The organism is Pectobacterium actinidiae, from assembly GCF_000803315.1.
GTDB classification, from domain to species: Bacteria; Pseudomonadota; Gammaproteobacteria; order Enterobacterales; family Enterobacteriaceae; genus Pectobacterium; species Pectobacterium actinidiae.
Genome location: NZ_JRMH01000001.1, coordinates 575,331 through 633,001 on the forward strand (window position 1 = coordinate 575,331; position 57,671 = coordinate 633,001).

The 57,671-nt window shown below is 53.6% G+C and carries 39 protein-coding genes (2 of these 39 cut by a window edge); 25 read left to right on the top strand and 14 right to left on the bottom strand.

The annotated features are described in order from the left end of the window. The 16 genes from KKH3_RS02450 to KKH3_RS02530 all read left to right on the top strand — a co-directional run. Positions 1-1,438: the 3' portion of a type II and III secretion system protein family protein gene (locus KKH3_RS02450; RefSeq protein WP_039355455.1), read on the top strand. 2 nt of this gene lie to the left of the window's left edge; 1,438 of the gene's 1,440 nt are visible here — the last part of the coding sequence; its start codon straddles the left edge of the window (only 1 of its three bases is visible, at position 1); the stop codon is at positions 1,436-1,438. Positions 1,439-1,458: 20 nt separating this feature from the next. After that, positions 1,459-2,145, top strand: coding sequence for a CpaD family pilus assembly protein (locus KKH3_RS02455; RefSeq protein ID WP_039355457.1), 687 nt, complete (start codon positions 1,459-1,461; stop codon positions 2,143-2,145). Between the two features lie 14 nt (positions 2,146-2,159). Further along, the gene (locus KKH3_RS02460) at positions 2,160-3,359 is read left to right on the top strand and encodes a CpaE/TadZ family protein (protein ID WP_039355459.1); all 1,200 of its coding nucleotides are present in this window, start codon (positions 2,160-2,162) and stop codon (positions 3,357-3,359) included. Positions 3,360-3,398: 39 nt separating this feature from the next. Then, positions 3,399-4,802, top strand: coding sequence for a TadA family conjugal transfer-associated ATPase (locus KKH3_RS02465; RefSeq protein WP_039355461.1), 1,404 nt, complete (start codon positions 3,399-3,401; stop codon positions 4,800-4,802). Between the two features lie 18 nt (positions 4,803-4,820). After that, a complete protein-coding gene (locus KKH3_RS02470; protein WP_039355463.1) occupies positions 4,821-5,801 on the top strand; it encodes a type II secretion system F family protein in 981 nt (326 codons plus the stop codon). 14 nt (positions 5,802-5,815) lie between these two features. After that, positions 5,816-6,775, top strand: a complete 960-nt coding sequence (locus KKH3_RS02475; protein ID WP_039355465.1) for a type II secretion system F family protein — start codon at positions 5,816-5,818, stop codon at positions 6,773-6,775. Positions 6,776-6,848: 73 nt separating this feature from the next. Further along, the gene (locus tag KKH3_RS02480) at positions 6,849-7,700 is read left to right on the top strand and encodes a tetratricopeptide repeat protein (RefSeq protein WP_039362036.1); all 852 of its coding nucleotides are present in this window, start codon (positions 6,849-6,851) and stop codon (positions 7,698-7,700) included. Further along, entirely contained in the window at positions 7,700-8,263 is a 564-nt protein-coding gene (locus tag KKH3_RS02485; RefSeq protein ID WP_039355467.1) for a hypothetical protein, read from the top strand. Before KKH3_RS02480 ends, KKH3_RS02485 begins: the two co-directional genes overlap by 1 nt. After that, on the top strand, positions 8,256-8,897 hold the full coding sequence (locus KKH3_RS02490) for a TadE/TadG family type IV pilus assembly protein (protein ID WP_039355469.1): 642 nt from the start codon (positions 8,256-8,258) through the stop codon (positions 8,895-8,897). Before KKH3_RS02485 ends, KKH3_RS02490 begins: the two co-directional genes overlap by 8 nt. Before the next feature lie 204 nt (positions 8,898-9,101). Then, positions 9,102-10,721 carry a TadE/TadG family type IV pilus assembly protein gene (locus tag KKH3_RS02495; protein WP_039355471.1) on the top strand — a complete coding sequence of 540 codons (1,620 nt, stop codon included), beginning with the start codon at positions 9,102-9,104 and terminating at the stop codon, positions 10,719-10,721. Positions 10,722-10,779: 58 nt separating this feature from the next. Continuing rightward, a complete protein-coding gene (locus tag KKH3_RS02500) occupies positions 10,780-20,451 on the top strand; it encodes a beta-propeller fold lactonase family protein (protein WP_039355473.1) in 9,672 nt (3,223 codons plus the stop codon). Between the two features lie 130 nt (positions 20,452-20,581). Continuing rightward, positions 20,582-22,369 (top strand): TolC family protein, encoded by a 1,788-nt coding sequence (locus KKH3_RS02505; RefSeq protein WP_039355475.1) that lies wholly within the window; start codon positions 20,582-20,584, stop codon positions 22,367-22,369. Further along, positions 22,369-23,124: an efflux RND transporter periplasmic adaptor subunit gene (locus KKH3_RS02510; protein ID WP_039355476.1), complete on the top strand. Its 756-nt coding sequence runs from the start codon at positions 22,369-22,371 to the stop codon at positions 23,122-23,124. The genes KKH3_RS02505 and KKH3_RS02510 overlap by 1 nt, the downstream gene beginning before the upstream one ends. Continuing rightward, on the top strand, positions 23,121-24,476 hold the full coding sequence (locus KKH3_RS02515) for an efflux RND transporter periplasmic adaptor subunit (RefSeq protein WP_039355478.1): 1,356 nt from the start codon (positions 23,121-23,123) through the stop codon (positions 24,474-24,476). The genes KKH3_RS02510 and KKH3_RS02515 overlap by 4 nt, the downstream gene beginning before the upstream one ends. 2 nt (positions 24,477-24,478) lie before the next feature. Then, positions 24,479-26,608, top strand: coding sequence for a site-2 protease family protein (locus tag KKH3_RS02520; RefSeq protein WP_039355480.1), 2,130 nt, complete (start codon positions 24,479-24,481; stop codon positions 26,606-26,608). 445 nt (positions 26,609-27,053) lie between these two features. Then, the gene (locus tag KKH3_RS02530) at positions 27,054-28,784 is read left to right on the top strand and encodes a polysaccharide lyase family protein (RefSeq protein WP_039355484.1); all 1,731 of its coding nucleotides are present in this window, start codon (positions 27,054-27,056) and stop codon (positions 28,782-28,784) included. Between the two features lie 69 nt (positions 28,785-28,853). Here KKH3_RS02530 and KKH3_RS22415 read toward each other — a convergent pair whose 3' ends face one another. From KKH3_RS22415 to acs, 4 genes are all read right to left on the bottom strand, one after another. Next, positions 28,854-29,051 carry an Rpn/YhgA-type helix-turn-helix domain-containing protein gene (locus KKH3_RS22415; RefSeq protein ID WP_234991478.1) on the bottom strand — a complete coding sequence of 66 codons (198 nt, stop codon included), beginning with the start codon at positions 29,049-29,051 and terminating at the stop codon, positions 28,854-28,856. A 676-nt stretch (positions 29,052-29,727) separates the two neighbouring features. Beyond that, positions 29,728-31,386, bottom strand: a complete 1,659-nt coding sequence (gene actP / locus KKH3_RS02540) for a cation/acetate symporter ActP (RefSeq protein WP_039355486.1) — start codon at positions 31,384-31,386, stop codon at positions 29,728-29,730. Beyond that, complete coding sequence (locus tag KKH3_RS02545) at positions 31,383-31,694, bottom strand: DUF485 domain-containing protein (protein WP_039355487.1); 312 nt, start codon at positions 31,692-31,694, stop codon at positions 31,383-31,385. Before KKH3_RS02545 ends, actP begins: the two co-directional genes overlap by 4 nt. Before the next feature lie 125 nt (positions 31,695-31,819). Further along, complete coding sequence (gene acs, locus KKH3_RS02550) at positions 31,820-33,781, bottom strand: acetate--CoA ligase (protein WP_039355489.1); 1,962 nt, start codon at positions 33,779-33,781, stop codon at positions 31,820-31,822. Between the two features lie 902 nt (positions 33,782-34,683). On the opposite strand from acs, the gene KKH3_RS02555 reads away from it, so the two are divergent. The 5 genes from KKH3_RS02555 (at position 34,684) to KKH3_RS02575 (ending at position 41,021) form a co-directional block, all read left to right on the top strand. Further along, positions 34,684-35,079 (top strand): hypothetical protein, encoded by a 396-nt coding sequence (locus tag KKH3_RS02555; RefSeq protein ID WP_039355491.1) that lies wholly within the window; start codon positions 34,684-34,686, stop codon positions 35,077-35,079. A gap of 751 nt (positions 35,080-35,830) precedes the next feature. Further along, positions 35,831-38,200 carry a TonB-dependent siderophore receptor gene (locus KKH3_RS02560; protein WP_039355493.1) on the top strand — a complete coding sequence of 790 codons (2,370 nt, stop codon included), beginning with the start codon at positions 35,831-35,833 and terminating at the stop codon, positions 38,198-38,200. Between the two features lie 172 nt (positions 38,201-38,372). Continuing rightward, positions 38,373-38,897: a sigma-70 family RNA polymerase sigma factor gene (locus KKH3_RS02565; RefSeq protein WP_039355495.1), complete on the top strand. Its 525-nt coding sequence runs from the start codon at positions 38,373-38,375 to the stop codon at positions 38,895-38,897. Further along, complete coding sequence (locus tag KKH3_RS02570; RefSeq protein ID WP_039355497.1) at positions 38,894-39,841, top strand: FecR domain-containing protein; 948 nt, start codon at positions 38,894-38,896, stop codon at positions 39,839-39,841. The genes KKH3_RS02565 and KKH3_RS02570 overlap by 4 nt, the downstream gene beginning before the upstream one ends. 169 nt (positions 39,842-40,010) lie before the next feature. After that, entirely contained in the window at positions 40,011-41,021 is a 1,011-nt protein-coding gene (locus KKH3_RS02575; protein ID WP_039355499.1) for an AI-2E family transporter, read from the top strand. A gap of 356 nt (positions 41,022-41,377) precedes the next feature. On the opposite strand, the gene KKH3_RS02580 is transcribed toward KKH3_RS02575, so the two are convergent. After that, positions 41,378-42,904, bottom strand: coding sequence for an MFS transporter (locus KKH3_RS02580; RefSeq protein WP_039355500.1), 1,527 nt, complete (start codon positions 42,902-42,904; stop codon positions 41,378-41,380). A gap of 383 nt (positions 42,905-43,287) precedes the next feature. Here KKH3_RS02580 and KKH3_RS02585 point away from each other — a divergent pair, with 383 nt between their 5' ends. Continuing rightward, positions 43,288-43,662, top strand: coding sequence for a hypothetical protein (locus KKH3_RS02585; RefSeq protein WP_039355502.1), 375 nt, complete (start codon positions 43,288-43,290; stop codon positions 43,660-43,662). Here the strand turns inward: KKH3_RS02585 and KKH3_RS02590 are convergent. Continuing rightward, positions 43,655-45,142, bottom strand: a complete 1,488-nt coding sequence (locus KKH3_RS02590) for a mannitol dehydrogenase family protein (protein ID WP_039355505.1) — start codon at positions 45,140-45,142, stop codon at positions 43,655-43,657. The genes KKH3_RS02585 and KKH3_RS02590 overlap by 8 nt on opposite strands. 318 nt (positions 45,143-45,460) lie before the next feature. Between KKH3_RS02590 and KKH3_RS02595 the strand changes: the two genes are divergently transcribed. Next, complete coding sequence (locus KKH3_RS02595) at positions 45,461-46,741, top strand: O-acetylhomoserine aminocarboxypropyltransferase/cysteine synthase family protein (protein ID WP_039355507.1); 1,281 nt, start codon at positions 45,461-45,463, stop codon at positions 46,739-46,741. Between the two features lie 63 nt (positions 46,742-46,804). On the opposite strand, the gene KKH3_RS02600 is transcribed toward KKH3_RS02595, so the two are convergent. The 4 genes from KKH3_RS02600 to nifJ all read right to left on the bottom strand — a co-directional run bounded on the left by KKH3_RS02600 (position 46,805) and on the right by nifJ (position 53,155). After that, positions 46,805-47,872 carry a L,D-transpeptidase family protein gene (locus tag KKH3_RS02600; RefSeq protein ID WP_039355509.1) on the bottom strand — a complete coding sequence of 356 codons (1,068 nt, stop codon included), beginning with the start codon at positions 47,870-47,872 and terminating at the stop codon, positions 46,805-46,807. 186 nt (positions 47,873-48,058) lie between these two features. Continuing rightward, on the bottom strand, positions 48,059-48,856 hold the full coding sequence (locus KKH3_RS02605; RefSeq protein ID WP_039355511.1) for a deaminated glutathione amidase: 798 nt from the start codon (positions 48,854-48,856) through the stop codon (positions 48,059-48,061). Between the two features lie 17 nt (positions 48,857-48,873). After that, the gene (gene cybB / locus KKH3_RS02610) at positions 48,874-49,413 is read right to left on the bottom strand and encodes a cytochrome b561 (RefSeq protein WP_039355512.1); all 540 of its coding nucleotides are present in this window, start codon (positions 49,411-49,413) and stop codon (positions 48,874-48,876) included. Between the two features lie 208 nt (positions 49,414-49,621). Then, on the bottom strand, positions 49,622-53,155 hold the full coding sequence (nifJ, locus tag KKH3_RS02615) for a pyruvate:ferredoxin (flavodoxin) oxidoreductase (RefSeq protein ID WP_039355514.1): 3,534 nt from the start codon (positions 53,153-53,155) through the stop codon (positions 49,622-49,624). 385 nt (positions 53,156-53,540) lie between these two features. Here nifJ and KKH3_RS02620 point away from each other — a divergent pair, with 385 nt between their 5' ends. Continuing rightward, a complete protein-coding gene (locus tag KKH3_RS02620) occupies positions 53,541-53,966 on the top strand; it encodes a hypothetical protein (RefSeq protein ID WP_039355516.1) in 426 nt (141 codons plus the stop codon). Between the two features lie 73 nt (positions 53,967-54,039). Here KKH3_RS02620 and KKH3_RS02625 read toward each other — a convergent pair whose 3' ends face one another. Beyond that, positions 54,040-54,975, bottom strand: a complete 936-nt coding sequence (locus tag KKH3_RS02625) for a LysR substrate-binding domain-containing protein (RefSeq protein WP_039355518.1) — start codon at positions 54,973-54,975, stop codon at positions 54,040-54,042. A 137-nt stretch (positions 54,976-55,112) separates the two neighbouring features. Here KKH3_RS02625 and KKH3_RS02630 point away from each other — a divergent pair, with 137 nt between their 5' ends. Beyond that, complete coding sequence (locus KKH3_RS02630) at positions 55,113-55,595, top strand: GNAT family N-acetyltransferase (RefSeq protein ID WP_029367525.1); 483 nt, start codon at positions 55,113-55,115, stop codon at positions 55,593-55,595. A gap of 45 nt (positions 55,596-55,640) precedes the next feature. On the opposite strand, the gene KKH3_RS02635 is transcribed toward KKH3_RS02630, so the two are convergent. The 3 genes from KKH3_RS02635 to KKH3_RS02645 form a co-directional block, all read right to left on the bottom strand. Continuing rightward, positions 55,641-56,267 (bottom strand): LysE family translocator, encoded by a 627-nt coding sequence (locus tag KKH3_RS02635; RefSeq protein ID WP_039355520.1) that lies wholly within the window; start codon positions 56,265-56,267, stop codon positions 55,641-55,643. Positions 56,268-56,500: 233 nt separating this feature from the next. Next, the gene (locus tag KKH3_RS02640) at positions 56,501-57,031 is read right to left on the bottom strand and encodes a hypothetical protein (protein WP_139338602.1); all 531 of its coding nucleotides are present in this window, start codon (positions 57,029-57,031) and stop codon (positions 56,501-56,503) included. A 215-nt stretch (positions 57,032-57,246) separates the two neighbouring features. Then, on the bottom strand, positions 57,247-57,671 hold the 3' portion of the coding sequence (locus KKH3_RS02645; RefSeq protein ID WP_039355524.1) for a hypothetical protein. 154 nt of this gene lie beyond the right edge of the window; 425 of the gene's 579 nt are visible here — the last part of the coding sequence; its start codon lies off the right edge, out of view; it ends in the stop codon at positions 57,247-57,249.

Consider the following 57,671-nt stretch of genomic DNA (forward strand, 5'->3'; position numbering starts at 1 on the left):
GACGATGTTTTCGCTGTTTTTGAAATCGGACTTTCGGGGTACGTGCAAACGATTGCTGGCTGCTGGCCTGTTTAATGCGGTATTGCCTGTCACACTGACGACGATGATATTGCCTGCGACCACGCTGGCTGCTGGAGTCACCGAAGTGGCTGAAACCAGCGTGGTGCACCTGACCGTGAATCAGGGGCGGTTATTACGCCTCGACGCGCTGCCGGATAGTGTGCTGGTGGCCGATCCAAATATTGCCAGTTTCGAACTGCCTTCTCCGGGCAACCTGTTTGTCTATGCCAAAAGCGTCGGTACCACCACGCTCTATGCGATGGATGAAAATGGCAATGTCATCAACGCTATTCGGCTGGTGTCTGAGCACGATTTGAAAGCGCTGGGTGAACGTATGAAGCGTGAATTCCCCGGTGCGGATATCCAACTGGAAACCTCGATTCCCAGCGGCGTAATTGTGCGTGGCAGTGTTGATACCCCGCAGGATGCCAAGCGTGTCATCGACAGCATTCAGGCTTATATCAAGTCGTCTGTAGGCGGTGGTCAGGGCGGCGGTGGAGGCGGTGGCGAAAAACTGCCTGGTTCCAGCGAAACGTCCGGCAACGTAGTCAACCAGCTCAAAATCAAAACGCCTTCGCAAATCAACATTCAGGTGCGCGTGGTGGAAGTGTCCCGCAAGTTGACCAGCGAACTGGGGTTCAACTGGGCGGCATCGTTAAGCACCGGTAGTGGCAACATGACGGCGGGGAGCGGCTCGCGTCTTAACCTGTTTAATGCCACGACGGGGAGATTTGCTAACCCAACGGATGCGGGCTTCCTGAACTTCGGCCGCTCCAGACTGAGCGGCTTGTTAACCGCCATGAACCAGCAGGGCATGGCAACGGTATTGGCCGAACCGAATCTGACGGCGATGTCTGGGGAAACCGCCGCATTTGCTGCGGGTGGTGAAGTGCCCATCGTCTTGATTACCAATAACAGTGTCAGCATCGATTACAAATCTTACGGTGTGATTCTGCGCATGACGCCGACGCTGCTGTCTGCCAACCGCATCAGCCTGCACATTGCGCCGGAAGTCAGTGAACTCACGGAAGTAGGTTCCGTACAGTTGGAAGGGGGATCGCGTATTCCGGCCTTAACGGTACGTCGTGCGGATACCACGGTGGAACTGGCCAGCGGACAGAGTTTTGCCTTAGCGGGGATGCTGCGCAGTGCGGGTAGCCAGACGATCAACGGCGTTCCGGGGCTGAGTAGTGTTCCGATGTTTGGTCGCCTGTTTGAAAGTGAAGCCACCAGTCAGGAAGAAACGGAGCTGGTCATTATCGCGACCGCTTATGTGGTTGAACCTGTGAATGCGGGTGAGCTTCAGACGCCGGGGCAAGGGGCGAAAATGCTGGATGCATCCATGCCACGTTCTGCATCTATCGGCTATCTCTACTGAGTCCGCGAGGGGCAATAAATATGAAAACGATCAACAGCAATCACCCTCAGAACCGCCCACTACGCATGCGCGTGGCTGTGCTTACCGGCGTTTTCCTGCTGGTGGGATGCGGATGGAATAAGCCGATCAATGATGTGCGCATGGCTCGCTTTAACCAGCCTTCTCTGGAGCCGATCGCCGTCCAGCCTTCATCGGTGTCGGTGCCACTATTGGTTGCGCCGAACGGACGGGGTTTCCTCCCTGAATCTCTGAAACAGCTCAATATCATGTTGAAGGATCAGGGGCGTTTATCCGCACAGACGATAACGCTTATCCCGCACAGTACGAGCGGCGAACAGATGGCTGGGCGACTGGCGACCGTGCTGAGAAACGCCGGTGCCAATCCACAGAATGTGAAACAGCTGCGCCGTTCTACGGCGAGCGGTCAGAACGGCGATGTGGAAGTGATCTCTGAGGCGCTGGTCGTCAAAACCACCCGCTGTACGATCAACGATCCCAATCAACTGATGGTGAAACCGTTTGACGGGGTGGGCTATCTGGGCTGCGCGACGCAAAACAATCTGGCGATGATGGTCGCTGAGCCACGCGATCTGATTCAGGCGAAAGCGCTGGATGATGCGGATGGCGTGGCGGCGGTCAATAGCATTGAACGCTATCAGAAAGGTGAAGTGAAAGAGCTCATCGATATTAACTTTGAAGAAGATTAAGGGCGTGACATTCCATGAGTGAAATTACCCCTAACGATGGTGAAGAACTGGCGCTGCCGCTGGTGGCGTTTGCCCATGACGTACGCGATGTGGCCGATATCGGCGATCTCTTTACTCGCCTGAAGCAGCCGGATGTTCCGGTGATGTCGGGTGGCATCGCCGCCGCCCGTCAATGGTGCGAACTGAATGTACCGCCACGTATTTTGCTGGTGGATCTGGAAGGGGCGCACTGGCCGCTTCCGGCACTGGAAGAATTGCTGAGCGTTTGCGGCCCGACGAGTCAGGTGATTGCCACGGGCAAAGAGCAGGATGTCGGCTTGTACCGTGCACTGCTTCAGGCTGGCGTGGTGGACTATCTGGTGAAGCCGTTCACGCTGGATCTGCTGGCGACAACGCTGGCCAAGTGTGAAGGCCAACAGGCGGGGCCGGAATATGCCCGTATGGGTAGAACGATTGCCGTCGTCAGTGCCAGCGGTGGAAGTGGCGCAAGTACCGTGGCGATGGGACTGAGTCGCCTGCTGTCTGGTGAACGCCATTTACCTGTGGCACTGGTGGATTTTGATCGTCGTAACGGCGACCAGTTGCTGCTGCAAGGACAAACCGATGATGCAGGGCTGGCGGCGGTGTTGGAAACGCAGGAGCTGGATACCCGGTTACTGCAACGCGCCATGCTGCGCGTGGATACCCGTTTACACCTGCTGGCGCAGAAGCCGGAACTGGGCGAATTGGCTCCGGTTGACGTGGATAACGTATTGAATCTCGGCGGTGCGCTGTGTCGCATGTTCAATCAGGTGATTTGGGATCTGCCCAGCAGCTACCCGACTGGTGCGCTGGACGTGCTGACCTACGCGGATCTGCGCATCATCGTAACGGAATTAACGCTTCAGGATGCGCGCAATGTGCGGCGTGTGCTGAATGAGATTGGCGACGAAAGCGAAGGGCAGCGCCTGTTGCTGGTGCATAACCAGAGCCGTTTTGCCACGGCGGCGCCGTTAAGTCGCGATCAGTTCGAACAATTCACTGGCCGGAAGATTGATGTCGTGCTGCCGAACGCAGGGCACGCGCTGGCACAGAGCCTGACGCTCGGTGCATTGAATCTGGCTGCGGCTCCCGCTTTCCAGCAGGGATTACGTCAACTGGTCGATCTGGCCTGCGGTGTACGTGCCCGACCAGCAGAAAAACGCTGGTTCTCGCGTTGGTTAAAACGAGCCTGATGATGTTCAGCGTTCGCCGTTTTTCAAAGGGTTACGGACATGTTGATTCGCAAAAATAACCTGCAAAAAAGTGAAGCAGGTAAAAGCACACCTCAGCCTGCGCCAGCTGCCAATGTTGCAGAACTGAAAACGCGTCCGGCTGCGGAAAACCGCACACAGCCTGCGGCGAACGCCTCTTCGGGAGCTGCCTCGGCTGCCCGCCAGACGGATAACCGGACCAGTCAGCGCCGCATTATCCGCGCACAGCTCTACGATCAGATTGACGCGGGTAAAGCGGCGATGATGGGGCGTGACAAGCTGCTGGTGCAGATCGAAACGGTGATCCGCCGCATCTGTGATGAGCAGCGTTTGCAGCTTTCCCGGCAGGAAGAGGAAACCATCGCCACCGAAATGCTGGATGAGATGACCGGGATCGGGCCGATTCAGCCACTGCTGTCGGATGATACGGTCAACGATATTCTGGTCAACGGTGCCGGTCAGGTGTTCGTCGAGCGCTTTGGCAAGCTGGAGCTGTCACCGATTACCTTCATTGATGAAGAGCATGTGTTTAATACCGCGCAGCGTATTGCGGCGGCGGTAGGGCGTCGTATCGACGAAGCCAGCCCGATGGTGGATGCGCGTTTGCCGGATGGCAGCCGCGTCAACGTCATCACTTATCCGCTGGCGATCGACGGCACGACGATCTCGATCCGTAAATTTATGCGCCGCAACCTGTCGTTGGAAATGCTGGCAGAGCGCCGCTGCATGTCCTACGCGATGGCGGATGTCCTGAATAAAGCGATGCAGGCGCGCGTTAACGTGATCGTCTCCGGCGGAACAGGGGCGGGTAAAACCACCTTACTGAATGCGCTATCACAGAAGATTGGTACTACCGATCGCATCATCACCATTGAAGATGCCGCGGAATTGCAATTGCAGCAGGAGCATGTGGTAAGGCTGGAAACCCGTCCTGTTAGCGCAGAAGGCACGGGGCGTGTGGATCAGCGCGATCTGATGCGTAACGCCCTGCGTATGCGTCCTGACCGCATCATTCTGGGTGAGGTGCGCGGCGGCGAGAGTTTTGACATGTTGCAGGCGATGAACACGGGTCACGATGGTTCACTGTGTACGGTGCACGCCAATACCTCGCGTGACGCGATACAGCGTCTGGAAAACATGGTGATGATGGCAAACATGCAGCTACCGCTGATGGCGATCCGCCGTCAGATCGCCAGCGCGGTGCACCTGATCGTACAGATCGAACGTATGCGTGATGGTATGCGCCGTGTGGTATCCATCACCGAAGTGTGCGGCATGGAGAACGAGGTGATCCAGCTTCAGGATCTGTTCAGCTTCAACATTCAGGGCTTGGACGGGCAAGGGCTGTTAACGGGGGAATATGTGCAGCATATCCAGCGTCCGCAGTTCTACAGCGACAAATCGCACCTGTTTGATGCGCAGTAATGGACGAAGGAGACGCCGATGAGTGACGCACGCCTGAACCTGATTACGCTGCTGGTGTTTGGCAGCGTGCTGATGCTGCTTCTGGCAGTCAATGCCTGGAGAAAATCACGGCAGCAGCGCATGCAGCGTGAACAACGCTGGCAGCAGATTTTGAATGAAGTCAGTCCATCGGCTGACGCCGTCGCGTCTGATTCCATTCTGCGTGACGAGATTAAAACGCCACTGATGGGGATTCCCGTTGTCGGGCGCTGGCTGGCTATCCTCTGGGCGCAGATGGCGTTCATTGGCTGGAAAAAGAACCTGCTTCAACGTTCTCTTGCGCTGGCGGCGGTCTGCCTGATTCTCGGCATGATTCTGGGACAACGTACCCTGCTGCCGCTCACGATGGGTCTGATATTCACGCTATTGCTGTTTATCAGCATTGGCATGCTGTTGTTCCGTTCGACGCTGCAAAAACATTTGAAAGCGCTGCGCGAGAGCCTGCCGGAAGCCATTGATGCCATTACCCGCAGCTGCCGTGCCGGTGTACCAGTAGCGAATACCTTCTCAATTGTCGCTGAGCACCTAACGGGGCCGCTGGCGAATGAATTCAAGACGATCGATCACTGGTTGCGTCTGGGGATTCCGCTGCGTCAGGTGATTCAGGCCTCGGCCACGCGCGTGCCGATGTCCGAATACCGCTTTTTCGTGGTGATCCTGATTATCAATCAGGAAGCAGGTGGGCGACTGGGGGAAACGCTGGAACGCCTGTCCGCTACGCTGCGTGAACGTCGGGAGCTGCAACTGAAGGTGCAATCCAAAACGTCCGAGGCGCGGGCGTCCGCCAAGATTGTCGCCGCGCTGTTTCCGGGCTGTCTGGCCTATTTGTATATGAAATCGCCGGAGGATTTTAGCTTCTTGTTCTCCGATCCGGTAGGAACGACGGTACTGATTTACGCCTTGTGTAGCGTGTCGGTCGGTATGTTAATCACGCACGTTATGGTCAAACGGATAGGGTAAGGGGAGAGCCATTCATGACGGTATTTGACGATCCCTTATTGCTGCTGGCATTGGTGCTGATGGTGGCGGGAATCTATCTGGCTCGTACGCAGCATAAAATCCAGCAGTATAAACAGCTCGAAATTCGCATGCGCGGGCATTTGCCCACGGCCTCTATAGAGGCGGCCTCTCAGGAAAACATCCTTAGAGGCCAGGGAACCACATTATCTCCCCTGTTAGAAAAGCTGTTGCAGCCGCTTGCCACGCAGGGCGAGCGCTTGTCTGGGTCGGATCGCGATCGTCGCAATCTGCGCCGCTTGCTGGATCTGGCGGGGATCCGCCGCAGCGAAGCGGTGGGCTGGCTGGTCATGGGGAAATTTGCGGCCGGTGCGCTGCTCGCTATCGCGCTGGTATGGGGATGGCTACCGCCCGCTGACCGTGCAGGGCTGACGGGCGTTGCGGCGGGGTTGATTGGTTTTTTTGTTGGCACCATGGTGCCGGAGTGGTGGCTGAAATGGCGTGCGGCAAGTCGGGGTGAAAAGCTGGCGCGTGCGGTGCCGGATGCGTTGGATCTGATGGTGGTCTGTGCTGAAGCTGGTCTGCCTATCGGGCGTGTGTTGCAGGTGGTATCAAAAGAGCTGGGGCTGTCTTCACCGGAAATGGCGGATGAACTGCACTACACCGCCGCCGAACTGCAAATCCTATCGGATCGTACGCTGGCAATGAAACATCTGGCAGAGCGTACCCGGGTCAGCGAGATCGAAAGCATGGTGGCGACGCTAATTCAGGCGGAACGCTACGGCACGCCGCTGTCTCAGGCGCTGCGTACGATAGCAGATGAAAGCCGTAAGACACTGATTCTGGGATTGGAAGAGAAGGCGGGCAAATTGCCAGCGCAACTGAGCGTGCCGTTGATGGCGCTGATCCTGCCACCGATTATCGCCATTATGGCCTCGCCTGCGCTGGTGCGCGTCGTTCGCCTGCTGGCGCAGTAGTTTTACATTCAACGTATTGATTTAAAACGTTTGTTTAAGATAACAAAGGTTACAACCGATGGAGTTAGCGAAGATGGTCGATCTGGTAGCAAAACTTAAGCGCGGCGCGCCGATGCTGGCACTGCTGATTGTCAGTACCGTGCTGGTGGGATGCGGCAGCTCGATGGCGATTAAAGGCAGTAAGGATGAGGGCTTGCGTCTGGCGCGTTTGCTGCGCGATCAGGGGCGTGTTGAAGCGGCGACGGAAGTGTATGCGCGTCTTGATAGCCGTGAAGTGCTGAAAGGCGCGGAGATGCTGGAGTATGCCAGCGTTGCTGCGCTGGTACGTTCGCCACAGCAAACGCTGGAGTTGTATGGGCGTGTGCGTCAGGCGTTGGGCGGTGATACCAGCAAAATGACGCAGGAAGAAGCACTGGCGGTGTGTCTGGGCATGGGGCGTGCACAGTTGGCGTTAGGCCGTAATGCCATGGCGCAAACCGACTTTGCCTGTGCGCTGAAAGCACAGCCGAACGATGCTGGCGCACTCAATGGCATGGGCGTGGTAATGGATGCGTCGGGCAAACACGCAGAGGCACGTCAACTGTTCGAAAAAACGTTGCAGGTGAATCCCGCAGATATTGCTGCGCTCAACAACCTGGCACTCTCATGGCTGGCAAGTGGCAACGCAGACAAAGCGATTTCTCTGCTGCGCTCGGTGGACGACAGTAATCCAACTGGCAGGTTGAATTTGGCGCTGGCCTACCTCTCTGCTGGCAGAGACGATGAGGCGCGTTCGGTGCTGGCGAATATTGCACAACCGCAGCGTATCTATGGCCTGATCGATGAACTGAATCAGCGTTTACAGCAGATGCAGCAGGATCAGTCCCGTGGTGAAACACTGCTGCTGTCCAGCCGTCAGCGCCTGCAATTGAGCGCACCTGAGTAATGGCGTGGCTTCGTAATCTCGGCTCGTGGCGTGATAGAGGCATCGGGCAAAGCATCGTGCCGCGCCATGAACGCCACTGGCGCAGCACGCGTGGCGTGATTGCCACAGAAGTCGCGTTTCTGGTGCCGGTGGTGCTGGTCGGGGTGATGATGCTGTTTGAACTGGCACGTATCGGGCTAGTGATTGCTGCGGGTAGCGCGGCGCTAGATAAAGCTGTGCAGGCTTTTCGCCTCGATAACCTCGCCTCGGAGAGTGCGGAACAGATGAGTACTCATCTGAAAGAGCGCATGGTTGAAGCAGGATATGGCTACCTCAAGGAAGATGATTTAACGGTCAGCGTGTTGCATTTTGACAATCTGAGCCAGCTTGGTGGGCTGACGAGCGAAAATAGCGGTCAGGGCGATTCTGAGAGCGGAGAAATAAGCACGACGCTTCCCGTGTGGTCCGTGACCGTGCAGATCAAAAAAGCCTTTATTACGCCGCTGCCAGAAGTGTTAACGCTGGGGGATACCTTCCGCTATCAGTACAAACATGTCTTTGGGACGGAACTGCGCAATGACTGATCGTTTATTGAAAATCGGTCGTTTATTGAAAACCAGTCGTTTCCTGGGCGGGTTGCGTCGCTTCTGGTTTTCTCGCCGAGCCTCTACTGCGGTAGAAACGGCGTTAGCGTTTCCTATCGTGTTAGCGATTGGGTCGCTGTGTGCGGATATCTACACCGTCGGCCTTGAGCGTACACGCATGGAACAGCGAACGGGTGCCATCGCGTCAATATTAGCGATGCAGCAGGAACTGGATGAAAAAGGTTTGCAGGGGCTGCTCGATGCGGTGCTGCCAATGGAAGGTGCAGGGAATTATCAGTTGTTAATTAGCAATGTGCGCCAGACTGGTGAACTGTATTGGCAGTTGAGCAGAGGGACGGCAGAAGCGCTGTGTACGGAAAGCGAAACGTTGCCGGGTGAAGAATATCTTCCTGAACTGCCAGAGAGAGACCGCGAGAAGGGCAACAAAAATACCTCCATGATCGTGGTTGAGATCTGCCGTCAGGGTAAGGATGTGGGTCTGCTGGGCGGTCTGTCGCTGGGAGGGCTGCTACATGCATCGTCAGTCAACCGGGTCGCTATCGACGTGGTGACGCTGGATGAGGTACTCAGAAAAGAAGCCGGTCTCGAAGAGGAAGAAGAACAAAAGCAGTAGCGTAGTCATGACCGGTTTTACAGTAAAGACAGGGTATATAACCGAAACATAAGCGGCAAATAGACCGCAAGCGGCAGCGAAATCCTCGTTGCCGAAATAAATAAACCATTAAGACAAATAGGCATATGAGCAATGTCGTTTTTATTTTCCCGTTTATGGGCGGGTTAAGTACGCACTGAATCCAGGTATACAGGATAGGAAAGGATGAAAAAGACCTTACAGAACAGAAGAATAAAAAAAGACGCTACCGGAATCACTCTGTTCTGGCGTGAACGCCTTTCTGCCTTTATGCATCAGGAAAAAGGTGCGGGCACAGGGTTTTATGTGCTGGGTGCAATGGCGTTGCTGGTGACGGCGGCTTTTATCGTGGATACCTCTACGGCCACTGGCGATGCAACGCAGATTAAACGGGCGACGGACGCGGCCGCGTTGGCTGTCGGGCATCAGGCGACCATCAATAGTGAAGAATACACTCAGGAAGAGATCAATGCGCTGGCATATGAATATGTCAAAAACAATCTCGGCATGAATAAGATCCTGAGCGACAAGCTGGTGCCGGGGGACGTGTCGGTCACGGAAGGGCAAAGCAGCGCCACACGAAAAACCTATACCGTTAATGTCGCTTTTGAAACGAAGCCCAGCCTGTTGAGCCTCGGGGCAAGGAGGCAGGAAGTGTACTCAACGTCAGAGGTCGTCAATCGTCCGACGGAAGTGGCTTTTGTCATGCCGGTGACGGGGGATATGAGCGAGGGAGACATCCGTTCGCTGAAAAGCGTTAGCCGCGCGTTTGTCGAACGGATGCTGGGCAGCGCGGACGGTAAGCGCGATAACCTGTGGCTGTCGCTCGTGCCGTATAGCCAGTCTGTGAGTGTGTACGATGCGGAAGATGCCAACCGCATTCGCCGCTGGGCGGCACCGGGGGCCTTGAATCCGCCGGAACTGCGTTCACTGTTTGCCAGCGGTGTGGTGAGCAGCCTGGCCGATCGCCGTTTCCCGGATCGCCGAGCCAATTTGCTGTGTATGTACCGTGGCCTAGGCCGGGAAGAAAACTTCTTCTGGGACGAGCCGCCCGTTGGTCAATTCAAAATTTATTATCGCCATGATTTGCCACAAAACGGCAGCCCAGGCGCGCCGCCGATCTCCTGGCGTGGCCCGAACCCTGATTTTGACGATACCGATGCGGTAGATACCCGCTGGATTGTTGCAGACAAAGGGTGCCCGAATGCCGCGCTGATGCCGCTGACGAATGATGAAAACCGACTTAACCAGCGTATCGATCAGTTTTCTGCCCGTTTTAACGTGAACTACGCCATTGGTATGTCATGGGCTGGCGCGGCGCTATCACCCAATATGCGCGGTTCAGATGGCTGGGGCGATGCGACCTTGCCGCTGGATTTCAATCTGGACGGTAACGGTGACGGGCAAAAGGTGATCGTGATGATGGCTAACACCATCGGTAACTGGTTCGATACCGATAGCTATAACTTCAATCGCAACGAATTCCGTGGTGAAACTGGCAACGATACTGCCCGTACCTTTGCCGCGCAGCGCTTCCGCGATCTGTGTTCCAGCTTTCGCGCGCGCAACATCAAATTTTATTTTGTCGGCATTCGTCCCGGCGACCCAGAGGATTTTGGCCGCAACCTATTCGACGCCGAAGCGACGCCGGGCCTGCTGATCTGCACCGAGGGTGAGAAACGTATGAGCTTTATCGATGGTGCGGGCTTCGGCGCTGAGGGTGTTGAAGATCAATTGATCCGACGTCTGGATCGTATCGCCGGCCAGATCGAAACCGAGGGCGGCTATGTTCGGCTGGTTGAATGACCGCGAAATGTAGCCAGGAATGACGCGATTTGCCCCTTTCATTACAGGACACAACACGATGACTTTTTCCCGCTCAAAATCTGGTTCAGGCTTCACGCGCACACCACGTCAGGCGTGGGTATTGGAACCACGCATGATGTTTGACGCCGCTGCCGTGGTAACGGCGGTTGATGTGGCGGCGCATGTTGCGGCAACGGATACCGCGCCCGGCGTGGATGCGACGCCCGTCAAAGCGACCGTCACCATCACCGACAGCAGCGACAGCTTCGAACCGGTTGATCTGTTCAGCGACGTGAGCGTGTCCGCGGATAACGGTGGGCAAGAGCTGAAAGATTTGGTGATTACCGTCAACCGTACGGGTGCGAATCAGGCAGTCGTCATCGATGGCACTGAAATTACGTTAGAATCCTTTGTTGGTGCGAGAACAACAGCCGGTGAAGGTCAATACGGTTATACCGTTGTGGTCAGCGGCACAACGACAACCATCACCGTGAGTATCGATTCCTCTGAGGCGTTTGCACCTAATGACGTCGCTAAGCTGATTGACGGCATTGCCTACAAGCCGCTGGATAAAAGCGTGGCAGGCGGCGATGTGACGGTAACACTGAAAAGCCTGAGTGATGAGGGCGACAATACTGCCGAGCTGAATATCCACTCTACCGTCACCATCGACAGCAGGATCAACGTGGCACCGGTGGTGTCCGCATCGGATGCGCCTGAACTGTCTGAACTCATTGTTGTACCGGGTATGTCATCACCGCAGGACGTGCGCTATTCCAGTAATGGCGAGTATGCCTATGCCATCGGCAGTGATGGCACGCTAGGAGTCTTTACCGTCGGTGAGCACGGCAAGCTGACGTTGAGCCAAACGCTGGGCGATGTCGGTGTGCTTCAGAATGTCAAAGAGGTGGTGCTGAGTGCCGATAATCGTTCGCTATACGCCATCACTGGCAGTAGCGATATTGTCGCGCTTAGTCTTGACGAAAACGGACACGTGGTGCGGATCGGCGGCAGCGATGAACAGCCGGTGTATACCCAGACGGTCGCGTCGCAAAACGGCAATATTACCGGGCTTACTGTCTCCAGTGATGGTACCCAAGTTTATATCACCACGCAGTGGAATGGCATGGTCGTCTTTACGCGTGATGTGGCGACGGGCGGCTTGACGCTCCTTCAGCGCGTTGAAAGCAGCGGGATCGATCGTAGCGGTATTGTCGCGAGCAGTGGTAACTATGTTGTGACTGTCGGGATGGGGGCAAAGCATACGCTATCGGTTTTTCAACGGGGCGAGAACGGAACATTAACGTCTGTCGCCACCTTGGAAACGTCTGGAGCAGGCTATGGCGCGGTGGATTATCAGTTGGCGATCTCGAAGGATCAACAGTTCATCTATGTTGCCGATCCTGATAGCGGTGAAATCAGCGTTTATCAACTGCGTGACGGTACTGAAGGAAAAACGCTGGCTCACACGGACACCAAAACGCTGGAAGGTGTCAACGCGCTCTATTTTAACGCCGACGGTAGTCAGCTTTATGCGTTGAGCAACGAAGGTACGTTGCAGATCTATCACGTAGATGCTGCGACGGGCGCGTTGAGTGACAGCGGCCAGATTCAGAATATGGGTGATACGCGCGGTATGGTGTTGTCACCCGATGGGCAATCCGTTCTGATCGCGGGCGAGGCTATTCAGCGCTTTAGCGTATTACGCACTTATCTTTATGGCAGTGATTTACCGTTTGCCGATCATATCGCACTTTCCGATAGCAACCTGGACGCGTTAAACGGTGGCGCGGGTAATTATAACGGCGTAACGGTGACCATCGGGCGTGAAACCCCTTCCGCAGACGATCAATTCGCTCTGAGCGCGGGTAATGACCTGACGCTGCAAGACGGTAAGATTTTGCAATCCGGTGTAGAAATTGGAACGTTCACACAGAATCAAGGTGTGCTCAGCGTCGCGTTTACGGCCGAGGTGACGAAAGAAACCGCGAATAACGTCCTGAAGCAAATCACTTATCGTAATGTCGCTAGCCAGAGTGCGACCGAAACGGTCGTATTAACCGTGACGGCGAACGATGGCGAGTTGACGAGTACCGTGGCTACCGTCGCGCTACTGCTGACCGCCAACAGTGCACCGACGCTGGTCAGTCAGGGAGGAAGCAACCTGACGCTGGATACGCGTGGCGCAGCCGTTTCATTGTTTAAAGACACGGCGGTGAATACCGGGGAAGCCGGACAGACGCTGACTACGCTGTCGATCGGGATCGACGGGTTAAACAACCCGCATCAGGAATACCTGACCGTGGATGGTACGGTTATCGACCTCAGCAAAGACAGCACAGGCACGACGGTTAGCGGTTACCAATATAGCTACACCTATAATCCGAACGGTGAATCGTCACTGGTGCTGAGCAGCGCTCAGGGCATCAGCAGCATGGCGATGATGAAACTGGTTGATGACCTGAGTTACTCGACCGGTAGTGAGAGCACCAGTGGTAGCGGCCTGCGTACCATCACGTTAACGGAATTGCAGGATAACGGCGGTACTGCTAATGGCGGAAGCGACACGGCGACGCTGACGGTTTCCAGCAGTATCAATCTGGCGTTCAATGAACGGCCGACGATCGACGCCACCTATTCTCCCGACGCTACGCTGTTTTACAACGAAGGGACGCTGAGCGGGTACAACGATCGCGTGTCGGCGATCAGCGTTTCTCAGGATGGTAAAACCCTGTTGGTTACCGGTAGTGAAGGTAACAATAACAGCGGCAAAACTTATCTACGCGTTTACGCGCGTGATGCCGAATCTGGCGCCTTGACGTTGTTGCAAAGCTTTACGCAGGGCGAGCAGGACGATCCGTCCACCTCTGAGATTGAAGTTAACGGCCTGAACACGATTACTACACTGGTGCAGTCGAAAGATGGCACCAGTGTGTATGTCGCGGGAGGAAGCGAAAGCGTTTATTCACTGGTGCAGTTTAACCGTGACACGACAACGGGAGAGCTGAGTTATGTTGGGGTTGTTGCGACACAGGATGTGAATAGTGTTAGCGGGCTGGATGCGACGGTGTCTGACATTGTGCTGTCCGATGACGGTACCTCGCTCTATACCATTAACGGTGTCACGCCAATGGATGGCTCAACCGGTAAACACGCCGTGACTTTCTTCTCGCGTGATACCACCTCTGGTGCGCTGACGTTTGTCGGCTCGCTTGTCGGGAGCGACACCATCCCGTTGAGTAGCCCAAGTGGTATCGTGTTGTCCAGTGATGGTACGTCAGCTTATATCTCCAATTTGGGAAATCACAGTATTACCGTGCTGTCGCGCGATGCAGAAACGGGCAGCCTGAGCTACGTCACGACGATCAATAAAAGCACGATAGCGGCTGATGAGAACAGCGCAGACATTCCGCAGGACGATCGTTACCTCAGCGGGTTGCAGGATATCGTTATCTCCCCTGACAACCGTTTTGTTTATGTGTCGTCAAATTCGCAGGGCACTGTCTCGATTTTCAGCCGTGATGCGGATACGGGCGCATTGACCTACGCCGGAACGATGGATTTATACCAGAGTGACAGCCAGGTTCCTGTTGAACTGCGCGTGACATCACTACGCGAAATGGCTATCTCTCAGGACGGCACCGCGCTGTACGTGGCGGCTTTCGGCGGTAAATCGCTGCTGGTCTTCGCGCGTGATGCCGATTCTGGTGCTTTGACGTATCGCAATAACGTTGAGGTTTCGGTAAACACCGTCAACCATATCGCCGTCAGCGCGGATGGTAAGAATATTTATGCTGGGGTGAGCACGTTCTTTGCTGGGCTAAGTGTGTCCACCGCAGCGGCTAATGCACCTTATAGCCAGACCGATGGTGTACCGTTTGCAACGAGCGTCACGCTGTCAGATCTGGAACTGGACGCGGCGGATGACTATAAGGGCGCAACGATAGCGATTAGCCGTCATGGTGACGCATCAGCAAACGATCGCTTCGCTTTTCAAAGTGGAAATGGCCTAACACTCTCCGGTGGCGACATTCAGTATCAGGGCGCGACAATCGGCACATTCAGCGTGAGCGACGGTGTGGCGAAGATTGCCTTTACCGACAGTGTCACTAAAACGGTCGCCAATCAGGTTCTGCATCAGGTGACGTACCGTAATGAAGGCGATACGGCTGGTGCATCGATCCCGTTGAATATCACCTTTAGCGACGGTGGCAAGGAAACCAGTCTGCTATTGACGCTGGTGCCGAATAAGCCACCTGTGGTGGATAATAACGAGTACGTCCCGCCGTCGGGTACTGTAGGGCAACAGTATATCGCAGAACTGCCCGAGAATCTGTTCCGCGATCCTGAAAATGGGGCGCTAACGCTACAGGTCAACGGCCTTCCTGCGGGGCTAACCTTTGATGCCGATACGCGCACGATTTCTGGTACGCCGGCGCTCGATGGGGCGGGAAACTTCACGATTACCGTCGTCGCGACGGATGCATCGGGCGAACAGGCGGAGCAGACGCTGACGCTGGCGATTGCTTCCGACGCATCGCAAATGCCGACGATTGGCGGCGAATCCAGTTCTCTTGAGAACGACTATGCCCTCGATGGCTATGATCCCAATAGCTATACCGATGTATTGACAGGCGTAAAAGACAGCCAATTGTCCGCAGATGGTAAAACGCTTTATGTTGTGAGTTCACCCGATAGTGGGTCGGCGGTACTGAGCGTATTTGTGCGCAATGAGGAAGGGAAATTCGCTCTGTCACAGACCTTCTTCAACTACCGTTCTGTTTATAACAATGAGACAGATCAAACCGATAACGTGGTGGATAACGCCGGATTGGCGGGCGCATCAGACGTCATTCTCTCTGACGATGGACAGTACCTGTACGTGGTCGGTAGTGAAGGTAATGCCGTCACGATCTTCAGCGTAGGCAGCGACGGTGAACTGGCGCAAGCAGCCACGTTGGATCAAGCCGCACTGGGCGGTCATTCGCTCGATGTTCGCTCCCATCTTGTTTCGCAGGGCGATTATCTCTACGTGACTGCGGCTCAAACGGACAGTGATAACGACAGTCGCAGCGTACTGGTGTTTAAACGCGGAGCGGACGGCAGCCTGACGTCGGTGTCTCAGACCGATAATCTGATCGGCGCAAGCCGTCTTGTGCTTGATCCGAGCGGGCGTTATCTGTTCGTGTCAGGTTCCGGCGCTACTGTTGGCGTCACAGGGTTCAGTATTGATGCTGAGGGCAAGCTTACGCAGGTTTCTCAGATTCGTGCTGAAGGCGAAGATCTGTATTACATCAATTCACTTGCCCTCTCACCGGATGGCAAAACCCTGTATGCGATTCATGCCGATGTCGGGAATGTCACGCTGAACACTATCACCGTGGGGGCGGATGTCGCGCTCACGCTGACGGATACCACGCCGATCGTCGATGATGGTGGTGATTCCGGCGAGGCGTTGGCGACCGATCTGGTCGTTTCTTCCGATGGCACGGCACTGTTTGTTATCGGTAAGAACATTTCTATCTTCTCCCGCGCGGAAGATGGCGGACTGACGCTAAAAGAGACCATTAGCGGTGGGTGGGATAGCCCGATCGGCATCTCTTTCTCCGACCTGCAAAAGGTGGAACTGAGTACTGATGGTGAGCAGCTCTATCTGATTGGCGGCGATAGAATTCATGTATTGAATGTCGGGATCGCCGGTGCAAGTTATACCGAAGGTAACGAGGCCACGGTGCTGCTGCCGTCTGGTCGTCTGTCCGATCCGCAGCTCGATGCGCTAAATGATGGCGTGGGCAATTATAACGGTGCCAGCATTACCGTAGGTCGCGATAACGGTGGCCTACCGGAAGACACCTTTGGCTTTAAGGCTGATAACGGCTTGACGCTGGACGGTAACACTCTCCTTAAAGACGGTATTGCGATCGCCACCTTTACGCAGGTGGAAGGTACGCTGACGGTGACCTTCACGGCCGCGGTGACCAAAGCTGATGCGCAGAATGTGTTGCGCCAGATTACGTACCACAATACCAGTCAGGATCCAGAACAAGCAGGGTCGTCGCCGACATTCACCTTCAGTATTAATGATGGTGACAATAACGTCGCTAAGACGGATATCACCGTCACTCTCATTGGTGTGAATGATCCTGCCATCCTGACGACAACGGTACTGAACCCACAGATTCCGGGCAACGGTGAGTTTGTTAAGCTGTTTAAAGATACGCATGTTGATACTGTCGAAAGCGGACAAACCCTCTGGCAGGTGGTACTGACGTTTGATGCCGCCGGCCCTAACGAAGCCATTAGCGTCGACGGCAGCACGATCGTGTTGGAACCGTCCACGGGATCGCCGCAAACCGCCAGCGGCTTGCAATACTCGGTTACGGTGAAGGATGGTAAAGCGACGGTTCTTCTGTATGTCGGGAAAGACGGTAGCGACACTGCCGCGATAATTGACAGCATTGGTTATAACTATTTGGGCAGTGATTCCAGTGGGGAACGCCATGTCACCTTGATGATCAAGGAAAATAGTTATAATGACTCGGCACCGGAAACCACGTTGGATCAGACCGTTACACTGACGTTGGTGCCTGCGGCAGAAGCCAACACCGCGCCGGTGATCACGGTGCCGGGTACGACGCCGACCTATACCGAGCGTGCCGATCCTATTGTGCTGGCTCCGGACGCGACGGTGTCCGATGCGCAGATGGACAAACTTAACGATGGCCAGGGTAATTACGACGGCGCGACGCTGAAAATTACACTGGGCGATGGCAAAACGGCGCTCGATAAGTTGGGCTTCAGTACAGGCAATGGCCTGACGCTGTCGGGCGATACGCTTCAGAAAGACGGCGTTAGCATTGGTCAGGTCAGTAATAGCGATGGCGTGCTGACAATTCGCTTTAATGCTAATGCAGGCACAATTCCGACGACGGAAGATGTGCAGAATACGCTGCGCCAGATTACCTACGTCAGTGACAGCCATACGCCAGCCGCACAGGTCGCGGTGACAGTGACGCTGGCCGATCGCTATCTGGAGTCTCAGGCTAGCACGTTGTCGGTGGCGATTACCGCGATTAACGATATGCCTGTCGTGGCGAACGATCCCGTGCTTTCCGCCGATGAACTGCGGCTGGTGAACACCTACACCGAGATTACCGGGCTGAGCACGATAACCGCGGCTGCCCGTACAACTGATGGGTTGGCGGTGTATGTCAGCGATGACAAAGGGGCGATTGCGTTATTCCAGCGTGATGCGAACAGTGGCGAATTGACCTATGTGCGCACCTTTGCTGCGACAGAGGGCGTCGAAGGGATAAGTCAGCTACAGGTTTCTGCAGATGGTAACAGCGTGTATGCGCTGCGCACCGACGGCAACGCGATTGTTTGGTTTAGCCGGGATGCGGAAGGCAATCTGGAACATAAAGAAACCATCGTTGATGTCTACGAGATACACGGTAGCAACCTTTACGACATCGAAGGCATTACCCTGTCGGATGATGGTAAGACGCTGTATGTCATCAACAACTATAACCTTCTCTGGTTTACCCGTGATACGACGACAGGCAAGCTCGATTATGTTGGGCGGGTTGAAGGGGGAATGTGGAGTGAACCTTACCTATGGCAACCCAGCGACATCGTCAGCCATGGCAACTTGGTATTTGTTACGACGAATGCCAGCGATGGCTCATCGCTGATTGTTTATAGCCGCAGCGATAGTGGTGAACCCACACTGTTGGGGTATGTGCGCCAGTTTACCGATGCACAAGGCAATGCGCTGGCGTTATCCGGTCTGGAGCAGGTAACGGTCAGCGCTGATGGGCATAGCGTCTTTGTCGCCAGCGCAGAGCAGATTGATGCGTTCTCGCTAGATACCACAACGGGAACCTTTACCCACCTTGCCCGTATTGCATCAGAAGGCACGGTGAGTGATATCGCGCTCTCTGCGGATGCGCGCGTGCTTTATGTAACGAAAGACGATGGTTCGCTCACGCGCTACGTGTTGAACGATAAGGCACTGGTCTCCCTCGATACGCAGAGCAATAATGGCACCCGTTTCACTCATCTGCTGCCGGTGGATGGCGGGATGATTACGCTCGGCAATAGTGTGGCGGTGCTGGGAGAGGTTTCTCGTCAGCCCGTTTACCGCGTTGATGGCGCTGCCGTCATCGTCGCACCGGCTATCGTTCTTAGTGATGCTGAACTGGATGCACTGAACGGCGGGACGGGGAATTATCAGGGAGCCTCCATCACGCTACAACGCGGCGAAATGGCAGAAGCCAGCGATCGCTTTGATTTTACCGCGGGCAATGGTTTCACATTGGCAAATGGCGTGATTAGCAAAGAGGGACAGGCGGTTGCGACCTTCGCGCAGGTGGAGGGCAAACTTACCGTTACCTTCACCGCCGCCATCTCTCGTGCGGATGCGACGGCGCTGGCGCGCCAGATTAGCTGGGCGACAAGCGCATCCCTGACGGGGAATTCGACATCGCTGATGCTGGTGCTTAACGACGGTGAAATCGATTCTGCGGCGCAAACGCTCGGCGTTGCGTTGTCGAGAGAGGTAAACCTTCCGCCTGTCGGTCACGCTGAGTTGTTCACTCCGCCAGCGGCACAGGTTGGATCTAACTGGTCTTATACCTTGCCCACGGGCTTGTTTAGCGATGCAGAGAATGACGCCCTTACGCTGTCGATCGACGGTTTGCCGAATGGGCTGACGTTTGATGCTGCAACGCGTACCCTCAGCGGCGATCCCGCCGTTTCAGGCACCTTTGATCTGACGATTACTGCTACGGACAGCGCGGGCAACACGACGGCGCTGAATGTCGCGCTGACGGTCACCGCGGCGTCAACACCAGTGGATCCTGGCACCCCGACAGAACCCGTCAATCCTGATGATCTCGCAACCGCGGCACCGGTGATTCTGGTGCAGCAGGGCATGAGCTTGCCTGCTGATTCGAGTGAAAGAGAACGCGAACAGCCGCTTGGCGTGATTGTCGCCGATCTGTCTCGCCCAGACGCACTATCCCTACCGACCAACATCGTCACCGAACCAGCACGCCAGCGTGATGCCGATATGGCACGCCAGTCGGATGCCCCGTGGGTGCTCGATCCCGTGATGTCACAGCTGATGCCTACGTTGGAGCAGGTCAATTTCTCTTCTCGCGCCAACACCGCCCTGCGCGAAGGGGCAGCAACGTCTACGGCGGATTCCAATCTGTTCCTGAGCGTGCGCGGTCAGACAACGGCGCTGGAATCGGCTTTCAGCAGCGTGCAGGGCGCGTTACAGCCAGATGCCTCCGGCGCACTCGCCTTTAGCCTGCCGCAGCGCATGTTCAGCGTGCGTGAAGGCAATGCCACGCTGACGCTGCAACTGGCAAATGGGCGTCCGCTGCCTGCGTGGGTGCAGTTCGATGCCCGCAGCGGTGTCGTGCGGATTACCGATGCCAGCGCGGTGCAGGTTAATCAGATCCAACTGGCGCTGAAAGCGCTGGCCGCAGACGGCACCAGCCGGATCGTACCGATTACGCTGCAAACCGGGCAGGGCGATAGCGCAGAGCTGGCGACTGACCGTGGCGCGATGCAACGGCCTTCATTCCCGATGGACATTCGGGAGGCGGAACGATTAGCGCCAGCGGGGAAAGCCGCCTTTACCGAACAACTGCGCCAGCATCAGCCTGAACAGGATGCGCTACTGGCGGCGCTCAGTGAGCTGAGCAGCCTGCGTACGTAACGCGGCGCAGAATCGAATACCGAGACGCGATTTTATTACTTAACCACTAACCCGGGCGCTTGCAGGCGGTAACCACTCCACTGCCTGCAAGATGAAGGGAACAGACAAATAAAAGATGGGGAGAACCCGGGTGAATCAGCACATAGCGCATTTCTGGGATAGCCAGCAACACGACAGCCAGCAGCAGCACGTTCAACACGAGGCTGCACCACGCACCGCGGGTTCCCGGGCGTTACGGATCGCAGTGACCCTTGCCTGTCTGGGGCTAGCTGGCTGTGCCGTTAAACCCGAGCCGGTTACGGTTGAGCAGCAGGTCGCACAGGCGCTAAGCGACAGAACGCAGATGTTCGCTAATCAGGAACCGGTGCGCGGTACGATCACGCTGGATGAGGCGATTGCTCGTGCGCTGAAATATAACCTGCAACAGCGGGTCGCGCTCGTGGAACAGGCGATGGAAGATGACCTGTTGGGCGTACAAAATCTGGACATGCTGTTACCGAAACTGACCGCGCGCGCCGGATTGCAAACCCGCGATAACGTGGCCGGTTCTAGCAGCCAGTCGGTCACTACCGGACGGCAGTCGCTGGAAGCGTCTACCAGTCAGGATCAAACCCAGCGTACTGCCGATCTGACAATGAGCTGGAACGTGCTGGACTTCGGTATCAGCTATTTCAACGCCAAAGTGCAGGCGAACAAATCGCTGGCGGCGGAAGAGCGTCGTCGTCGCGTGGTGGCGGATATTACCCGTCAGGTGCGTACCGCTTATTGGGAAGCGGCCACGGCACAACGTTTGCAGCCGGAAGTGACCACCGCACTGACGCAGGCGCGTCAGGCGCTGGAATATGCGCGTCAGACCGAACAGCAACGCCTGTTGGCACCGGTTGACGCGTTGCGTTTCCAGAAGAACATGCTGGAGATGGTGCGCCAGTTGGAAATCGTCGACAGCGATCTGGTGGTCGCGAAATCCCGTCTGGCGGCGCTGATGAACCTGCCGCCGTCGAGCAAATACGATGTTGTCGTACCGAGCGAAAGCAGTCTGGTTGCACCGAAGATGGCCTACTCACTCGACGATCTGGAAAACTTCTCGATGGTGAAACGCCCAGAAGTGCGTGAAGAAAGCTATCTGGCGCGCAATAGCGTACTGGAAACCCGTAAATCACTGCTGCGCCTGCTGCCGGGCGTGTCGCTGTTTGCCGGTATCAACGGTGACAGCAACAGCTATCTGGTTAATCACCAGTGGGCGAACGCGGGCGTTCAGGTCAGCGGTAACCTGCTGAACGTGCTGTCGTGGTCATCGGTGAAACGTGCCGGACAGGCGAATGAAGATCTGGCGGAAGTGCGTCGTCAGGCGCTGCGCATGGCGGTGCTGACACAGGTGAACGTCGCCTGGCAGGAATATCAACAGAGCACGCGGATGTTTGGCCGCTATCAGGAACTGGCGCGAATTCAGCGCGGCATTCTCAACCAGACCACGCTCAGCGTACAGCATCGTGCCGAAACGCAGATGGAACAGGTGCGCGTCAGCACGGAAACGATTCTGACCACCCGCGCGCGTGACCGCAGCTTTGCCGATGTGCAGAACGCGCTGGGCGCGGTGTATCAGGCTGCCGGGCTGGATGTGCTGCCGGATAACGTGGACGATGTCAGCCTGGCAGCGCTGAGCAGCTCAATTGCCCGCACCACGGGTAACCTTGAGAAAGGCGGCGTTGCGGTACCGCGCCTGTCTCTGTCAACACCGGCTACGCCAGCGACGACAACGGCCTCTACCGTAACGGCTCCCGCGACAGGCTCATCGATAGCGAAGCCCATCGCGCCTGTTGCGGTGACGCCATCAGCCAACGCCGGAAAACCTTACCGCGTGGTCAACACGGATATGTGGGATAACCTGCAATCCCTACAGGCGGGAGGTTCGCGTTAATGGCTTTCGGCATAATGCGTCCGCTGTTGCTGGTGAGTGCGTTAAGTCTGCCCCTGTGGGGGCAGGCTGCGACGTCGGGCGACATTCGCGTACAGCTTAGCGCACAGCGCTATACCGTGTTATCCAGCGAAATTGCTGGGAAAGTGACGGATATTGCGGTGAAAGAGGGCGAACACTTCAAGCAGGGCGATACGCTGGTGACGTTTGACTGCACCGTGCTACGCGAAAAGCTGAACTACTCAAACGCCGCAGAGAATGCCGCGCGTAAGAAGCTGGCAATTGCCGATCGGCTGGATAAGCTCAATTCGATCAGCCTGTCGGATGTCGATCAGGCGCGATCGTCGGTGTCGATGGCGCAGGCCGAAAGCGGTGTCAATCGCGCCATGTTGCAACGCTGTGCGATTAAAGCCCCGTTCTCCGGCCGCGTAACGGAAACTAAGGTGAAGCGTTGGGAATCCGTGCCGGAAGGCAAAGAGCTGTTAGCGATTTATGATGACAGCGCGTTCGAGCTGGAAATGATCGTGCCGTCGCGCTGGCTGGTGTGGTTGAAGCAGGGCAGCGCTTTTCAGGTCACGCTGGATGAAACCGGTCTGAGCTATCCGGCGGAAATCAGCCGCCTTTCTTCGGCAATCGATCCGGTTAGTCAGTCGGTGAAGGTCTTTGGGCGGATTACCCAGTCTACCGCTGGATTGCTGCCGGGCATGAGCGGCGTGGCGCAAATCGTACCGCCTGATGCCGGTAGCGTATCGCCATGACCGAACGGAACACGACAGCAGCGCAAACCGAACAGGATAGCCGACTAGCGCTGCTGGCCGAGCTGTTGCAGCTGCAAAGCCGTGCCAGAGCGCGTGAAACGCTGGATGAGCTGGCGTTTTTCATCGTCAATGAAACCCACAATGTCGTGAAGTATCGGCAGGCGCTGCTGTGGGACTGCGATAAACAGCGCTTGCAGGCGGCTTCCGGGCTGGCCTCGCTCGATCACAACGCCCCGTTTTGTACCGAATTTAGCCGCCTGTGCCGCCAGTGGCAGGAAGAGGGGCGTCAAACGCAGGCGCTGCAATGTCGCGAGTTGCCTGCCGATGATCAGATTTTGTGGCGGGAACATCTGCCGGAATTTTTACTCTGGCTACCGCTGCGTTTACCGCAGGGCGAGATGCCGCTAGTGCTGGTGTTAGCACGGGACAGCGCGTGGCTGCCTGCCGAGATCGTGCTGCTGGAAAAACTGGCGGAAGCGTATGCGCACGCGTGGGCGAGTTTGCAGAAACAACGTCGGCGGCAGACGAATACCAGCCCGAAGAAACGTCGCTTGATTCTGGTCGGAATCGTGGCGCTGGCGCTGATCTTATTGATCCCGGTTCGTCAGTCGGTGTTGGCGCCGGCGGAGATCGTCGCGCATCGTCCTGTGATGGTGCGCGCGCCTGTGGCGGGCGTGGTGGATGACATACTGGTTCGCCCTAATCAGGCCGTTAGCGCCAATCAGCCGCTGGTGCGACTGGACGTGCGCGAACTGGAGAATCGGCTGGAGTCGGCTCGACAGGCTTTTGCCACCGCTGATGCCCAGTATCGGCAGGCACAGCAGCAGGCGCTGTTCGATGCCAATAGCAAGGCCAGTCTGGCCGTGCTGCAAAGCCGCCGCGAACAGGCGCAGAGCGACATGGACTTTCTGCAACGTCAGCAGGAACGCATGCAGCTCGTTTCCCCGCGCGACGGCGTGGCGATTTTTGATGATAGCAACGACTGGATTGGGCGCTCGGTGGCGGTGGGGGAACGTATCATGATGATCGCCGATCCGCACGATGTTGAGCTGGAGATCCAGTTGCCCGCGGCGGACGCCATTGCACTGGAAAATGGCGCGGATGTGCGCCTGTTCCTCAATGTGGCACCGAATTCGGCACAGGACGCGCGGCTTGAACAGATTGGCTATCGCGCTGCGCCGACGCCGGACAATGTGATGGCTTATCGGCTACGGGCGCGCTTTACGCAGGATGATCCGCAGCTGCGCGTGGGTTTGAAAGGCACCGCGAAGCTATACGGGAAACGCACGGTGCTGTTCGTTTACCTGCTGCGTAAACCGCTGGCGTCACTGCGCGTCTGGCTGGGTGTCTGACGATGGCCGGAGGTGTGCCCCCTGCCGCTGGGCTTAGCCCGCTGCGCGATGAACTTATCCTGCATGCCGGGCCGGCTAACCGCGACGGATCGCCCAGTTGGACGTTGGAAGATCCGCTGCGCGGTCTCTATTTTCGTATCGGCTGGGCGGAAATGGCGATGCTCTCGCGCTGGTCGATGGGGAACGCGGCGCAAATTGTTGCCGAGGTTAACCAGACTTCTGCACTGACGCTGGATGACAGCGATGTGCAGTATTTCAACCGCTTCTTACAGGCCAACAACCTGACGCGGGTTTCCGGCGATGACGCGCTGGCGCAGTTTTCTCGTCAGGTGGAGCAGTCGCGCGTTTCCATCTGGCGCAAGCTGTTGAAGAACTACCTATTTTTTCGCATTCCCTTATGGCACCCCGATCGTTTTCTGGGCGCGACCCTGCCGTGGGTCGCCCCGTTTTTCAGCCGGACTTTCCTCAAACTGACGCTGCTGGTGGCGGTGCTGGGGTTATTCCTCGCCGGACGTCAGTGGGAAACGTTCAAGCATACGTTTCTGCATTTCTTCACGTTGGAAGGTGCCGCGCTGGCGGGGCTGACGCTGTGCTTTACCAAGATTCTGCATGAGTTCGGCCACGCCTACACCTGCAAGCGCTTTGGTGCGCGGGTCGCCACGATGGGCATCGCATTTTTGGTGATGATGCCGGTGCTGTACACCGATACGTCCGGTTCATGGAAGCTCACCCGCCGTCGGCAGCGGATGGCGATTGGTGCGGCAGGCATGATGACTGAGCTGGTGCTGGCGGCGTGGGCGACGCTGGCATGGAGCTTCTTGCCGGATGGTATGCTGCGCAGCGCCGCGTTTATGCTGGCGACGACGACCTGGATTATGACACTTGCGATTAACCTCAGCCCGCTGATGCGCTTCGACGGCTATTTCCTGCTTTCCGATGGATTACAGATGCCGAACCTGCAAAACCGGGGCTTTGCTATCGGCCGCTGGCAGATGCGGGAATGGCTGTTCGGCTTAGGCGATGCGCCACCGGAGCACTTTCCACGCTGGCTGCAACGTACGCTGGTGGGCTATGCCTTTGCGGTGTGGATATACCGTTTCTTCCTGTTTACCGGTATCGCGATTCTGGTTTACCACATGACGTTCAAACTGCTGGGAATGCTGCTTTTCGCGATTGAAATTGGCTACTTCGTGGTGATGCCGGTGGTGAATGAAGTACGCGAGTGGAGTAAACGCCGTAAGGATTATCGTATGAACCGTAATATGACGACAACGCTGGCCGTGAGCGCCGTGGTTCTGCTTTTGCTGCTGCTTCCCTGGCAGCGCGGCGTGTATGCGCCGGCGCTGCTGCGGGCGGAACAGCAAAGCAGCCTGTATATGCCCGTACCTGCGATGATTCAGCGCATTGAGGTTCAGGTCGGCCAGCCTGTGCAAGCGGGACAAACGCTGTTTATGCTGTCGTCTGACGCGCTGGCGCACGAACAGAAACAGCTAGAGCGACAAATCGCCACGCTGAACTGGCAAAGCACCTTTCAGATATTCAACAAGGAAGCGGCTGGCGATCACCAGCGGGTGAAGCAGGAGTACGACGCCGCGCTGCAAAAATTGCAGGTATTGCAGCGTCAGTCTGAACAGTTGACGGTGCGTGCGCCGATAGACGGCGTGGTGGCAGATATGACAACGCCGCTGGAAACCGGCGAGTGGCTGGGGCAGGGGGAATGGCTGGCGGTTGTCACCAAACCAACCGGCGGGCTGGTGGAAGCGTTTGTGTCGGAAAAAGACTGGCAGCGGCTCCGCACCGGTGGAAAAGGCACGTTTTATTTACAGGATGTCAGCCGTTCATCGCTGCCGCTCACGATTGTGGAGATAGCCAGCACGGCAACCCGCGATCTGAATGCCGCGCCAGAACTGGCATCCATTTATGGCGGCGACATTGCCACGTTGAGCGATTCGCAGCGCAAGCTGCATCCTGAGCAGGCGGTTTATCGTGTATTGCTCAGTCTACCTGCCGACTATCGTGCTCAGCCGCAGGTGTTGCGTGGCACGGTGGTGCTGGATGGCGAGGCGCAAAGCCTGCTGATTCGCGGCTGGAAAGTGGTGTCCGCCGTACTGATTCGCGAGCTGTCATTCTGATCAGTTTTAATTTCTGCGATGTCGATCCTGACTTTCTTCCCGCTATTGCCAGATTTTTGTTTTTGCTGGCAGTGGCGTGAAGGAGGGCGCTTATCTCCCCGATTATGTTGTTCCCATCACTGCTATACCCGTCATACTTCAAGCTGCTTGTGCGTTGGCCGCCCTTACTCACCCCAGTCACTTACCTGAGTAAGCTCCTGGGGATTCGTGCGGTTGCCTCCTTCACGCAACTCGAATTATTTAGGGTATATATTTCAAATAGCGGGAATTTTTTGATATCTCAGGCTACATCCATGTTGGATATTAGGGGAAACACGGTGATGAGGTTCCCGCAGGGATACCTCGCACCGTGGTAGCCCCGTGTATCTCGATATTGAAGCGGCAGTAGCCTGAACGGATGCGATAAAAATTTCTGTCTAACCAATGGAACACAAGAGGGCTGACTGTGAAGCGATCTGTCTTGTTGTTGGTGGGAGTCATGCTGGCACCCTATGGCTACAGCGCGCAGGATAATGCCGTGTCATTATCCGTTTCTGGTTTGAATACCGTTCTGGATAACGGCTTGCTGAAAGTCGCTTTCGGAGAAGATGGCAGCGCGGTGAGCATGGTGACGGGAGGCAAAAATATCGTCACCAACCTGTCCGGTGCGGCGCGCGATCCGAGTAAAACGCGTAGCGCTTATCTCGATTACTATGTTAACGATGCTCATGCTAAAGGCGTCAAAGATTTTGTCCCCGATCGGATAGAGGTGCTGCGCAACGATCGAGATATAGCGCATGTGGCCTATATCGACGATCGGGACGGGCTGTTACGGCTAGAATATCACCTGATTATGCGTCGTGGTGTTAGCGGGCTTTATAGCTATGTGGTGGCCGAGAATAGCGGAAATCAGGACGTTAAAGTCAGTGAATTGCGTAACGTCTATCGCTTCGATCCTGCCCGGTTAGATCATCTCTACAACGGGGATCGTCAAGGTAAGCCGCTGCTTTACAGCCAGCTTGAAGCGTCGCCGAAGGTGCAGGATGAAACCTGGCGATTGCCGGATGGCAGCATTTATTCCAAATATGATTTTGCTGGCTCTATGCGTGCCGCGCCTTTCTGGGGTGTTTTCGGTAATGGCATGGGGGCGTGGCTGATTCACGGCAATCGGGAGTATTTCTCCGGCGATGCGCTCAAGCAGGATCTGCTGGTGCATCAGGATGCGATTATTCTGAACTATATGACGGGGGCGCATCTCGGCACACCGGATATGATAGTTCCACCGGGCTGGAAAAAATTCTACGGTCCGTGGCTGCTGTATATCAATCAGGGCGATACCGAACACATGCTGGCGGATGCTCAGCGTCAGGCGCTGACGGAAACCGTCAACTGGCCATACAAATGGGTGAATGATGCCCGTTATCCGATTGAGCGCACACTGGTGAGCGGACGCGTTGCCAGCCAGCAGTCGGTAACCGTGGTGCTTTCGTCATCGCTGGATGAGCCGTTTGACGTGCAAACCCGTGGCTATTCGTATCAGGCAATCACCGATACACAGGGAAATTTTTCAATTCCTCATGTCCGTCCGGGAAATTACCATCTTGCTGTGTATGCCAACAGCGGTACGCAGCCGGGGATATTGGCGGAGCAAACGCTATCCGTTTCTGGTGATAATCAAACGCTGCCTATGATAACGCTACCAAAAGCCGAATCGGTTTTTTGGGCTATTGGACAGGCAAATCGGCAGGCGAGTGAATTCCGCTTTGGCAATGAGGCACGTAACACCCGCTGGCAGCATGAGGTTCCGGCAAACCTGACGTTCGATATTGGCCGTAGCGATTATCAACGTGACTGGTATTACGCGCAGACCAAACCGGGAAAATGGGATATCCGTTTTGCTCTGCAACCAGAGAAGAAAACCTATTTCCTGAATATCGCCCTGGCGGCCGCGAGTAACAGCGGAATGAGCGAACCAACAGTGCCGCAACTGGCGGTCGTGGTAAACGGCAGCACGCTGGAAACACTGACTTACGGAAACGACAAAACCATTTATCGTGGCGCGTTACAAAGCGGTCGCTATCACATCGCCCGTATCCCTGTGTCATCCCGCTTTCTGAAAAACGGCAACAATACGATCACGCTGCAATTAAAAGGCGGCAGCGTGATGTATGACGTGGTGACGTTAAGCGAGGAGTAAATCCAGTTTTTACAATGTGAAACGCTGGGTTTCGCAGAACCGTGGGCAGGGATAGCCCACGATAAAAAATTACTTTTGTTCGCTGTGGAGCAGTTGCGCCATCTCTTCATCGGATAACTGGGTAACGCGCTGAACTAATTCCTGCTCCATCTCGCTTTGCAACAACTGGCGGGCGATGTTGAGTGCGCTGGCCTTTATCCCTTCTTGCATTCCTTCCTGCATCCCCTGTTCAAATCCCCTTTGGTGTAACTGCTGTGCAATGGTCATTGTGTCCTCCTTATGCGTTAACAGGGGCTCAGCCACTGAATTAATGAACCTGTCTATGTCAGATGTATTGCCCACTTTCGCAACGTACAGTAATAACGCGTGCCGCAGTGGCAGAGACAGGTTCCAGTGTTCAAATAATAGCCCGATGTCGTGTGCCAATTCCAGCATATCCCGTGTTCGAATATGAAAGAGGTCAACGCTTATTTAGTGGGTTGCAGACCTCTTACAAGCCTCGATATTTGGGATATGACTAGATTTTTCCTTCGCCACGGGAGCCTATTTATTGGTTGTATTTTATGTAGCCTAAGAGACAGTTTCGTGCGCCACACTGTCGCCATTCATATGCCAAATCTTGTATGCGCCCGACGCAGGGCGCTCAATCGCCGCCGCCCTGCGAACCCAGGCTTCCGGCTAAATTATGCCGCTGTGCGGTTCCATCGGTGTTCATGACCGCTAATCGAGCCGTCAGTGACGCGTTCCCGACGCGACACTGACTTTCGCGACGTCCTGTCGCTCACTCGGCGTTCATGAATACCGCTGCATAATTTTTTATGCCGGATAGAGACAAAATCCATCATCAGTCGTGGAGTTTATATATAAAAATTTTGGTAGGCGGATAATCGGCAATATCAGGGAGTTTACCTCCCCCTGTGAGGGGGAGGATGAGAAGGAAGGATTAGTGAGAACTGCCTTTTGATGCGCCGACGCCAGTTTGTGAGCGGACAAACTGTGCATGGAAGCGTGCGCGTTCCTGCTGTCCGGCTTCGGAGCGATCGGTGATGGAGAAGAACCAGATACCGATAAACGCGACCAGCATGGAGAACAGCGCTGGATAATCGTAAGGGTAAATCGGCGTAGCGTGACCGAGGATTTTTACCCAGATCGTCGGCCCCAATATCATCAAAATAACAGCGGTCAACAGACCCGCCCAACCGCCAATCATCGCTCCGCGCGTGGTTAGCTTCGACCAGTACATGGAGATGATAATAATCGGGAAGTTACAGCTGGCGGCGATAGAGAACGCTAACCCAACCATGAAGGCGATGTTCTGGTTCTCAAACAGGATGCCGAGCGAAATCGCTACGACGCCCAGCACCAGTACCGTGATTTTCGAAACTTTCAGCTCATCACGCTCCGTCGCTTTCCCTTTCTTGATCACGTTAGAGTAGAGATCGTGGGATACGGCAGAGGCACCCGCTAGCGTCAAACCGGCGACGACGGCCAGAATGGTGGCAAAGGCCACAGCGGAGATAAAGCCGAGGAAGAAGTCACCGCCGACCGCATCGGCAAGATGCACCGCTGCCATGTTATTCCCACCGATAAGCGCACCCGTTGCGTCCTTAAATTCAGGATTCGCGCTGACCAGCAGGATAGCACCGAAGCCGATGATGAAGGTCAGGAAGTAGAAATAGCCCATGAACCCGGTAGCATAGAACACGCTTTTACGCGCTTCTTTAGCATCGCTGACGGTGAAGAAACGCATCAGAATGTGTGGAAGACCGGCCGTACCGAACATCAGGCCCAACCCGAGAGATAGCGCGGATATCGGGTCAGAAACCAGCCCGCCGGGGCTCATGATAGACGCGCCTTTCGGGTGAACCACCATCGCCTGTTTGAACAGTTCGTTAAAGCTGAATCCGACGGATTTCATCACCATGACGGCCATGAAGGTGGCACCGAATAGCAACAGGACGGCTTTGATAATCTGTACCCATGTGGTGGCGAGCATGCCGCCAAACATTACATACATCACCATCAGAATACCGACCAGTATCACGGCCACATGGTAATTGAGGCCGAACAGCAGTTCGATGAGCTTCCCCGCGCCCACCATCTGCGCAATGAGGTACAGAGCGACAACCACCAGAGAACCACAGGCGGAAAGGCTACGGATCGGGCGCTGCTGCAAACGGTAGGATGCGACATCCGCAAAGGTATAACGCCCGAGGTTGCGCAGCCGCTCTGCGATCAGAAACAGAATAATGGGCCAGCCGACCAAAAAGCCGAGTGAGTAAATCAAGCCGTCGTAACCGGAGGTATAGACCAGCGCAGAAATACCGAGGAAGGATGCAGCTGACATGTAGTCACCCGCAATCGCCAGCCCATTCTGGAAACCGGTAATGTTGCCGCCAGCTGTATAATAATCGCTACGTGAACGGGTTTTCTTCGACGCCCAGTAGGTGATATACAGTGTACCGCCGACGAACAACAGGAACATCACGATGGCCTGAATATTCAACGGCTGGCGCTGGACATCCCCCGTGAGGGCATCGGCTGCCCACGCAAGCACTGGCAGCGTTAACAGCCCGAACAGCATCATAAAGCGTATTTTCATTGCTTTACCTCATCCAGTAACTGCTTGGTCAGACGATCAAATTCGCCGTTAGCGCGATACACATAGACGCCGGTCAGAATGAAAGAAATCGCAATCAATCCCACACCAATCGGAATACCGCGAGTAATGCTGGAACCTAGAGCGATCGGCGTTCCCAGCCAGCCAGGCGCAAAGGCGATTAGCAGAATAAAACCGACATAAAGCACCAGCATGATTAATGAAAGAAAAACGGCAAAACGCTGTCGCTTGTTGACCAGTTCTCTGAATAAGGGGTTACTTTCAATCCGTTGATAAATGGCATCATTCATCATAAGTCTCCGGTAATCTGTAGGGTTGAGCGCTACCGCGATGTCACCGCCTGATTTATCACCACCCACATTCCCGCAAGCCACATCATGGCTTACGGAAATGAAGAGAGCGGTGGGGCAGAGGGTTATTGAGAGGCGGTACTCATAGCCTGCTTTTCTTCGAGCAGTTTTTCGACGACGCCAGGATCGGCCAGCGTTGAGGTATCCCCCAGATTACTGGTGTCACCGGCGGCGATCTTACGCAAAATACGACGCATGATTTTGCCGGACCGCGTTTTTGGTAAAGAGTCAGTCCAGTGCAGGATATCCGGTGTGGCAATCGGACCGATTTCCTTACGCACCCAGTTGCGGACTTCCGTATACAGTTCGCTGGACGGTTCTTCACCGTGATTCAGCGTGATGTAGGCATAAATGGCCTGCCCTTTCATATGGTGAGGAATACCGACCACGGCGGCTTCGGCAATCTTGGGGTGTGCAACGAGCGCTGATTCGATTTCCGCCGTCCCCAGACGATGCCCAGAAACGTTCAGCACGTCGTCAACGCGGCCCGTGATCCAGTAATAGCCATCTTCGTCACGGCGTGCGCCGTCACCGCTGAAGTACATGCCTTTAAAGGTAGAAAAGTAGGTTTGCTCAAAGCGGTCGTGATCGCCAAACAGGGTTCTTGCCTGACCCGGCCAGGAATCCACGATGACCAGATTGCCTTCCGCCGTACCTTCCTGCGGGTTGCCAAGGTTGTCGACCAGCGCAGGCTGTACACCGAAGAACGGACGCGTCGCAGAGCCGGCTTTCGGCTCAATTGCGCCGGGCAGAGGGGTGATCATGAAGCCACCCGTCTCGGTTTGCCACCAGGTATCGACGATAGGGCATTTACCATTGCCGATTTTGTTGAAATACCACTCCCAGGCTTCCGGGTTGATCGGCTCACCGACGGAACCCATGATCCTGAGGGATTCACGCGATGTGCCCTCAATCGCTTTATCACCTTCAGCCATCAGCGCGCGGATCGCCGTGGGCGCGGTGTAGAGAATATTGACTTGATGCTTATCGACCACTTGTGCCATGCGGCTGGCGTCCGGCCAGGTTGGTACACCTTCGAACATCAGCGTAATTGCACCGCATGCCAGTGGACCATAAAGCAGGTAGCTATGCCCCGTGACCCAGCCAACATCTGCCGTACACCAGTAAATGTCGCCGGGATGATAGTCGAAGACATATTTGAAGGTCAGTGCAGCATAAACCAGATAGCCGCCAGTGGTGTGCAATACGCCTTTGGGTTTCCCCGTTGAACCGGAGGTATAAAGGATAAAGAGTGGATCTTCCGCGTTCATCTCTTCCGGCGGACAATGATCGTCTGCTTTTTCAACCAGATCGTGCCACCACAGATCGCGCCCGTCTTGCCATTCATTGATCTTACCCGTACGGCGGAAAACGATAACGCTGGAAATGGTGGTGACGTTCGGGTTCTTTAACGCCTCATCAATATTCTTCTTCAGCGGAATCACACGTCCGGCGCGTATACCTTCATCGGCGGTAATGACCAGTTTGGCGCTGGAATCGATGATACGACCGGAAATTGCTTCGGGAGAGAAGCCCCCGAAGATCACCGAATGTATGGCCCCGATTCTTGTACAGGCCAGCATTGCCACGGCCGCTTCCGGCACCATCGGCATATAAATAGCAACGACATCGCCTTTTTTGACGCCCTGCGACTTCAGTACATTGGCGAAGCGGCACACGGACTGATGGAGTTCACGGTAGGTGACTTTTTTACTTTCTGCCGCGTCATCGCCTTCCCAGATGATCGCGGTTTGATCGCCACGCTCGGCCAGATGGCGATCCAGGCAGTTTGCTGCCACATTGAGTGTACCGTCTTCAAACCAGCGGATACTGATGTGGCCGGGGTCAAATGAGGTGTTCTTGATCGTTTTATAGGGTTTGATCCAATCGACGATCTTTCCCTGCTCACCCCAAAAGGCGGCGGGATCGTCAACGGACAATTGATACATATTTTTGTATTGCTGGGCATTTATCAGTGCATTTTCCGCAATTGAAGCGGGAATAGCGTGTTTATTATGTTGTGTCATAGCGCTTCTCCTTAAACATGTTAATGCTATGTCAAATAATGGTTAATTCTAGTTAACCACTTATCTTTGTTTCTTTTTTGCGCGATTGATCACGCAATGCAGGAAAAGCAGTGAGGGATGACTTAAAAGATAGTCTTTTGGTTCAGAAATCAGGCAGTTTTTTCGTCGTGGTCAAAAGGTGATAAGTGATGTGTGTCACAATATGACAGTCAGAAGAATAATCAGTGCTGTTATAATGTCATAAACGATCAATTCATTGTTTTCAATAGGTTATATCTATCATTATCAGGTTTTTGATCGCCCTTTACGATCAAAAGGCGTAAAGATCCTGCTTATTCAACCGATAGTAAAAATCATGTTCAGAGTATATTCCTACGTAGGCCAGCTATTTAACGCGTCCAACAGTGGTCTGGGTGTTGAAATTTTGTTCTGGTTGTTAATTATGTGTAGGCTATTAATGAAATAGATTTATCTGATTACTAACGAGCAGATAAGTGTGAATAATCTACACTTTGAGTAGGTTCCACCGTACAGATGTGAGCCTTCTTAAAAAGAGTAAAGATGCCGTGCGCTAGCCGCTGACAAAAAGAAAAGTGGAATGTTATTTTTTGTGTCTTATTCAGAAATATCCGGTTTCCAAAATAAATAACGTAGATATACCCAACATCACTGACGCTAAGTAAGGCGGCAGATGTTTGAGCCCCGCTAGCCTGAGAACCCATAAAAGGTTTCGGTTAGTGAAATTCACCCTTTTCGTTAGGTGATTTTCTGGGGGGAGGGAAGAACACTATTAGCCCGGAAACCTTTTTAATTCCGGTAGGTTGATTGCTTATCAATGGTGTGCCGTAGCGTCATGGTGCGCTGTGAGATATCTTTTTACATAGCATGATGCAGAGGAAACAATGAGTCTGATATTTGGCCGGAATGAGATTTTAGGCATGCTTTCTCAACCAGTTCAGAATGATAGACGTGCTGTGGCGGTGATTGACGAGAAATGTAAGGTCGTCTGTGCGAATTCTGCCTTCAATGCCCATTTTGGATTGCGTGCAGAAGAAATGAATACGCCCGTTTCAATTGATGATGTACTACCTATCAACGTGAAGTTTGCCTATCACGATTTTATGACGAATTCCAACATGTTGAGTACGCGCGTGGTGTCGGATTTGTTGTCTGATGGCTTTACCAAAAAGCAGTTAAGTACGCTGTCTTTTTCGAAGCTGAACGTTGAAAACCGAGTGCTTTCTCTGCTGATCCTAAACCAGGATGCGGTTGAGCCTTCGACGAATTTAGCGTCATAAACTTGAATAATCGGGGATTATCTGGGCCGGAAGAATGGAAATGTGGTTTTTCCAGTGAAAAATAACGACAAAAGAAAAGTTGTTGTTACTAATAACATGACTATCTCTGATTTAGTCTCATTTTACCAACAGCAATCGATTGCGTGGATTGTTCTCTGATATCTGCCTACGGCCAGTAGAACAGCTAAAGCAGCGCCAATTCTTTATAAATGAAGAATTAACAACGTTCTTTATTAATCACGATGATATAAAAAATTAATAAAATTAGAGGTTTGTATATTTTATTGCATGCAATATGCTTGTTTGAAATAAATAGCGAAACGTTTCGATAGTGGTTTACCTTCCTCCTTACCTATTATCTTTTCCTTCGGCCTTCATTGTTGATGATTCCTTTAGACATCTCGGTTTATTAAATGGTGATAATAGTTTCTGGAAGTTTTCTTTATTTTTAGCGTATTGAATACTGAAAGATGGCGAATGAATAAGTAGACTGCCGTCTAATTGTCGATGAGGTTGAGCCATGACTGCATTATTGCCATAAAGCACTTTTTGATAAAAACCGATGTCAGTTTTTTACTGATGAGAACATTTGTGCACATCGGTTTATCAATGTCGACAACGCTTTTTTCGTAATAACTTCTCATTGATCATAATTATTTCAATTATTTTTCGATTTCTGGTTCCCCTTTTTACGCTCTCACTTGGCATAGCTTCTGAAAACAAGCGTTTCTTATGCGATAGGGGATAAATAATGGTTAAATTCCGTACCCACCTGTTGGCTCGTACTTTACGTGCCGGGGTACTTGGGGCATCGTTTGCCTCAGTGCTGCCAATGGCGGCGGTCTATGCTGCGTCTGCGGCGTCCGTCCAGCAATACACGGTGTCGTCTGGCCCGCTCAATCAGGTGCTCAATCAATTTGCCCAACAGGCTGGCGTATTACTTTCTTACGATCCGGCAGTTGTGGCGGGTAAACATGGTGCGGGGTTGCGGGGGAACTACAGCGTTGAGCAGGGTTTCCAGCAGATCCTCAGCAACAGTGGCTTAAGTGCACAGTACAGTGCCGATGGCAGCGTGACGCTTGTGCAGCGCACGGCGAGTGAGCCAGTCTCTGTTTCTGCGCCTGTTGTTGCTAAAAACGATCGGATCGTCGTCACCGCTCCACCGAATACCGCGATGAAGCTGGATGTGCCGATTTCAGAGACGCCACGCGCGGTTTCGGTTGTGACAGAGACGCAGATCGAAGAGCGCGGCGCGCAAAAGATCGATCAGGCGCTGCGCTATAGCAGCGGTATTTTGGCAACGCCATACGGGCCGGATAATAAAGCCGAATGGGTGACTATTCGTGGATTTAGCGATCAGTCCCGCTTCCAGAATGGCCTGGCTACGCTGAATGAAGATGGATTCTACGGCCAGCAGATTGAGCCGTTCGGCGTTGAGCGTATCGAAGTCCTGAAAGGCCCAGCCTCCGTTCTGTATGGGCAAAACCCGCCAGGCGGTCTGGTCAACGTCATCACCAAACGACCAACGCGTTTGCCGCAGGGGAAAGTGGAGCTGGAATACGGCTCTAACGATTATCGCCATCTGGCTGTCGATAGTGCGGGGCCGTTAAACGATGACGGATCGGTGTTGTATCGGGTCGTTGCGCTGGCGCGTGATACCTCGGGTGAGATGGACTTTTCGAAGAGCAAGCGCCTTTATCTGGCACCGAGCGTCACGCTTCTCGGAGAAGATACGGAACTGACCGTGTTAGCCAGCTACATGGAGACGAAATCCGACACGACCAACGGCTTCAAGCTGCCGTATGGCACATTGCATGACACGCCGTTTGGCAAAGTCGGCTATAAAACGTCGCTGGGTGAACCGGGTATGAACCGCCACGATACCCGACAATTCAGTCTGGGCTATGAGTTCACACATCACCTTAATGATACCTGGACGTTCCACCAGAATGTGAACTACACCTATCTGAATTTGGATCTGCGCAATGCTTATGCGCTGAGTATGGCTAATGATCGTCAGGCTAATCGTGGGCTGACCTACCGTGACGGTTTTGCGCAAAACTGGGCTACGGATAACCGGTTAGTAGGTGAATGGCAGTGGGAAGATATTGAAAACACGCTGTTGCTCGGGTTCGATTACCGCCGTGCCAATACACAAAGCCGCGATGGAAACCTGTACGCCTTTGGCGACCCTATCGATATTTTTAACCCAGTTTACGGCAACTATACATCACCAGACAGCCAACTGTTCGCTCACCGCTCTGGCCGTCATCAGACGGGTTACTATGTTCAGAACCAGATTAAGTATGACGAGCGTCTGATCGTCTTGCTGGGTGGACGTTACGACGTGGCGAAGTCTCGCGACCGTAATTTCTCCTCAGGCGCGGATACTCGTACCGACGATACCAAATTTACCAAGACTGCTGGGGTAATGTACCTGTTTGATAACGGTATTTCCCCTTACGTCAGCTATTCGGAATCGTTCCTTCCCGTGTCGGGTCGTGATGGCTATGAACGTCCTTATGTGCCAGAAGAAGGCCAGCAGACGGAAGTTGGCGTGAAATATACGCCAGAAGGCTTTAACGGTTATGCCTCTGCTGCCTTGTTTAATCTGGAACAGAAGAATGTGAAAACGACGGATCCTAAAAACCCGAGTCTCACTATTCAGGCGGGTGAGGCCCGTTCACGCGGCCTTGAGCTGGAATTGAGCGGTGAGGTTTATACCGGTCTGACGCTGACGGCAAACTACACATATAACGAAGTGGAGACCACTAAATCAGGTACCATCGGTGAAGTGGGTAAACGCCTACCGGGCCTGCCTGAACATATCGTGTCTGGCTGGGCGACTTATGCCTTTAACGGCAAGCTGGAAGGATTAAGTATCGGCAGCGGTGTGCGCTATGTGGGTAGTTCTTACGGTGATATCGCCAATTCAGCGGACATGAAGGTTCCTGCTTATACACTGTGGGATGCGATGATCGCCTATGATTTCAGCAAAGATTGGCGGTTGCAGGTTAATGCAACGAACCTGACCAACCGTGAGTATGTCAGCGCCTGTAACTACTGGTGCTACTACGGTGAAGGCCGTAACGTTAGCGCGAATGTCAGCTATCGTTGGTAATCTTCGTTCTCTGCTCTCTCTGAAAGAAGCCCTCGGGCTTCTTTCTTTTTGCATGCACGCCATGCAGCGCCCTCCTTTTTAGCGTAATCAGCACGATAAACGTGAATAGTCGTTGACTTTATTTTTAATGATAATGAAAATCATTTCATTGCTGTCACATTGAGCGAATACCGTGAAGAGTCCCGCCGCTGTCTGCCTCCATCAGCCTGAAACCTTAAACGTTCAGCAGATTTATCATGACCATCATGCCTGGTTACAGGCGTGGCTGCGTCGGCGTTTGGGGTGTTCACAGCAGGCTGCGGATCTGGCACAGGATACGTTTCTACGTTTGATCTGCCTGCATCAGGCCGATCGTATCCGTGAACCACGTGCCTGGTTGACGACTGTCGCCCACGGGCTGGTGGTGAATCACTGGCGACGTAGAGATATCGAGAATGCCTATCTTCAGGTGCTGGCAGAGCAGGCGTTTACTTTTTCTCCCTCGCTGGAACAGCAGGTTATGGTGGTTGATGCGTTGATGGCCATCGACCAGATGCTGGCGACGCTACCGGGCAAAGTGCGTCAGGCATTCTTGCTTGTGCATCTCGATGGCCTGACCTATCGGCAGGTTGCTGAACAATTAGCCGTTTCCGAGCGGATGGTGAAAAAATATATGGCACAGGCAATGCTGAATTGTCTATTGTGTCAGGACTTATGATTTCCTCTATTACTTCTTCTATTCCGAAAGATGTTCTTTATGCCGCCTCTGAGTGGTATGCCACGCTGTATGACGAAGACTGCCCTGAGCACGAACGTCAGGCATGGCAGCGATGGTTACATCAGGATGAAACCCATCGGCTTGCCTGGCAGCAGGTTGAACAGATTCATGCCCGCTTTCATGCGGTAGACAGCCAATTAGCTTCTTCGGTGCTGAGCAAGCGAGGTGAGGAACGTCGGCGTATGCTCAAATTATTGGCGATTGCCAGTCTTACCGGAGGCGTAGGATTCAGTCTGCCGTGGGAAAGCTATGCGGCCGATTACCACACGGGGACGGGAGAAACGCGTGAGCTCAACATCGAAACGGGGATGACCGTCTGGCTCAACACGGATTCGGCCTTGAATCAGCAGGGCAACCCCGCGTTGTCTCAGCCGCTGACCTTTCAATTGATCAAAGGTGAATTGATGCTGGACAACCAAACGGCTCACGCTGCCCGGTTGACCACGCCCCATGGCGATCTCGCTGCTTCCGCGCATTCTTGCCAATTAACGCTGCGCTATACGTCCGCTCACAGCGTCCTCTCCGTTTTTAGCGGTGAGGTTTTGCTACAAACGGCCGTGCCCGCCGCGCAGCACGTGACGGCAGGGCAACAGGTTATCTTTACCCGCGACAGGTGCAGTGAACCCACCCCCGTTGAGAATTTCCGCCAGAGCTGGCGCAAAGGACAGCTGGTAGCGGATAACATGCCGTTAGGACAGTTTGTTAATGAAATTGCCCGCTATCACAATGGCTATTTTCATGTCGATTCCGCTGTCGTGAATCTACGGATCTCAGGTGTTTTTCCGCTACATGAAACCGATCGCCTGCTTGACGCGGTGACGCGGACGCTACCGGTGAAAGTGACCCGACGTTTTTCCTGGTGGGTGGATATCCGGCCGAGCTAAAACACTGCTGGTATTTCGCTGATAAAACACCAAAAATATCCCTCTTTTGTACTACTCGCCGAATAGACGTAAATCTGGCGCATAGATATCAATCTGTTGGTGCCGAAAAAGGCGTAGCATACTCCACAAAGAGTATCCTCGGCGTTGCCTCTTCATACGGGATGTCATCATGCAGTTACTAAATCTGAAACAAGCTCGCCTGTTGAGCTTTTTCTTTATTATGGGTGGCCTGCTTATATTGCTGCCTTTACGCCTGCTAGCCTGTTTTATCGCGGGTTTTTTGGTGTATGAAATTGTGAATTTACTGACGCCCTATTTCCAACGGGTCATCAGCGGTAAACGCGCCCGTTGGATTGTGGTCGCGGTGATCAGCACGCTGGTCGTCAGCTTGTTAAGCCTATTGTTTGGTAGTCTGGTCGGGCTGTTGATGCAGGAAATGAAGGATACGGCGGCCTTCAATGCGCGCATTGGCTACATCCTCAATGACATCCAACAGCAGATTGTCCATTACTTACCGGGGTATCTGCCTGTCAGTATTGAAGAGCTCCAGCATGAGCTGCTGCAATGGGTTCAGGCGCATATTGTGATGTTGCAGAACATGGGAAAAAGCTTTCTGCATGGCTTTGTGACGATGCTGATTGGGATGGTGCTTGGCGCGATCGTCTCGCTTTATAACGTCGATAAAGACACGGAAAAACCGTTACTCAAAGCGGAACTGCTACGCCGGGTGTCGCTGTTGTCGGCCTCGTTCCGCAATATTGTTTTCGCTCAGGTGAAAATCTCTGCGGTTAACACGGTGCTGTCTGCCATTTTCATTCTTGGTGCTTTGCCGCTGTGTGGTATTCATCTGCCGTTTGCCAAAACGCTGGTGGTGCTTACCTTTGTTTTTGGCCTGCTGCCAGTGATTGGCAACCTGATCTCCAATTCGATCGTTTTCCTGTCTGGCTTATCGCTTTCGTTGCCGATTGCGCTAGTTGCACTGGTGTATTTGATGCTGATTCACAAGTTTGAGTACTTCCTGAATGCACAAATTGTTGGGACGAGGATCAAAGCGCACGCGTGGGAAATTCTGCTGGCGATGTTGGTGTTTGAAGCGGCATTTGGCTTGTCCGGCGTGATTGCAGCGCCGATATACTACGCTTACCTGAAAAGCGAATTGAAAGAAGCCTCGTTGATTTAATCCTGTATTTTGGCAGGCGATTGACGCGAGCGCCTGCCATATCCTGTCTGTCCGTTAATCAAAACACGACGCGCTAAATGAATCAGCCCAATACGAGATTGGGCTGATTGAGGTTGCTGACAAAGGCCGCCGAGCGGTAGTAACGGATAGATCGTAAAGACGCTGTGAACACTTCCCTGTACGCTCGGATTGCGCCATCCTTGGCGCAAACGCTTTACTCTTCTATTCCGTTACTCCCGTTTTCGTTCGGCAAAAAGGTTCGTCAACATTCTGAGCCAGTCCAATACGAGATTGGGCTGATTGTTTTTACCTGATACCTGTCTTCAATAAACGTTTGTATAAACGAACGTCTTCAATTAATGCTGTGCCGTCGCAACCTGCGGTTTAGCGTCTTCTGACTGAACGCCTAACGGGTTGTTACCCCAGCACTTCTCATATTCCCAGCCTGTCAGTTCTTCTGCGACAGCACGAGCATGAGGCGGTATATCGGCAATCGCGCCGCCCGCTTTGATACGTGCAATCTCTTCCAGCAGAATGGCGTGGTTCTTACGATCCAATTTCATTTGCGTCGTGTAGTAAATCGCAACCAGCGCAAGGCCGATAACACCCAGTGAGAACACGCCAACAATCGCCTGTACGGCAGATTCTGGCTGTACTGAGTGCCCGGAAACAAAGCCGAATTGGCTCAGTGTCCAGCCCATCGCGAAGACAATCACAGAGCGAACCATTTTACCGGCAAACGTCATGGCACCGGCGTAAATACCCTCACGGCGACGCCCGGTCAGCACTTCATCCACATCGGCCAGGAAGGTATAAACCGTCCAGGGAATGTAGTAGATACCGCCCGTGCTCAGGCCAAATACGGCCGTAATGGCGAACAGCACAAAGATGGTCATCTCTTCTGACCAGTTAGCAAAATAGAGTGCGGCGTAGGCTATGACGCTGACAATCACCACCATCAAGGCCAGACGGAACGGCCGCGCAAAGCCCATTTTGACGCAGATACCGATAAAGGCTGCGGTAGAAATAAGCTGCATAATTGAACTGAAACTATTGAGGTGTGATACCAGCGCCGTGTTCTGCTTCAAGCCAAAAACGATGAAGTAGGTGAATGCGGAAGCGAAAAGCCACTCAGCGCCAAAGCCAAACAGATACATCCCCAGATGCTTGCGGAAAATACGCAAACGGAAAGTGGAAGCCATATCCACGCTCAGTTTTTTCATCGCTTGCCACAGGCTGGACGTGCTTTCACGGACGATTTCGTTTACCGGGCGCTCCCAGGATGTCATATACAGCGCGATCATTGCTGCACACATAATGGCACCGTAAACCAGACCGGTGTAGAAGAATGGCGTTGCGGAATCTTTACCGTAGATGGCAATAAATTGCCCAGGAATGAACGCGGCCAGGAAGTTGGCGATTTTACCGAAAATGGCTTTAGAACCCGTCAGCTTAGAACGCAGTTTAAAGTCAGAGGTCATTTCGGTAGCCAGCGTCTCATACGGCACCATGATCGAGGTGTAAATCAGCTCGAACAGTACGTACGTCGCCAGATAGTACCAGAAGCCAAAGCCTTCAACCCATAGCATGGGGTAGACCAGAACCAGCGGGACACCCAGCAAAATAAAGAAGCGGCGGCGGCCAAATCGGCGGCCAACACGGGTGTTGTAGAAGTTATCGCTGATGTATCCCATGATGGGGTTACTGATAGCATCGATGATGCTGGCAACGGAGAAGATAGCAGCAGCCTGAACCAATGTTAACCCACAGAATGTGGTGTAGAAATACATCAGCCATGCGCCGCTGATAGCCAGCGCGCCACTGCCAAGCAGGTTAGCGCTGCCATAGCAGAACGTATGTTTAAAAGAGATTGGTTTATTCATGATCAGCCTAATTACAAATATGAAACAATATTTCAGTTCGATTGAACTATCATTTCTTTATAATTTGCTCTATTGAAAAGAAAGTAAACTGACGATCACGCTTTAGAACGCTTTTAATAACGATCTGTCAGGTAGATCATGAAATAAGATATTTTAATTTGCTTTTTATAATTATTTGGTGGTGTATTTATGTTCTTAATTTACAAAGTGTGTAAATTTATTACGGGAAAGCATTATGCGTGAAGATTGGCGACGAGGCGATAGTGAGTGCTCCCCCACAAATCGATAGCATGATGTGAAATAACGCATTGACCGCAGAGAGGAAATGTCGTCATCATCCCGCCCAGTTTACTTCATCACATTCCCTCATCAGGAGCCGTAACGTGAGTCATTTGCTGGTCTATGCCATTATTTATGTGATTTTTATTGCTGTGGTTGGGTTGTTTGCTTTTCAGGCCTGGTTACCGTCCTCCGCTCCGCGTGGGCTGAGAGATCGTGCGGGTATTTTGGTCGGGGTATTGCGTTGCGTTACGCTGTTTCTCGTCGTTTCCGCAATGCAAATTTTGTTTCCCAATTCGCTGCTGGATAAGCTTGTCTGGCTGGTTGCCGCAGCGATGTTGTTGATCGCGGTTATTGGTGGGGGAATGAGTTGGTCATCGCTACCGTGGCTGGATGAAACTAAGGGTAAAGGTCGCACTCTGTCGCTGGGTGTCCAGAGTGCGGTATATCTTGCGCTACTTGGGTTTATCGTTATTTAAAGTCTTGTACCAGTGCGGCCACGGTGTTCTTTGCGCCGTGATCGCGCAGCTTCAGATACGCCTGTGCGATAGCGTTAAATACATCGTGGTTTGCTGACAGATCATCGCCGAAAATAGAACGAATATTAAGAAACGCGCTGACCCGTTCGGCATTATCTGACGTTTCCGCAACGACCTGTCTGAGCTTGTCAGCCAGCGGATCGCGGATTTCGATAGGGTTGCCTGCATCATCTTTCCCGCTGACATAACGCATCCACCCTGCGATCCCTAATGCCAGACAGCGATAGTCTCCGCCATTACGCACATGCCAACGTAGCGATTCCAGCATGCGTTGGGGCAGTTTTTGTGAACCATCCATCGCGATTTGCCAGGTTCGATGCTTGAGCGCTGGGTTGGCGAAACGGGTAAGCAACTGAACGGCATAGTCTTTCAGGTCGATATCCACGACGCTGAGTGTCGGTGCCTGCTCCAGCAGCATGAGATGAGACACCGCACGGCGATAGTTCTCGTCATTCATGCAGTCGCTGACGTGATCATAACCGGCGAGATAGCCCAGATAGGCTAAAAACGAGTGGCTGCCGTTCAGCATACGCAGTTTCATTTCTTCAAACGGCAGTACGTCATGCACCAGCTGCACGCCTGCTTTTTCCCACTCAGGGCGTCCGGCAGTGAAATGATCCTCTATCACCCATTGAATAAAGGGCTCACAGGCTATCGCACAGGGATCGGCGACGCCAAGGTGCTCGGCAATTTCCTGCAACGCTTCTGGCGTCGCGGCAGGGACAATGCGATCCACCATCGTATTCGGAAAAGACACGTTGGCTTCGATCCAATCGATCAGGCTCTGATCGTTGAGCCCCGCAGATTCCAGCACGGCGGCTTTGGATGTTTTGCCATTTTCCGGTACGTTATCGCAGGACAGGACGGTGAACGGCGCTATCCCGCGTTCGTGACGCAAACGCAGCGCTTCCGCCAGCAACCCTGGCACTGAGGCGGGATGACGAGGATCGATGAGATCCTGTTGAATAAGCTTATTGCTCCGATCCAGCTTGCCGCTCGTTCCGTCCATGCAATAGCCTTTTTCGGTAATCGTCAGGGAAACGATGGCGGTTTCTGGCGCGGCGAGTTTCTCAATAATGGCAGCAATGCCTTCTATTTTTGCATGTAACGATTCACACACGGCACCAACGACAATCGGCTGATTGCCCGTCGCCGCTTTTTCCAACACGGTAAACAGGTGATCCTGCTGGCGTAGCGAATTGATCATGGTGTCGTCGCTGAACAGCACGACTTCACAAATTCCCCAGTCTCCTCCCACCATATTCAGCACGCGATCGGTGAGCAGTGCCTGATGAGCGCGATGAAAAGCACCGAAACCGATATGGACGATGCGCGGCTTCAGGGCCTTACGATCGTAGTAGGGAAATTGGACGCTGGCAGGCAATTCGCAGGTAGCGATATTTTTTATTTTATCAGTCATTTATTGCGCTTCGGGTGGGGGGTCATAATGTTAAAAGTAGCTGTGATTTGCAGGCGGTGCAATACGTTACATGCAGATAGGTTACGGGGCGCACGTTTTTTCTCTGAGCAAATTTTATCGTTTTTTCAGATTCTGTTCAGCGATGGATCTCGGTTGTGTGAGGGCGCTTCAGCGTAATAATGTAACGCTGAAATTTAGTCTTGTTTTTACTAACTTATCTCCATTTCTTCTACACCATCAAGTGCTTTTCCCGATCGCTGTCTGCTATTTTGTCTGGATATTCTCTTCACTCCAACGATCAACAAAAAGGTCCGTAAGATGAAACTTGAATCCCTCGCGCTACATCATGGTTATGAATCTGAAGCGACAACGAAATCCGCTGCCGTGCCGATTTACCAGACGACCTCTTACACATTTGACGATACGCAACACGGTGCCGATTTGTTTGATCTTAAGGTGGCGGGCAATATCTATAGCCGTATCATGAACCCGACGAACGCGGGGCTGGAGCAGCGGCTTGCGGCTATTGAGGGCGGCATTGGCGCGCTGGTGCTTTCATCTGGTATGGCGGCGATTACCTATTCCCTTCAGGCGCTCACGCAGGTTGGGGACAATATCGTCAGCACCAGCCAGCTGTATGGCGGCACCTATAACCTGTTTGCCCACACTCTGCCGCGTCAGGGGGTTGAGGTGCGGATGTCCTCTTTCGATGACTTTACGACGCTGGAATCGCTGATTGATGACCGCACTCGCGCCGTCTTTTGTGAATCGATAGGGAATCCGGCGGGAAATATCGTCGATATTGCTAAAATCGCGGAGATTGCGCATCGCCACGGCGTTCCGGTGATTGTTGATAATACGGTAGCGACGCCCGTGCTGTGCCGACCTTTTGAGCACGGCGCAGATATCGTCGTCCATTCACTGACCAAATATATCGGCGGTCATGGCACTACCATCGGCGGCGCGATTATCGATTCTGGCAAGTTTGACTGGGTTGCGAATAAAGCGCGTTTCCCGTTACTGAATGAGCCCGATCCTTCTTACCACGGCGTGGTGTATACCGAGGCTTTCGGCCCGGCGGCTTATATTGGACGCTGCCGCGTGGTGCCGCTGCGCAATACCGGCGCGGCGCTTTCTCCGCACAGTACGTTCTTGCTGTTGCAGGGGCTGGAAACGCTCAGTCTACGCATCGAACGCCATTGCAGTAATGCCGAAGCGCTGGCTGGCTATCTGAATCAGCATCCGCTGGTGACCTGGGTGAACTATGGCGCGTTGCCGGATAGCCCCTATAAAGCCAACTGCGACAAAATTACCTCGGGTAAAGCGTCTGGGATTATCAGTTTTGGCATTAAAGGCGGGAAAGCATCGGGAGGACATTTTATTGATGCGCTGAAGATGATCTTACGACTGGTGAATATTGGCGATGCTAAATCGCTTGCGTGCCATCCGGCAAGTACCACGCATCGGCAGTTAAATGCGGAAGAGCTGGCGAAAGCAGGAGTGAGTGAAGATTTGGTCAGAATTTCGGTCGGCATTGAGCATATTGACGACATCATCGCTGATGTGGCGCAGGCGCTGGAAGCCTCACAGAACAAGTAAACGATAGGGACAGTAGATAAACGCGTTGGAAACCGGTTCGGGTTTCCAACGCGCCATAGGCGATTACGAACGGTTAGCGTCGGCTGCGGTCGTCGTCTGTGCTTCAACTGGTGCAGCATTTTGCACGGCATTGAGGCTATCTTGCGGCTGTGCTTCTGGTGCGGCAGGCGCAGCAACAGATTCAACCGGAATGGCCGGCGTGGCTTGTTCGATCAGACCATTGATTTTGGTCGGCATACCAGAACGTCTCTGGATTGCCTGATCGACTTCGCTGGTGTTCACGCTGGCATCGGCCAAGACTTTGCTCACTTTTGGCGTCATGCTGATCGGTGCCGGAGAATCAGAATGGAATTCTTCTACCGTGCGAGACAGCGGATTGTGAACTTCAACATAGCGTGAACCATCTGGCTCAATGGTGGCTTTCACTGGCTCATTGATGAACTGAACGCGAGTACCGACCGGAACGTTGTTGAACAGATACTTGATATCATCGGCGCGCAGACGGACACAGCCGTGGCTGACGCGCAGGCCAATACCGAAGTTGGCATTGGTGCCGTGGATCGCGTACAGGTTACCGATGTACAGCGCGTACAGCCCCATTGGGTTATCTGGGCCTGCTGGGAAAACTTTTTGCAGGGTTTCACCGCGTGCCGCATATTCTGCGTGCATTTTCGCGGTTGGCGTCCAGGTTGGGCCCGCTTTCTTGCGCTGAACGGATGTTGTCCAGTTAATCGGCGTATCTTTACCTAACTCACCAATTCCGATTGGCAGCACGACCACGGTCTTGGAGCCTTTCGGGTAGTAGTACAGACGCATTTCTGCGCTGTTGATGACAATGCCTTCACGCGGTGCATCTGGCAGAATCAACTGATGAGGAATGACCATTTTGCTGCCGGGAATAGGCAGGTAAACGTCCGCATCTGGATTGGCTTCCATCATGTTGCTCAGACCCATTTGGAACTGTGCTGCAAAATGTTCCAACGGCTGTGTGCTATCTTCCGGTACGGTGATTTCGATGTTCTCGCCTACCAGTCGGCTGTTAGCCGCAGGCAGAGGATAAACAACGGCAAAAGCGGCCTGGCTGAACGCGGCGGCTGCAAGAACTAAAGTAAAGATCGCGCGAATACTCATTTTCGTTTCTTTATTTGAGTGGTAAATGCACCCCCCCGAATCAGGAGGCTGGTCTGCTAGGGTCGCAATGACGACCGGATGCGCATTATATGTGCAGAAGGGCCTCCGAGGGAAACAACATGTGTAACTAATCACACTTTTTGGCGTCCGAATGAGATGAGGAAGCTGCGTAGAGTGAACTGCAACTCAATTTTCCCCGTCTAACGTGGGTTTGTTAAAACGGCGATTAGCCAGTACTGGAAGAATCTGACGGGCATACGCCAGTCGTTCTGGGTCGATATCGGCATAGAGAAGAGCCGGTGTTTCCGGTGCCTGAACCACGACAACGCCTAAAGGATCGACCACCATGCTGTTGCCGATATTTTTGACGCCGCATTCGCCAACGGCAACGAGATAAGTGGTGTTTTCCAGCGCTCTGGCGCGCACCAGCAACTCCCAATGTGCTTCTTTCAGCGGCCCCTTAATCCAGGCTGACGGGAGAACGAGGACATCCGCGCCGTCCAGTACCAACCTGCGTGCAAGCTCAGGGAAGCGGATGTCATAGCAGGTCATCAGCCCGACGTTAAGCCCAGCGATGGTCAACAGCGGTGGAACGTCTTCGCCTGCCAGCACATTCTCCGATTCCTGTACGGAAAACGCATCGTACAGATGCAGCTTCCGGTATTGCGCGACGATCTCGCCGTTGCGCAGTGCCAGCAGCGTATTCCAGACTTTCCCTTCGCCGTTTGGGATATGCACACACAGCAGCGTCGTCAGATCGCTGCCTTTACTGGCTTCCAGCAGGTGTGAAATAAACGGGCCATCAAGCGGCTGAGCAGCGGTAAGCACCATGTTGGGATTGGTGATATCGCGAGCCAGCACACCTTCAGGCAGCACCAGCAGGTCGGCACCGTTTTGCTGGGCTGCCGACATAAATTCAGTGATGGTTGTGGCGTTTTGCTGCCACTCACGGTCAACGGCGAATTGTCCCAGTGCGACTTTCATACTTGTTCCTTCGTGGCTCAATTATCGCGCTTGGCTGGCATCATGCGCAGCAGCGTGTTGTCTTTCATGACATAGTGGTGGAACAGGGCAGCGGCGGTGTGCAGAGCAATGAGCCAGTACCCTAGCGGTGCCAGCGTTTCATGCCAGCCAATCAGCGTTTCAGCCAGGTCAAAATTCGGCGTAGCGGATGTTGGCATACCGATCCCAAAAAGCATCCAGTCCCGACCGCTGTAATAGCGTGAGGCAACGCCCAGAATCGGCAGCGTGATAAACAGGAGATAAATAACGGCGTGGGTAAGTGAGCCCAGCGCACTTTGCCAACGTGACGGCGCTGGCGTAATGGCGGGTGAGGTATGGCGATGGCGTAGGAATAAGCGAGCCAGCATAAGAACCAGTATGGCTACGCCGCAGCTAAAGTGTGTCACGATCATCACGGTGCGCAGCAGCGAGCCGCGTTCAGCAAATCCGCGTAGCTCTATGGTGGCATAGGTCACAACGAGCAACAGAAAAACCAGCCAGTGCAATGCAATCTGCGATGGTGCGAACTTTCCTTTCATGTTTCGTCCTCTGCGACGTTAAGAGCGGTTTTACACCGTAACGAGCGAATAATCTTATAAAGTATAGGGTAACTCGTTTCTTGTCAGCCCATCTTTACCGTGCCTGACAAACTGGGTTATCGACGCTGGATGCTTCGGTATTCAACCTTGTTCGGATAGAGAAAGACGCCAATGAAAAACCGGCCGAAGCCGGTTTGGAGGGAGGTGGTTATTCCTGCGGGTTTTTCTCTGCCTTGCCTGCCATCATGGTCAGGAAATCAAAGCGGCGGCGCAGATCCAGTTCTGCTTCTTCATAGAGCTGCGCAGTTTCCTCCGGCATCATGCTATTCAGGCGGCGGAAGCGTTGCTCTTTCATCAGCGTTTCGCTCAGGCTGTTGGATGGCGGACGAGAATCCGTCACCAGCGCGGCTTTCCCTTCCTCGGCGCGGCGTGGGTCGAAGCGGTAGAGCGGCCAGAAGCCGGTTGCCGTTAATTGACGCATCTGATCGTGGCTGAATGCCAGATCGTAGCCATGCTCTTCACACGGGCTGTACGCGATAATCAGCGACGGACCCGGCCAGGCTTCGGCTTCCTGAATCGCTTTCACCGTTTGGTTTAACTGTGCGCCCAGTGAGATCTGCGCGACATACACATGGCCGTACATCATGACGTTGATGCCGAGATCTTTACGCGCTTTGCGTTTGCCTTTCTCGCCAAACTTGGTGACGGCGCCCAGCGGTGTTGCTTTGGACTGCTGTCCACCGGTGTTGGAATAACACTGGGTATCCAGCACCAGCACGTTGACGTTTTCGCTCAGGCTCATGACGTGATCCAGCCCGCCGTAGCCGATGTCGTACGCCCAGCCGTCACCGCCGATAAGCCAGATGGATTTATCGACAAAGTGGTCGGCTTCGCTCGCCAGCAGCTTGGCGTCAGTGTCATTGATGGCGGCCAGCAATCCACGTAGCTGTTCAATCTGCTGACGGCGCAGATCGGGCGCAATAGACTCTTCCTGCAACGCGTTAACCAGATCCGGCGGCAGTTGCGGTGCCAGCTTGTTGAGCAGGCGCACGGCACGCTGACGGTGCTGATCGACACTCAGGCGGAAGCCCAGACCGAATTCGGCATTATCCTCGAACAGTGAGTTAGCCCAGGCCGGGCCGCGACCGTTGGCATCTGTCGTCCACGGCGTCGTAGGCAGGTTACCGCCATAAATAGACGAACAACCTGTCGCATTCGCGACCAGCAGGCGATCGCCATAGAGCTGCGTCAACAGCTTGATGTACGGGGTTTCGCCACAGCCGGAGCAGGCACCGGAGTATTCGAACAGCGGCGAAATCAGCTGAGAAGTACGGATATCGATACGTTCCAGCGTGGATTTGTCGATTTCCGGCAGTTGCAGGAAGAAATCGAAATTCTCTTTTTCCGCTGTCAGATTATCCAGACGGGATTCCATATTGATGGCTTTGATTTCTGGGTTCTGACGGTCTTTGGCTGGACAGACTTCCACACACAAATTGCAGCCGGTGCAGTCTTCAGGGGCGACCTGCAACACGTATTTCTGACCGCGCATATCGCGCGCTTTCACATCCAGAGATTGCAGCGAGGCTGGTGCATTTTCCATTGCGTCTGGCTGAACGACTTTGGCGCGGATAGCCGAGTGCGGGCAGGCGGCAACACAGTGGTTACACTGCGTACAGAGCTGCGGCTGCCATAGCGGAATTTCTTCCGCAATATTGCGTTTTTCCCACTTGGTGGTACCAGTCGGCCAGGTGCCATCGGGCGGCAGGGCAGAAACGGGCAGCGTATCGCCCAAACCTGCCAGCATCGCGGCCGTGACGGTCTTGACGAAATCGGGTGCCGCGTCGGAAACCACCGGCGGCCACCGTGGGCTGTCTGGGTTGACGGCTTCCAGTTGCACCTCGGCCAGCGCTTCCAGTGTGGCGCTCAGCGCCTGCCAGTTGCGCTCAACCAGCTCCTGACCTTTACTGCCGTAGCTCTTCGCGATAGCAGTACGCAGTTTTTCTACCGCTACATCGGCTGGCAGAATCTGTGACAGGTGGAAGAACGCCATCTGCATGACGGTATTAATACGCGCGCCCAGATGACACTCGCGGGCAATCTTGGCGGCATTGATGCAATAAACGCGGGCGTTGCGCTGATTCAGCCCTGCCTGTACTTCCTGTGGTAAACGGTGCCACAGATCGTCGCTGGTATACGGCGAGTTGATCAGGAAAACGCCGCCGGGCTTCAGCCGTTCGACCATGCTGTACTTGTCGATAAACTGCCACTGATGGCAGGCGACGAAATCGGCCTGATCGATCAGGTAGGCTGCGTTGATCGGGTGTGGACCCACGCGCATGTGGGAAACGGTCAGGCTACCGGCTTTTTTCGAATCATAGACAAAGTAGCCTTGCACAAACATCGGGGTGGTTTCACCGACGATTTTGATCGCGTTCTTGGTCGCAGAAACGGTGCCGTCACTGCCCAGACCGTAGAACAGCGCTTCGAGCGACGCGCTGCTGGGAAAATGCTGTTCCGGCAGTGGCAGAGACAGGTTGGTGACATCGTCATAAATCCCGACAGTGAAGCGCGGTCGTGGGTTAGCAAGTGCTAACTCATTAAAGATCGCCTGTATGCACTGCGGGGTAAACTCTTTGGAAGACAGCCCGTAACGACCACCAATCACCCGTGGCATAAGTGAACGCTCACCTGCGGAGAACGCCTCGGCCAGCGCGGTCATTACATCGAGATACAGCGGTTCTGCCAGCGCACCCGGTTCTTTCGTGCGGTCCAGCACCGCGATGCTCTTCGCCGTTTGTGGAATGACGGCCAGCAGATGCTTGGCAGAGAACGGACGGTACAGGCGAATTTTCACCACGCCGACTTTCTCGCCGCGCGTCAGCAGCGTATCGATCACTTCTTCGCAGGTGCCGACGCCAGAACCCATCAGGACGACGATTTTGGTCGCTTCTGGGTGGCCGTAGTATTCAAACGGCTGATACTGACGCCCTGTGGCCGCGGCGAAATCTTTCATCGTCTGCTCAACGTGCTCATACGCCGCGTCATACCAACGGTTGGTGGCTTCACGCGCCTGGAAGAAGGTATCTGGGTTCGAGGCGGTACCACGAATCACCGGGCGTTCCGGTGTGAGCGCTCGCTCACGGTGTGCATCAATGGATTTCTGTGGCAGAAGCTGACGGATGACGTCATCGCTCAGCGGCTCAATCTTATTGATTTCGTGTGAGGTACGGAAACCGTCGAAGAAATGGATAAACGGCAGGCGGCTGTTCAGACTGGCGATTTGCGAGATCAGCGCAAAGTCCTGTGCTTCCTGCACATTGCTGGCGCACAGCATGGCACACCCCGTCTGGCGCACCGCCATGACGTCCGAATGATCGCAGAAGATGGAAAGCGCATGCGTCGCAACCGTACGGGCAGCGACATGCAGGACGAACGGGGTTAGCTCACCGGCCAGCTTATACAGCGTGGGGATCATCAGCAGCAGACCCTGCGATGAGGTAAACGTGGTGGCGAGTGTACCCGTCTGCAATGCGCCGTGGACGGTAGCGATCGCGCCGCCTTCCGATTGCATTTCAACAACGCGGGGCGTATCTCCCCATATATTCAGCCCACCGTCGCTAGACCAGGCGGCCGCGTGTTCAGCCATGCTGGAACTGGGAGTAATCGGGTAGATGGCGATGACTTCATTGCTTCGCCAAGCCACAGAAGCGACTGCGTTATTACCGTCGGTGGTGATCATGACTTATAGCCTTATTGCTCACTAAGCCTTTCATTTTTCATGGCCCTTTGGGGCGATGAAAATGATTAGGCATAAACGAAAATACGATTTTTATCGGAGGATTATCGCATTTCAGGAAAAAATAGGGTGGAACGATGTGTGCGGAGTTGTATCAAACTGTGTTTTATCCCCGTCACACTTCAAGCTGCATGTGCGTTGGCTTTCGTCTGAGGGAGAGCCTGAGTTTCCTAAAGTTGGACATATTATACACCGCTGAGCGGATTGATGTCTTTTTGTACCTATTGAAGGGTACCGATGCATGATTTTGTTTGCTCATTAGTGCCATGACAGGTAGCGTGCTTATACTAAAATAACATTTTTAATGAATGTATGAAGGAACCGAACGATGGCAAATGATGAAATAAAAAATAAACTGGTTTCCGTACTGGCTTCACAACAGGCGCAGGGAAAAACGCCAGAACAGGCCGTCGAACACATCCTTCAGGCATTGGGTGGGCGAGCGGGCGATGTGTCCCGTATTTCAGTTTTGACATCGACATTAATTGCCGACGTGCTTTATACCGTGTATCAGGATGCGATAACACACCAGCAGATCGCGGTGATTTTACGCAAATTGGGTTACGCTGCTCGCGATATTGCCGTTGCATCACACGCCATCTACCCTCAGTTGACGGTTCAGGAAATAGCCCAACTTTTACAGAGCCCGGAGATTTATCCAACGATCGATCGCACTGCGCTACTCGATGCGCTGACCTACGCAAAGTTTTCCACTGCGGAAAGCGAGCAGGCGGCTGACGATCTCGGCGTTTAATACCAGAACAATTTGCTACCGGAACAGAACCGAAAATCAGACAGTCAGGCTTGTGATTTTCCTATCGCCGCTATCAGTTCGTTATGGGATGTGTCACCAGCCTGTGTAACAGACTTTTAATCCACTGACTGGCTTCCGAACGGCTATTGCGGCGGTGACTGTATATCTTCACGCGATAGGGTGGCACCGTGAAAGGCAAGGCGTGAATCCGTAAGGGCAGGAATTGTGCAAAGATTGTCGCGACATTGCGGGGTAATGCCATGATCAGCGTTGAATCGGCGATGATAAACGGCGCACTCATCATGGAAGGCGTCTTTAGTGCGATATGACGTTTCTTGTTGAGCTTATCCAGCGCGTAGTCAATCACCCCGCGGGACTCATTCCAGGGCGTTACGACAAGATGCCGGGCGGCTAGGTAATCATCCAGCGTAAGCGCCCTGCCTGACAGATAATCCGCGGCGGTGATGATGACATAGCTGTCTTCAATCCAGTCTATCTCCTCAATTTCCCTGTTCTCCGATTGCGTCATGTCGGTGAACCCTAAAGCAAAATCGATTTTCCCTGCCAGTAAATCCGTAATCGCGACCTTTTGCGGCGAATAAACCAGATTGAATTTGATATGGGGTGCCAGCTTTTCCATGTGCGCCATCAGGGTTGGAAACACCGAAAACGCGGTGTAATCGGTGATGGAAAAGGTGAAACTTTCCGTGCTGCGGGCGGGATTAAAGCGTGGACGCGGCGTCAGACCTTGCGTCAGTAGCGCCAGACTTTCCGCGATCGGCTCCGCAATATCGTCCGCCAATACGGTCGGATGCATGGTGTTGCCTACGCGAAAAAACAGCTCATCGGAAAACGTATTGCGCAAGCGCGTCAGCGCGTGGCTCACCGCCGATGCGCTCATCGCCAGCTCTTTTGCCGCTGCGGCGACGGATCGATGCTGATACACGCTGTTAAATACCACCAGTAAATTTAAATCGATACGTCGCAAATCGAGATGCATGATGTTCATCAGTCGCTGTAGGAAATGCAGTTCATACAGTATTTTTAATCCGGTAGCATGGCAAGCCTTGGTTATTGTTGGCATTGGAAAAATTAGCACCGGAGAAGAAAGCCTTTATGAACATTACCTCTACAAATATTGCCTCTATAAACATTGTCATCCGCCCCGCGCAGAAATCAGATGCGAGCGTGATTCTGGATTTAATCATCGAACTTGCCGTGTATGAGAAAGCGCGCCACGAAGTCCTGGCTTCGCTTGAGGATATTGAGCGCTCGCTATTTGGCGAGGGGGCGACGGCTGAAACGCTGATTTGCGAGATTGATGGCAAGCCCGTCGGCTATGCGATTTTCTTCATGAGCTACTCAACCTGGCTGGGGAAATATGGCATCTATCTGGAAGATCTCTACATCGCGCAGGCGTATCGTCAGGCGGGAGCGGGCAAAGCGCTGCTGAAACAGGTTGCGCGTCTTGCACAGGAAAGACAGTGCGGACGGTTGGAATGGAGCGTGCTGGACTGGAACCAACCCGCGATCGATTTCTATAAAAGCATTGGCGCAAAGCCGCAGGATGAGTGGGTTCGCTACCGGATGGACGAGAAGGGGATTGCTGATTTTGTCACGGCATCGTAACCGTATGGCTCCTGTCGACCAGAAGGTAGCAGGAGCCGCGTTTAATTAACGCGTTGACGCGGCTAACGTCGTGCCTGCCAGAATAAATATCCCACCCGTCGAGCGATTAAACAGCTTAATGCGGCGTGGGCTGGAGAAAAGGCCCGACAAACGACGGCCCGTGCAGGCATAAATAAACATGATGCTGAAATCGAAGAAGGCCCAGGTTACCGCCAGAATAATGAGCTGCAAGGCGTGTGGGGCGCTGGTATCGATAAAATTTGGGAAGAGCGCGGCGAAAAACAACAGATCTTTCGGATTGCTGATCCCGACCAAAAAGCCTTTACGGAATAGCGGAAACCAGCCCGGAGCAGAGGCTTCCTGCACGTCCTGCTCCGTGGTGCTCATATCCTTAGAACGCCATGACGCGATGCCTAACCAGATGAGATAAACCGCACCAATAATTTTTAATGCGATAAATGCGGTGGTGGACGCAGCGAGGATGGCACCTAACCCCAATGCTGAACAGGACATCAATATCATTGCCGCGCTGACACCGCCGAGTACGGTTGCTGTTGCGCGTGAAGCACCGTAACGTAAACCGTGCGACATGCTGATTAAGGCGGATGGGCCTGGAATGGCAATCAGAGCGATGATGATGCCTGTATAAGCCAGCCAGAGGTGAAGGCTCATGGTTTCTCCTGCGAATAGTTCACGGTAAAAGCGACATTGAGAATGGTGATGTGAAGCGATATATATTCACATATATATCGCTATTTTCCAACGCGTGATAGTAACAGAAAAGGGGGATGGCTGCGCGCGCCCTCTTTATTAACATGCTGTTGCCGACCTGGAAATTGAAGCGTGTTATCGCTTGGCTCGGGGACGCGAACCGTGGGGAATTCACGGTTATGCCATCTGAAACATTAGTTCTTAAACATAACCTTTTGCTCATAGCCGTTTTCTTCTATCACATGGTACGTATGGCCTGACGGAGTGCTTAGCATTGCGCTCACGCGTGTCAGCGCACAGCTTTCCTGATAGCTGACCTGGTATTGCAACTGGTCAAAGAAATCTCGCAGCAATGGCCTGATTTTATCAATGACAAATTGATGGGGACATTGCAGATAGAAGGATGAAATATCCAACTGTTCCGTCATCCCAACATGAAAGTCGATAATAAAATAAGTGTCAGAGAGAGAGGTTGAACGGAATATCCAAATATCTCCCTGACCGCAGGCGACATCATCAATATAGTGATCGCACAGTTTGCATAGATCCACATCGATATCTAATAAACGTAAAACGTCCTGCAAGATGGCATTAGGAACCGCAACATCGTCATCGTTTGGGTACGTGACGAGATCACAAATGCAGGTACTAATTGAAAAAACGGTGACGGGTATTGTTGGCATTTTCCGACTTGGGTTAAGGTGTTTGGTTGTTGTTATCAGCAAGCGATTTCCATCTACGATCCGTTATATTTCAGGAGAGGTCGCTTATCCCAATTGACTTTAGTTACTTGTTTTTATCCCCTTGGCAACATTTCCTCGGCCGACTAGGGTGATGGTATACCGGAAACTGAATTAAACTGATTTCCGACATCTTAAGCGTTTCACCGTTACTGAATGGGTCAGCGAATCTGTGGAATGGATGAGAGTCACGGCGAACTTTACTTGTAGGTAAAACGGTAATCAACGATATACGTGCCGAGTTTATTGATTCGCGCAGTGATCCATAGCTCATCCATTCCTTGCCGTCTTTTTTTAAACAACGTTTCTCTGTTGGTGCATAGTTGTTTAAACTGATTAGTATGGGCATCTCTAATCCATAAACCTGCTTCACAACGACTCGTTTTCCCTTTTGGTGGGCCAGGAAAGACAATCTTATAGTCGGACGTGTAACGAATCTCGTCATCAGGAAACAGATAAACGTACACGTCAAAAATATTCACGATGGAAAGAAATCCCAACACAAAGCCGCCAAGGAACATTTCGATCATGTGTTTTAGTTTCTTCTTTGCCGATCGAGAGTAGAGCGCCCGACCGGCAAAGATAAGCCCCAGAACGACCCCAAAGGTAAGGTAGATAGTGAAAT

Bases quoted from the DNA above. Each gene is read 5' to 3' on its own strand.
- KKH3_RS02485 (WP_039355467.1), top strand. From the start codon at position 7,700: ATGGCGTGGCTTCGTAATCTCGGCTCGTGGCGTGATAGAGGCATCGGG.
- KKH3_RS02605 (WP_039355511.1), bottom strand. From the start codon at position 48,856: ATGAAAGTCGCACTGGGACAATTCGCCGTTGACCGTGAGTGGCAGCAA.
- KKH3_RS02475 (WP_039355465.1), top strand. From the start codon at position 5,816: ATGACGGTATTTGACGATCCCTTATTGCTGCTGGCATTGGTGCTGATG.
- KKH3_RS22415 (WP_234991478.1), bottom strand. From the start codon at position 29,051: ATGACCATTGCACAGCAGTTACACCAAAGGGGATTTGAACAGGGGATG.
- KKH3_RS02590 (WP_039355505.1), bottom strand. From the start codon at position 45,142: ATGACTGATAAAATAAAAAATATCGCTACCTGCGAATTGCCTGCCAGC.
- cybB (WP_039355512.1), bottom strand. From the start codon at position 49,413: ATGAAAGGAAAGTTCGCACCATCGCAGATTGCATTGCACTGGCTGGTT.
- KKH3_RS02580 (WP_039355500.1), bottom strand. From the start codon at position 42,904: ATGAATAAACCAATCTCTTTTAAACATACGTTCTGCTATGGCAGCGCT.
- KKH3_RS02545 (WP_039355487.1), bottom strand. From the start codon at position 31,694: ATGAATGATGCCATTTATCAACGGATTGAAAGTAACCCCTTATTCAGA.
- KKH3_RS02515 (WP_039355478.1), top strand. From the start codon at position 23,121: ATGACCGAACGGAACACGACAGCAGCGCAAACCGAACAGGATAGCCGA.
- KKH3_RS02495 (WP_039355471.1), top strand. From the start codon at position 9,102: ATGAAAAAGACCTTACAGAACAGAAGAATAAAAAAAGACGCTACCGGA.
- KKH3_RS02455 (WP_039355457.1), top strand. From the start codon at position 1,459: ATGAAAACGATCAACAGCAATCACCCTCAGAACCGCCCACTACGCATG.
- KKH3_RS02510 (WP_039355476.1), top strand. From the start codon at position 22,369: ATGGCTTTCGGCATAATGCGTCCGCTGTTGCTGGTGAGTGCGTTAAGT.
- KKH3_RS02600 (WP_039355509.1), bottom strand. From the start codon at position 47,872: ATGAGTATTCGCGCGATCTTTACTTTAGTTCTTGCAGCCGCCGCGTTC.
- KKH3_RS02555 (WP_039355491.1), top strand. From the start codon at position 34,684: ATGAGTCTGATATTTGGCCGGAATGAGATTTTAGGCATGCTTTCTCAA.
- KKH3_RS02500 (WP_039355473.1), top strand. From the start codon at position 10,780: ATGACTTTTTCCCGCTCAAAATCTGGTTCAGGCTTCACGCGCACACCA.
- KKH3_RS02570 (WP_039355497.1), top strand. From the start codon at position 38,894: ATGATTTCCTCTATTACTTCTTCTATTCCGAAAGATGTTCTTTATGCC.
- KKH3_RS02480 (WP_039362036.1), top strand. From the start codon at position 6,849: ATGGTCGATCTGGTAGCAAAACTTAAGCGCGGCGCGCCGATGCTGGCA.
- KKH3_RS02575 (WP_039355499.1), top strand. From the start codon at position 40,011: ATGCAGTTACTAAATCTGAAACAAGCTCGCCTGTTGAGCTTTTTCTTT.
- acs (WP_039355489.1), bottom strand. From the start codon at position 33,781: ATGACACAACATAATAAACACGCTATTCCCGCTTCAATTGCGGAAAAT.
- KKH3_RS02470 (WP_039355463.1), top strand. From the start codon at position 4,821: ATGAGTGACGCACGCCTGAACCTGATTACGCTGCTGGTGTTTGGCAGC.
- KKH3_RS02490 (WP_039355469.1), top strand. From the start codon at position 8,256: ATGACTGATCGTTTATTGAAAATCGGTCGTTTATTGAAAACCAGTCGT.
- KKH3_RS02560 (WP_039355493.1), top strand. From the start codon at position 35,831: ATGGTTAAATTCCGTACCCACCTGTTGGCTCGTACTTTACGTGCCGGG.
- KKH3_RS02595 (WP_039355507.1), top strand. From the start codon at position 45,461: ATGAAACTTGAATCCCTCGCGCTACATCATGGTTATGAATCTGAAGCG.
- KKH3_RS02635 (WP_039355520.1), bottom strand. From the start codon at position 56,267: ATGAGCCTTCACCTCTGGCTGGCTTATACAGGCATCATCATCGCTCTG.
- nifJ (WP_039355514.1), bottom strand. From the start codon at position 53,155: ATGATCACCACCGACGGTAATAACGCAGTCGCTTCTGTGGCTTGGCGA.
- KKH3_RS02520 (WP_039355480.1), top strand. From the start codon at position 24,479: ATGGCCGGAGGTGTGCCCCCTGCCGCTGGGCTTAGCCCGCTGCGCGAT.
- KKH3_RS02625 (WP_039355518.1), bottom strand. From the start codon at position 54,975: ATGAACATCATGCATCTCGATTTGCGACGTATCGATTTAAATTTACTG.
- KKH3_RS02465 (WP_039355461.1), top strand. From the start codon at position 3,399: ATGTTGATTCGCAAAAATAACCTGCAAAAAAGTGAAGCAGGTAAAAGC.
- KKH3_RS02620 (WP_039355516.1), top strand. From the start codon at position 53,541: ATGGCAAATGATGAAATAAAAAATAAACTGGTTTCCGTACTGGCTTCA.
- KKH3_RS02460 (WP_039355459.1), top strand. From the start codon at position 2,160: ATGAGTGAAATTACCCCTAACGATGGTGAAGAACTGGCGCTGCCGCTG.
- actP (WP_039355486.1), bottom strand. From the start codon at position 31,386: ATGAAAATACGCTTTATGATGCTGTTCGGGCTGTTAACGCTGCCAGTG.